General features: G+C 71.4%; 63 protein-coding genes (2 of these 63 only partly in view). 32 read left to right on the forward strand and 31 right to left on the reverse strand.

The features are described 5' to 3' along the window. A protein-coding gene (locus AB0J88_RS07375; protein WP_364347497.1) for a VOC family protein crosses the window boundary here: on the forward strand, window positions 1–203 show its final stretch. 259 nt of this gene lie to the left of the window's left edge; 203 of the gene's 462 nt are visible here — the last part of the coding sequence; its start codon lies off the left edge, out of view; it ends in the stop codon at window positions 201–203. A 26-nt stretch (window positions 204–229) separates the two neighbouring features. Here the strand turns inward: AB0J88_RS07375 and AB0J88_RS07380 are convergent, their stop codons facing one another. Beyond that, window positions 230–820 (reverse strand): TetR/AcrR family transcriptional regulator, encoded by a 591-nt coding sequence (locus AB0J88_RS07380; RefSeq protein WP_364347496.1) that lies wholly within the window; start codon window positions 818–820, stop codon window positions 230–232. 111 nt (window positions 821–931) lie between these two features. Between AB0J88_RS07380 and AB0J88_RS07385 the strand changes: the two genes are divergently transcribed. Further along, window positions 932–1,372 (forward strand): DUF1801 domain-containing protein, encoded by a 441-nt coding sequence (locus tag AB0J88_RS07385; RefSeq protein WP_364347493.1) that lies wholly within the window; start codon window positions 932–934, stop codon window positions 1,370–1,372. Between the two features lie 70 nt (window positions 1,373–1,442). Here the strand turns inward: AB0J88_RS07385 and AB0J88_RS07390 are convergent, their stop codons facing one another. Beyond that, window positions 1,443–3,245, reverse strand: a complete 1,803-nt coding sequence (locus tag AB0J88_RS07390; protein WP_364347490.1) for an alpha-amylase family glycosyl hydrolase — start codon at window positions 3,243–3,245, stop codon at window positions 1,443–1,445. Window positions 3,246–3,457: 212 nt separating this feature from the next. Further along, complete coding sequence (locus tag AB0J88_RS07395) at window positions 3,458–4,084, reverse strand: dihydrofolate reductase family protein (protein ID WP_364347487.1); 627 nt, start codon at window positions 4,082–4,084, stop codon at window positions 3,458–3,460. Between the two features lie 103 nt (window positions 4,085–4,187). Here AB0J88_RS07395 and AB0J88_RS07400 point away from each other — a divergent pair, with 103 nt between their 5' ends. After that, window positions 4,188–4,805 carry a class I SAM-dependent methyltransferase gene (locus AB0J88_RS07400; RefSeq protein WP_364347484.1) on the forward strand — a complete coding sequence of 206 codons (618 nt, stop codon included), beginning with the start codon at window positions 4,188–4,190 and terminating at the stop codon, window positions 4,803–4,805. On the opposite strand, the gene AB0J88_RS07405 is transcribed toward AB0J88_RS07400, so the two are convergent. The 10 genes from AB0J88_RS07405 to AB0J88_RS07450 all read right to left on the reverse strand — a co-directional run bounded on the left by AB0J88_RS07405 (window position 4,802) and on the right by AB0J88_RS07450 (window position 15,678). Then, window positions 4,802–4,957 carry a hypothetical protein gene (locus AB0J88_RS07405; protein ID WP_364347481.1) on the reverse strand — a complete coding sequence of 52 codons (156 nt, stop codon included), beginning with the start codon at window positions 4,955–4,957 and terminating at the stop codon, window positions 4,802–4,804. The two genes, AB0J88_RS07400 and AB0J88_RS07405, sit on opposite strands and share 4 nt — an antisense overlap. A 169-nt stretch (window positions 4,958–5,126) precedes the next feature. Then, the gene (locus AB0J88_RS07410; RefSeq protein ID WP_364347478.1) at window positions 5,127–5,816 is read right to left on the reverse strand and encodes an alpha/beta fold hydrolase; all 690 of its coding nucleotides are present in this window, start codon (window positions 5,814–5,816) and stop codon (window positions 5,127–5,129) included. A gap of 12 nt (window positions 5,817–5,828) precedes the next feature. Further along, on the reverse strand, window positions 5,829–6,521 hold the full coding sequence (locus AB0J88_RS07415; RefSeq protein WP_364347475.1) for a Stf0 family sulfotransferase: 693 nt from the start codon (window positions 6,519–6,521) through the stop codon (window positions 5,829–5,831). Window positions 6,522–6,565: 44 nt separating this feature from the next. After that, window positions 6,566–7,270, reverse strand: a complete 705-nt coding sequence (locus AB0J88_RS07420) for an ABC transporter ATP-binding protein (RefSeq protein ID WP_364347472.1) — start codon at window positions 7,268–7,270, stop codon at window positions 6,566–6,568. Continuing rightward, window positions 7,263–9,179, reverse strand: coding sequence for a branched-chain amino acid ABC transporter ATP-binding protein/permease (locus AB0J88_RS07425; RefSeq protein ID WP_364347469.1), 1,917 nt, complete (start codon window positions 9,177–9,179; stop codon window positions 7,263–7,265). Before AB0J88_RS07425 ends, AB0J88_RS07420 begins: the two co-directional genes overlap by 8 nt. Then, window positions 9,176–10,048, reverse strand: a complete 873-nt coding sequence (locus AB0J88_RS07430; protein ID WP_364347466.1) for a branched-chain amino acid ABC transporter permease — start codon at window positions 10,046–10,048, stop codon at window positions 9,176–9,178. The genes AB0J88_RS07425 and AB0J88_RS07430 overlap by 4 nt, the downstream gene beginning before the upstream one ends. Window positions 10,049–10,106: 58 nt before the next feature. Continuing rightward, the gene (locus AB0J88_RS07435) at window positions 10,107–11,348 is read right to left on the reverse strand and encodes an amino acid ABC transporter substrate-binding protein (protein WP_364347463.1); all 1,242 of its coding nucleotides are present in this window, start codon (window positions 11,346–11,348) and stop codon (window positions 10,107–10,109) included. Between the two features lie 10 nt (window positions 11,349–11,358). After that, the gene (locus AB0J88_RS07440) at window positions 11,359–13,077 is read right to left on the reverse strand and encodes an amidohydrolase family protein (RefSeq protein ID WP_364347460.1); all 1,719 of its coding nucleotides are present in this window, start codon (window positions 13,075–13,077) and stop codon (window positions 11,359–11,361) included. A gap of 28 nt (window positions 13,078–13,105) precedes the next feature. After that, window positions 13,106–14,812 carry an amidohydrolase family protein gene (locus AB0J88_RS07445; RefSeq protein WP_364347457.1) on the reverse strand — a complete coding sequence of 569 codons (1,707 nt, stop codon included), beginning with the start codon at window positions 14,810–14,812 and terminating at the stop codon, window positions 13,106–13,108. Window positions 14,813–14,952: 140 nt separating this feature from the next. Beyond that, window positions 14,953–15,678, reverse strand: coding sequence for an XRE family transcriptional regulator (locus AB0J88_RS07450; protein ID WP_364347454.1), 726 nt, complete (start codon window positions 15,676–15,678; stop codon window positions 14,953–14,955). Between the two features lie 158 nt (window positions 15,679–15,836). On the opposite strand from AB0J88_RS07450, the gene AB0J88_RS07455 reads away from it, so the two are divergent. The 8 genes from AB0J88_RS07455 (at window position 15,837) to AB0J88_RS07490 (ending at window position 22,497) form a co-directional block, all read left to right on the forward strand. Then, entirely contained in the window at window positions 15,837–17,150 is a 1,314-nt protein-coding gene (locus tag AB0J88_RS07455; protein WP_364347451.1) for a Xaa-Pro peptidase family protein, read from the forward strand. After that, window positions 17,143–18,123: a thiamine pyrophosphate-dependent dehydrogenase E1 component subunit alpha gene (locus AB0J88_RS07460; protein ID WP_364347448.1), complete on the forward strand. Its 981-nt coding sequence runs from the start codon at window positions 17,143–17,145 to the stop codon at window positions 18,121–18,123. Before AB0J88_RS07455 ends, AB0J88_RS07460 begins: the two co-directional genes overlap by 8 nt. Beyond that, window positions 18,111–19,091, forward strand: a complete 981-nt coding sequence (locus tag AB0J88_RS07465; protein WP_364347445.1) for an alpha-ketoacid dehydrogenase subunit beta — start codon at window positions 18,111–18,113, stop codon at window positions 19,089–19,091. The genes AB0J88_RS07460 and AB0J88_RS07465 overlap by 13 nt, the downstream gene beginning before the upstream one ends. Window positions 19,092–19,103: 12 nt before the next feature. Next, window positions 19,104–20,000: a cupin domain-containing protein gene (locus AB0J88_RS07470; protein ID WP_364347442.1), complete on the forward strand. Its 897-nt coding sequence runs from the start codon at window positions 19,104–19,106 to the stop codon at window positions 19,998–20,000. Window positions 20,001–20,002: 2 nt separating this feature from the next. Beyond that, window positions 20,003–20,686 carry an SDR family oxidoreductase gene (locus AB0J88_RS07475; RefSeq protein ID WP_364347439.1) on the forward strand — a complete coding sequence of 228 codons (684 nt, stop codon included), beginning with the start codon at window positions 20,003–20,005 and terminating at the stop codon, window positions 20,684–20,686. Continuing rightward, window positions 20,683–21,549, forward strand: coding sequence for an NAD(P)-dependent oxidoreductase (locus AB0J88_RS07480; RefSeq protein ID WP_364347436.1), 867 nt, complete (start codon window positions 20,683–20,685; stop codon window positions 21,547–21,549). The genes AB0J88_RS07475 and AB0J88_RS07480 overlap by 4 nt, the downstream gene beginning before the upstream one ends. Then, a complete protein-coding gene (locus AB0J88_RS07485) occupies window positions 21,546–22,001 on the forward strand; it encodes a hypothetical protein (protein WP_364347433.1) in 456 nt (151 codons plus the stop codon). Before AB0J88_RS07480 ends, AB0J88_RS07485 begins: the two co-directional genes overlap by 4 nt. A 76-nt stretch (window positions 22,002–22,077) precedes the next feature. Then, window positions 22,078–22,497, forward strand: coding sequence for a hypothetical protein (locus AB0J88_RS07490; protein ID WP_364347430.1), 420 nt, complete (start codon window positions 22,078–22,080; stop codon window positions 22,495–22,497). Between the two features lie 73 nt (window positions 22,498–22,570). Here AB0J88_RS07490 and AB0J88_RS07495 read toward each other — a convergent pair whose 3' ends face one another. After that, a complete protein-coding gene (locus tag AB0J88_RS07495; protein ID WP_364347427.1) occupies window positions 22,571–23,035 on the reverse strand; it encodes a DUF4395 domain-containing protein in 465 nt (154 codons plus the stop codon). A gap of 138 nt (window positions 23,036–23,173) precedes the next feature. Here AB0J88_RS07495 and AB0J88_RS07500 point away from each other — a divergent pair, with 138 nt between their 5' ends. Together AB0J88_RS07500 and AB0J88_RS07505 are read left to right on the forward strand one after the other, a co-directional pair. Beyond that, window positions 23,174–23,737, forward strand: coding sequence for a DM13 domain-containing protein (locus AB0J88_RS07500; RefSeq protein ID WP_364347425.1), 564 nt, complete (start codon window positions 23,174–23,176; stop codon window positions 23,735–23,737). Window positions 23,738–23,854: 117 nt separating this feature from the next. Further along, a complete protein-coding gene (locus AB0J88_RS07505; RefSeq protein ID WP_364347422.1) occupies window positions 23,855–24,082 on the forward strand; it encodes a hypothetical protein in 228 nt (75 codons plus the stop codon). Window positions 24,083–24,130: 48 nt separating this feature from the next. On the opposite strand, the gene AB0J88_RS07510 is transcribed toward AB0J88_RS07505, so the two are convergent. From AB0J88_RS07510 to AB0J88_RS07525, 4 genes are read right to left on the reverse strand one after another with little or no spacing between them, the layout of a single operon-like run. Beyond that, entirely contained in the window at window positions 24,131–24,559 is a 429-nt protein-coding gene (locus tag AB0J88_RS07510; protein WP_364347419.1) for a hypothetical protein, read from the reverse strand. Next, a complete protein-coding gene (locus AB0J88_RS07515; RefSeq protein WP_364347416.1) occupies window positions 24,556–25,794 on the reverse strand; it encodes a molybdopterin-dependent oxidoreductase in 1,239 nt (412 codons plus the stop codon). The genes AB0J88_RS07510 and AB0J88_RS07515 overlap by 4 nt, the downstream gene beginning before the upstream one ends. Then, on the reverse strand, window positions 25,791–26,435 hold the full coding sequence (locus tag AB0J88_RS07520; RefSeq protein ID WP_364347413.1) for a class I SAM-dependent methyltransferase: 645 nt from the start codon (window positions 26,433–26,435) through the stop codon (window positions 25,791–25,793). The genes AB0J88_RS07515 and AB0J88_RS07520 overlap by 4 nt, the downstream gene beginning before the upstream one ends. Further along, window positions 26,432–27,091 (reverse strand): glycosyltransferase family 2 protein, encoded by a 660-nt coding sequence (locus AB0J88_RS07525; RefSeq protein WP_364347410.1) that lies wholly within the window; start codon window positions 27,089–27,091, stop codon window positions 26,432–26,434. Before AB0J88_RS07525 ends, AB0J88_RS07520 begins: the two co-directional genes overlap by 4 nt. Window positions 27,092–27,219: 128 nt before the next feature. Between AB0J88_RS07525 and AB0J88_RS07530 the strand changes: the two genes are divergently transcribed. Both AB0J88_RS07530 and AB0J88_RS07535 read left to right on the forward strand, forming a co-directional pair. Continuing rightward, entirely contained in the window at window positions 27,220–28,266 is a 1,047-nt protein-coding gene (locus AB0J88_RS07530; protein WP_364347407.1) for an NAD-dependent epimerase/dehydratase family protein, read from the forward strand. Between the two features lie 144 nt (window positions 28,267–28,410). After that, entirely contained in the window at window positions 28,411–29,640 is a 1,230-nt protein-coding gene (locus AB0J88_RS07535) for a hypothetical protein (RefSeq protein WP_364347565.1), read from the forward strand. Here the strand turns inward: AB0J88_RS07535 and AB0J88_RS07540 are convergent. Then, window positions 29,627–30,307, reverse strand: a complete 681-nt coding sequence (locus AB0J88_RS07540; protein ID WP_364347404.1) for a DUF2064 domain-containing protein — start codon at window positions 30,305–30,307, stop codon at window positions 29,627–29,629. The genes AB0J88_RS07535 and AB0J88_RS07540 overlap by 14 nt on opposite strands. A 141-nt stretch (window positions 30,308–30,448) precedes the next feature. Here AB0J88_RS07540 and AB0J88_RS07545 point away from each other — a divergent pair, with 141 nt between their 5' ends. Together AB0J88_RS07545 and AB0J88_RS07550 are read left to right on the forward strand one after the other, a co-directional pair. Continuing rightward, entirely contained in the window at window positions 30,449–31,153 is a 705-nt protein-coding gene (locus tag AB0J88_RS07545) for a response regulator transcription factor (RefSeq protein WP_364347401.1), read from the forward strand. After that, window positions 31,146–32,177: an ATP-binding protein gene (locus AB0J88_RS07550; protein WP_364347398.1), complete on the forward strand. Its 1,032-nt coding sequence runs from the start codon at window positions 31,146–31,148 to the stop codon at window positions 32,175–32,177. Before AB0J88_RS07545 ends, AB0J88_RS07550 begins: the two co-directional genes overlap by 8 nt. Here AB0J88_RS07550 and AB0J88_RS07555 read toward each other — a convergent pair. Continuing rightward, window positions 32,158–33,075, reverse strand: coding sequence for an NADP-dependent oxidoreductase (locus tag AB0J88_RS07555; protein WP_364347395.1), 918 nt, complete (start codon window positions 33,073–33,075; stop codon window positions 32,158–32,160). The genes AB0J88_RS07550 and AB0J88_RS07555 overlap by 20 nt on opposite strands. Before the next feature lie 29 nt (window positions 33,076–33,104). Beyond that, on the reverse strand, window positions 33,105–33,509 hold the full coding sequence (locus AB0J88_RS07560; RefSeq protein WP_364347392.1) for a nuclear transport factor 2 family protein: 405 nt from the start codon (window positions 33,507–33,509) through the stop codon (window positions 33,105–33,107). A gap of 137 nt (window positions 33,510–33,646) precedes the next feature. On the opposite strand from AB0J88_RS07560, the gene AB0J88_RS07565 reads away from it, so the two are divergent. Beyond that, the gene (locus AB0J88_RS07565; RefSeq protein WP_364347388.1) at window positions 33,647–34,273 is read left to right on the forward strand and encodes a TetR/AcrR family transcriptional regulator; all 627 of its coding nucleotides are present in this window, start codon (window positions 33,647–33,649) and stop codon (window positions 34,271–34,273) included. Between the two features lie 53 nt (window positions 34,274–34,326). Here AB0J88_RS07565 and AB0J88_RS07570 read toward each other — a convergent pair whose 3' ends face one another. Then, window positions 34,327–34,938 (reverse strand): GyrI-like domain-containing protein, encoded by a 612-nt coding sequence (locus AB0J88_RS07570; protein WP_364347385.1) that lies wholly within the window; start codon window positions 34,936–34,938, stop codon window positions 34,327–34,329. A gap of 41 nt (window positions 34,939–34,979) precedes the next feature. Between AB0J88_RS07570 and AB0J88_RS07575 the strand changes: the two genes are divergently transcribed. The 4 genes from AB0J88_RS07575 to AB0J88_RS07590 all read left to right on the forward strand — a co-directional run bounded on the left by AB0J88_RS07575 (window position 34,980) and on the right by AB0J88_RS07590 (window position 38,149). Next, window positions 34,980–36,320 carry a hypothetical protein gene (locus AB0J88_RS07575; RefSeq protein ID WP_364347382.1) on the forward strand — a complete coding sequence of 447 codons (1,341 nt, stop codon included), beginning with the start codon at window positions 34,980–34,982 and terminating at the stop codon, window positions 36,318–36,320. A gap of 129 nt (window positions 36,321–36,449) precedes the next feature. Then, complete coding sequence (locus AB0J88_RS07580; protein WP_364347380.1) at window positions 36,450–37,325, forward strand: DUF5996 family protein; 876 nt, start codon at window positions 36,450–36,452, stop codon at window positions 37,323–37,325. Window positions 37,326–37,334: 9 nt separating this feature from the next. After that, window positions 37,335–37,700: a hypothetical protein gene (locus AB0J88_RS07585; RefSeq protein WP_364347378.1), complete on the forward strand. Its 366-nt coding sequence runs from the start codon at window positions 37,335–37,337 to the stop codon at window positions 37,698–37,700. Window positions 37,701–37,702: 2 nt separating this feature from the next. Beyond that, on the forward strand, window positions 37,703–38,149 hold the full coding sequence (locus tag AB0J88_RS07590) for a nitroreductase/quinone reductase family protein (RefSeq protein ID WP_364347376.1): 447 nt from the start codon (window positions 37,703–37,705) through the stop codon (window positions 38,147–38,149). A 73-nt stretch (window positions 38,150–38,222) separates the two neighbouring features. On the opposite strand, the gene AB0J88_RS07595 is transcribed toward AB0J88_RS07590, so the two are convergent. Continuing rightward, entirely contained in the window at window positions 38,223–39,422 is a 1,200-nt protein-coding gene (locus tag AB0J88_RS07595; RefSeq protein WP_364347374.1) for an MFS transporter, read from the reverse strand. Between the two features lie 85 nt (window positions 39,423–39,507). Here AB0J88_RS07595 and AB0J88_RS07600 point away from each other — a divergent pair, with 85 nt between their 5' ends. Both AB0J88_RS07600 and AB0J88_RS07605 read left to right on the forward strand, forming a co-directional pair. Continuing rightward, window positions 39,508–40,812 (forward strand): lanthionine synthetase LanC family protein, encoded by a 1,305-nt coding sequence (locus AB0J88_RS07600; protein WP_364347371.1) that lies wholly within the window; start codon window positions 39,508–39,510, stop codon window positions 40,810–40,812. Window positions 40,813–40,870: 58 nt separating this feature from the next. After that, the gene (locus tag AB0J88_RS07605) at window positions 40,871–41,488 is read left to right on the forward strand and encodes a class I SAM-dependent methyltransferase (protein ID WP_364347368.1); all 618 of its coding nucleotides are present in this window, start codon (window positions 40,871–40,873) and stop codon (window positions 41,486–41,488) included. 22 nt (window positions 41,489–41,510) lie between these two features. Here AB0J88_RS07605 and AB0J88_RS07610 read toward each other — a convergent pair whose 3' ends face one another. Beyond that, window positions 41,511–41,975 carry a DUF5946 family protein gene (locus AB0J88_RS07610; protein WP_364347365.1) on the reverse strand — a complete coding sequence of 155 codons (465 nt, stop codon included), beginning with the start codon at window positions 41,973–41,975 and terminating at the stop codon, window positions 41,511–41,513. A gap of 71 nt (window positions 41,976–42,046) precedes the next feature. Between AB0J88_RS07610 and AB0J88_RS07615 the strand changes: the two genes are divergently transcribed. Beyond that, window positions 42,047–42,652 carry a hypothetical protein gene (locus AB0J88_RS07615; protein WP_364347362.1) on the forward strand — a complete coding sequence of 202 codons (606 nt, stop codon included), beginning with the start codon at window positions 42,047–42,049 and terminating at the stop codon, window positions 42,650–42,652. A 132-nt stretch (window positions 42,653–42,784) separates the two neighbouring features. Here the strand turns inward: AB0J88_RS07615 and AB0J88_RS07620 are convergent, their stop codons facing one another. The 4 genes from AB0J88_RS07620 to AB0J88_RS07635 form a co-directional block, all read right to left on the reverse strand. Continuing rightward, on the reverse strand, window positions 42,785–44,035 hold the full coding sequence (locus AB0J88_RS07620) for a hypothetical protein (RefSeq protein WP_364347359.1): 1,251 nt from the start codon (window positions 44,033–44,035) through the stop codon (window positions 42,785–42,787). A 79-nt stretch (window positions 44,036–44,114) separates the two neighbouring features. After that, entirely contained in the window at window positions 44,115–45,062 is a 948-nt protein-coding gene (locus AB0J88_RS07625; protein ID WP_364347356.1) for a hypothetical protein, read from the reverse strand. A gap of 27 nt (window positions 45,063–45,089) precedes the next feature. After that, window positions 45,090–45,530, reverse strand: coding sequence for a DUF1801 domain-containing protein (locus tag AB0J88_RS07630; protein WP_364347562.1), 441 nt, complete (start codon window positions 45,528–45,530; stop codon window positions 45,090–45,092). A gap of 68 nt (window positions 45,531–45,598) precedes the next feature. Beyond that, complete coding sequence (locus AB0J88_RS07635; protein WP_364347353.1) at window positions 45,599–46,231, reverse strand: TMEM175 family protein; 633 nt, start codon at window positions 46,229–46,231, stop codon at window positions 45,599–45,601. Between the two features lie 237 nt (window positions 46,232–46,468). Here AB0J88_RS07635 and AB0J88_RS07640 point away from each other — a divergent pair, with 237 nt between their 5' ends. The 4 genes from AB0J88_RS07640 (at window position 46,469) to AB0J88_RS07655 (ending at window position 49,942) form a co-directional block, all read left to right on the forward strand. Then, a complete protein-coding gene (locus AB0J88_RS07640) occupies window positions 46,469–46,834 on the forward strand; it encodes a siderophore-interacting protein (RefSeq protein WP_364347350.1) in 366 nt (121 codons plus the stop codon). Between the two features lie 66 nt (window positions 46,835–46,900). Next, the gene (locus AB0J88_RS07645) at window positions 46,901–47,656 is read left to right on the forward strand and encodes an SDR family oxidoreductase (protein WP_364347347.1); all 756 of its coding nucleotides are present in this window, start codon (window positions 46,901–46,903) and stop codon (window positions 47,654–47,656) included. 76 nt (window positions 47,657–47,732) lie between these two features. Further along, window positions 47,733–49,127: a peroxidase family protein gene (locus tag AB0J88_RS07650; RefSeq protein WP_364347344.1), complete on the forward strand. Its 1,395-nt coding sequence runs from the start codon at window positions 47,733–47,735 to the stop codon at window positions 49,125–49,127. Window positions 49,128–49,168: 41 nt separating this feature from the next. Further along, complete coding sequence (locus AB0J88_RS07655) at window positions 49,169–49,942, forward strand: hypothetical protein (protein WP_364347341.1); 774 nt, start codon at window positions 49,169–49,171, stop codon at window positions 49,940–49,942. A gap of 6 nt (window positions 49,943–49,948) precedes the next feature. Here AB0J88_RS07655 and AB0J88_RS07660 read toward each other — a convergent pair whose 3' ends face one another. Next, the gene (locus AB0J88_RS07660; protein ID WP_364347338.1) at window positions 49,949–50,818 is read right to left on the reverse strand and encodes an AraC family transcriptional regulator; all 870 of its coding nucleotides are present in this window, start codon (window positions 50,816–50,818) and stop codon (window positions 49,949–49,951) included. 80 nt (window positions 50,819–50,898) lie between these two features. Here AB0J88_RS07660 and AB0J88_RS07665 point away from each other — a divergent pair, with 80 nt between their 5' ends. Beyond that, window positions 50,899–51,669, forward strand: coding sequence for a phytanoyl-CoA dioxygenase family protein (locus tag AB0J88_RS07665; RefSeq protein WP_364347335.1), 771 nt, complete (start codon window positions 50,899–50,901; stop codon window positions 51,667–51,669). A gap of 6 nt (window positions 51,670–51,675) precedes the next feature. On the opposite strand, the gene AB0J88_RS07670 is transcribed toward AB0J88_RS07665, so the two are convergent. Continuing rightward, window positions 51,676–52,095: a pyridoxamine 5'-phosphate oxidase family protein gene (locus tag AB0J88_RS07670; RefSeq protein ID WP_364347332.1), complete on the reverse strand. Its 420-nt coding sequence runs from the start codon at window positions 52,093–52,095 to the stop codon at window positions 51,676–51,678. Between the two features lie 45 nt (window positions 52,096–52,140). Continuing rightward, a complete protein-coding gene (locus AB0J88_RS07675; protein ID WP_364347329.1) occupies window positions 52,141–52,797 on the reverse strand; it encodes a GPP34 family phosphoprotein in 657 nt (218 codons plus the stop codon). A gap of 232 nt (window positions 52,798–53,029) precedes the next feature. Here AB0J88_RS07675 and AB0J88_RS07680 point away from each other — a divergent pair, with 232 nt between their 5' ends. Beyond that, on the forward strand, window positions 53,030–53,746 hold the full coding sequence (locus AB0J88_RS07680; RefSeq protein WP_364347326.1) for a tetratricopeptide repeat protein: 717 nt from the start codon (window positions 53,030–53,032) through the stop codon (window positions 53,744–53,746). 30 nt (window positions 53,747–53,776) lie between these two features. Then, a protein-coding gene (locus tag AB0J88_RS07685; protein ID WP_364347323.1) for a Na+/H+ antiporter crosses the window boundary here: on the forward strand, window positions 53,777–54,041 show its beginning. 1,313 nt of this gene lie beyond the right edge of the window; only the first 265 of its 1,578 coding nucleotides appear in the window; it begins with the start codon at window positions 53,777–53,779; its stop codon lies beyond the right edge, outside the window.

Genomic DNA, 54,041 nt, shown 5'->3' on the forward strand with positions numbered 1-54,041 from the left:
GGTTGTCCGAAGGCGGCGAGAAGGGCCAGTGCGGCTGGCTCAAGGACCGCTACGGGCTGTCGTGGCAGGTGATCCCGGACGCGCTCGGCACGCTGATGAGCGACCCCGACCCGCACAAGGCGGGCCGCGTCGCCCAGGCGATGATGACCATGACAAAGATCGACATCCAGGCACTGCGCGACGCGTACGACGCGGCCGGGTAAGCCCGTGACCCCCGCGGCGTGGCGGCTCACGTCGCCGCGCCGCGTATCGCGTACGCGGCCATGAACATGTCCAGGAGTCCGTCGACCGCCTCCTCGCCCACCGGTCGGGTGGAGAGTAGGTGGCGGTAGTAGAGCGTGCCGCACAGCACCTCGGCCGCGAACTCCAGGTCGACGCCGGGGGTCAGCTCGCCGGCCTGCTGGGCCGCGGTGATGCGACGCAGGGTGCTCTGCTCGACGGTGACCAGGAAGCGCTCGTGGATGGCCGCCCGCAGGGCCGGATCGCCCTGCGCCTCGGCGATGAGGGCGCGGTAGGCGGGGCCGATCGGCGGGCTGGACAGGACGTGGCTCGAGCGCAGGAACTGCTCACGCAGGTCCGCGCGGACGTCTCCGGTGTCGTCGTAGTCCAGGTCGCTGGTCCAGACGCTGCTGAGCGCGTCGAGCAGCAGCGCCGCCATCGACGGCCAGCGCCGGTAGATCGTGTGTTTTCCGACCCCGGCGCGCCGGCCGATCGCCTCGATGCTCAGCCCTCCGTAGCCGACCTCTGCCGCCAGGTCAAGGGTTGCCCGCAGCAGCTCGTCGGTGCGAGCGGCGCCTCGGCGCCTCGGCGTGGGGGGCATGACGACCATCTTATCGGCACGCAGCGTGCCGTTGACAAGCCGGGCGTGGTCGTGCAGCATTCGACCCCAACGGCACGCACCGTGCCGATGATGCGCAGCCAGGGGGAGACCATGGCCACCAGGCACCAGGGATTCACGGCCGACGAACGAGCCGCGATGAAGGACCACGCCGACGAGCTCAAGAAAGCGGCCCGTGCCGGCTCGGCCGCGGACAAGGCGGCGGAGGCTGCCCGCGACGTGCTCGCGAAGATCGCCGAGATGGGGGACTCGGACCGGGTCATGGCCGAACGGGTCCACGCCGTCGTCACCGCCACGGTTCCGGCGATCGCGCCGAAGCTCTGGTACGGCATGCCCGCGTACACGCTCAACGGCAGGTTGATCTGCCACTTCCAACCGGCGGACAAGTTCAAGGCGCGGTACGCGACGCTGGGCTTCAGCGACCACGCGAACCTCGACGACGGCGAGATGTGGCCGGCCAGCTTCGCGCTGTCCAAGGTGACGCCCGAGGTGGAGGAGAGGATCAGCACCCTCGTCAAGCAGGCGACCAGCTGATGCCGTCCGGCCAGCGTCGCGGCGAACGGATCGTGCGGCTGCCAGGTCGCGGCCGCGCGCCGCCGCGGCACTAGGCGCGGCGCAGGGCGACGACGCTCCACTTCGGAACGTTGACGTAGACCCGGCCGTCCGGCTGGGTCCACGCGTCGTGGAAGGCGTTGCCTGCGCCGTCCCAGCCACCGAAGTCGGCGTCCTGGGTGCACAGCACCTGGGTCCAGCGGCCGCCCCGGTCGCCGGTCCGCACTCCGTACCCGTGGTCGCCGAAGCTCTCGTCGCCGAGGTTGACGACCACCAGAACGACGTTGTCGCCGGACTGGCGTACGAAGGCGAGCACCTGGTTGTCGTGGTCCTCGTGGGTGATGTCCAGGGAGTCCGCGCGCAACGCGGGGTTCGCGAACCGCACCCGGTTGGCCGCACCGACGAGCCTTCTCAGCTGCACGCCGAGCGCGTCGCCGGCGATCGACCAGTCGAACCGGTGGTCGCCGTGACCGTCATGGCCGTCGTGCCAGTATCCCCAGGCCACGTGGGGCGCCGCCTGGAGGCACTCCGAGCCCATGAACAGCATCGGAGTGCCGGGCATCGTGGCGTTCAACGCCCACGCGACGCGGCACTTGGCCCGGGCCGTCCAGTCGTCGCGGCCGCCGAGCTGGTCGATCAGGTAGCGGTGCCGGCGGTCCCAGTCGGTCAGGCCGTCCTCCGCGTTGCCCTCCTGCTGGTCGCCGATGTCGTCGTGGGAGCCGAGCAGGTACTTGACGAGGTTCCACGCGTGGTCGTACCCGTCCCAGCCCAGAATGCCCTTGATCCTCCGCACCGGATCCTGACCCGCGAGCGCGCGCTGGGCCTCGTGATGGGCGTCGGCGCACCAGGTCGCGTCGAAGCCGCCCTCCTTGACGATCCACGGATGGTCTGGCAGGTGCTCGGCGATCAGATATCGGTCGGGGAACTCCGCGCGGAGGCGTTCGACCACCCGCCGCAGGTGCTGGCCGTCGATCTGGGTGGTCGCGTCGAAGCGCAGGCCGTCCGCGTGGTACTCCTCCAGGTACATGCGGGCGTTCCGGTAGAAGAAGTCCTGGACCTCCTCCTTCCACCACGCCGGCCCCGGACCCCACGGCGTCTGTCGGCCGCCCTCGACGTAGATGCCGCCGTTCTCGCGGTAGCCGTCGTAGTCCCACAGGACGTTGTCGCTGTGTCCGAAATGGTTGTGGACGACGTCGAAGATCACCGCGAGCCCGGTGCGGTGTGCCGCGTCGACGAAGCGCCGCAGGTCGGCGGGGGAGCCGTAGGACGACTCGGGCGCGAAGAAGCTCGCGGGGTTGTAGCCCCACGAGCGGTCCATGGCGTACTCCTGGACCGGCAGCGGTTGCACGGCGGTGAACCCGAGGTCGCGCGCGTAGCCGAACTTGCGCTCCACGTCCGCGAAGGTCGCCCACTCCTTGGCGCGGTCGTCGCCGCGGCCGGCGAACGTGCCGACGTGCAACTGGTAGATGACGAAGTTCTCGAACCGGGGCGGCTCGAAGGGCGCCCAGTCGAAGTCGTCCGCGGTCGAGACGATCGAGGCGTTGTGGCTGTCCGGGTCGTCGCGGGTGAGCTCGGAGCTGAGCACGTCGCGGGCCGCGGGATCGAGCCGGTCCAGGACCTCGCCGCCGGCGGTCGTGATGCGGAACCGATACAGGTCGCCGGGCCGCACCCGGGGGAGGGTCACACTCCAATACCCGCTGGTACGGGTCATCGCACCGACCGTGCCTGACCGGCCGCTGTCCCACCGCTCCGCGGTCTGCACAACCACCTGGACCTGCGACGCGTGCGGCGCCCACACCCGGAAGAACGCGCCCGCCGGGACGAGCCAACAGCCGATGCGGTCGGTGACGTCCATCCCCGACACCGTAGAGGGGTGCCGGCTCAACCGGTATCGGATCACGGACGCCGGCTGTCCAGGTGACCTCGCGCCGCCGGGTACGAAGACGCGGCGCATCCAGCGGAGCGATGATCCACGACTTCCCGTCCCACCCGACGTTCTCGAGCGCCTGAAGGTGGGCGACCGCGGCCGATACCTACGCCCGCTACTGGCACCAGCGGCGTGACCTGTCATCGGGCAGGTGCGTACTGCGGACGTCCGGCCGGGCGGAAGACCTGGGTCGTCACGCCCTTCGAGTCGACGCGCGAGTCGATCAGGTCGAGGGCGAGGTCCGGGCCGGCGTCCGGGAACAGCCGCGTGCCCTGGCCGAGCACCACAGGCACGACGATCAGCGTCAGCTCGTCGACCAGGTCGTGCTCCAGCAGCCAGCGGATCAGCGTGCCGCTGCCGTGCACCTGCAGCTCACCGCCCGGCTTCGCCTTCAGGTCCGCGATCGCGGTGGCGAGACCGTCGTCCGGCAGGACCGTGGTGCCCTCCCACGCCGGATCGGTGAGCGTGGTCGAAGCCACGTACTTCGGCCGGTTGTTCAAGGCCCGCATGACCGGCTCCCAGCCAGGCACGTCAGGTTCGGTCAACGACCCCCACGAGCTCGCGAACAGCTCGTACGTCCGGCGGCCGAACAAGAAGGCGTCGGCGCGCTGGTACGTCTCGTTGATGAACGTCGTGGTGGAGTGGTCGCCCCTCCCGAGCGCCCATCCGCCGCGGTCGAAGCCATTCCTGCGGTCCTCGTCCGACGCGCCGCCGTTTCCTTGCATGACGCCGTCGATGGTGACCTGGGTCTGGGTCGTCAGCTTCACGATCTCGGTTCCTCTGCCTCGGCGCCGCCCCGTGCGGGCGGCCTCACCATCGCTACGAACGCGACCACCCCGATCCGACAACGCATCCCCGATAATGATCGGCATGACCGCTCGATACGACGAGGTGCTCGGTCCCTTACGCGCGGCCTATGACGCCCGTGCGACCTGGCGTGACGGGCTGGACAAGGAGCCCTGGAAGCGCAAGGAGCGGCAGGCGTTCCGGGACCGGCTGGCGCCGGGTGCGCGGCTGCTGGAGATCGGCGCCGGGACCGGGCAGGACAGCGCCTACTTCCAGGACGAGGGCCTCGCCGTCGTCGCGGCCGACCTTTCGCCGGCGATGGTGGAGCACTGCCGGGCCAAGGGCATCGAGGCGCACGTCATGGACTTCCTGCGGCTGGAGTTTCCGGCCGGCTCGTTCGATGCCGTGTACGCGCTGAACTGCCTGCTGCACGTGCCCAACCACGACCTGCCCGCGGTGCTCGCGTCGACCCGGACGGTCCTGCGCCCGGGCGGGCTGATGTTCATCGGCGTGTACGGCGGCCACGAGAGCTACGAAGGACCGATCGAGAGCGACGAGCACGTGCCGCCGCGCTTCTTCTCGTCGCGCACGGACGAGCAGCTCCTCCGCTTCGCCACGGATGCGGGGTTCGACATCGTCGACTTCCACCCCGTCGACACGGGCCGCGGCCACCGGTTCCAGTCGCTGACGCTGAGCCACTAACCGCGGCGCGGCGACCTGCGGCGGGTCAGCAGCACCACCACGACGCCGAAGACGCTCAGCGCCGCGCCAAGGACCCAGCCCCGGCCGCCGGTGACCGTCCCACGCTCGAGTGGCCAACGCCGGAGCGCGCCGGCCAGGGCGGCCCACCGCACCGGGTGCCAGCACGTCGACCAGGATCATCGACCAGGGTTTCCGGCCGTGCCGCCTCCGTGTCTGACACCACCGCGCCGCGCGGGGTGTCCTCGCGGCGCAGCCACTCGTAGAGCGAGGCGGAGCGGGCTCCGCGCGCGCTCGGTCGTCAGCGTCGACTTCGCGCCGAGGTCAGTGCTTCTCCGCCACGTCGAGGAAGATCCGCGCCAGCTCTCCCGGCTGGCTGAACATCGGCCAGTGACCGGTGTCCATCGTGACCAGACGCCAGGTCTCGCTGCTCAGCAGCTTGGCCACGTCATCGCTCAGCTCATCGCCTGGCAGCAGGCATTGGATGTACGTCGCCCGGAGCTCGCCAAGGGGCCGGTTCAGGATCGCCGGCTCGGTCAGGGTGGCGCCCGGGTGCGGCGTCGCCCCGGCCACGATTCGGGCGATCTGCTCATCGGTCAGGCCGTGACCGGCGAAGTGGGTCGGCGGCGAGGGCGGCCAGAACCCACCGTTCTCGGCGAGCATCGCCGCACCGTCCGGCCAGTCCGAGAAGAAGGCCTCGCCGTCCGCCGGCACGCTGGAGTCGAGGAAGACCACGTGCGCCAGTCGGTCACCGATCCGCTCGGCCGCCTGACCGACCGGGGTGCCCGCGTAGCTGTGACCCACCAGGACCACATCGCGCAGATCCCGGCCTTCGATCTCGCCGACGATGTCCTGGACGTGGGTCTGCTGCCCGGCCGCCACGCCCTGCTTCTCGGCGAGCCCGGACAGCGTCAGCGGGTAGACGCCATGGCCGGCGGCGCCAAGGTGCGGCACCACGTCGGTCCACGCCCATGCCCCGAGCCGTGCGCCTGCGACGAGAACGAAGTTCGCCATAGCGGTCGAGTATCACACGAGGGCTCGGTAGCGGCGGATCCAGTCGCGGTTGAGCTGGTCGGCCTGCCGCCGGTGTCGCGGGACGAACGCGTGCCCGGCAGGGGGCTCCACCTTCAGAAAGTCCAGGATGCCGCGGGTGACACCGGAGATGTCGGTGGTGAGGTCCTCGTAGCGCACCGAATGCGGTTGGATGCCGAACCTCGTGAACCAGTCGCGCCAGGCCGCGTTGTGTTCCCCGATGGTCCGGACGAGCTCGTGGATCTGGTCGAAGTCGAAGCGGGGCTCACGGTCGGGCAGCGCGGTGTCGCCCGGGTGCCAGAACTGCGTCTGTTCGGCGCGCGCCCACGACACGGCCTGTGCCACCGTGTCCTCCCGCCAGCAGTGGACGAAGCGGAGCCGGCCGAAGGCCTCGGTGAGCAGGTCGAGGTCAGACCCGGCACCTAGCTTGGCGACCAGCTCGTCCATCGAGCCCCACATCACCCGGGCGGCGAAGACGCCGTTCGGGGTGCTGCCCTCCGCGACCGCGGCCCGCACATAGTCGCGGTAGTCGAACCCGTCAGGCAACTGCCAGCGCCGCGCCCACAGCTCTTCGCCCGGCACCCGGAAATAGGACTCCGGCCGACCGGCGACCCCGGTGTCGCGCAGCAGCCCGCACAGCAGCGTGCTGCCCGTGCGTGGCGTGCCGCAGAGCAGATAGCCGTCCACGACCCACACTCAACCAGTCGCACCGGCACCACCGCGACGGAATTTCACATGCCCAACACCCGCTCGCGTACGTCGGCGCTGTCCCGAAGCTCAGCGGTCGTGCCCGAGGCCACGATCCGGCCCTCGATCAGCAGATAGCCCCGGCAGGCCGCGGACAGCGCGCGCTCGACGTCCTGCTCCACCAGCAGCACGCTGACACCGGTCGCGTTGACGGCGGTGATCGCGTCGAAGACCTCGTCGACGATCACCGGGGCCAGGCCCAGCGACGGCTCGTCGAGCAGCAGCAGGCGCGGCAGGGCCATGAGCGCGCGCCCGAGGGCCAGCATCTGCTGTTCGCCGCCGGACAGGCTGCCGGCCTGCTGACCGGCCCGCTCCTTGAGCCGGGGGAACAGCTCGTAGACCCGCGCCTCCGTCTCGCGGTGCACGGCGCGGGCGGGGCGGCGGTACGCGCCCAGCAGCAGGTTGTCGCGCACGCTCATGTGGCCGAACACCCGCCGGCCCTCAGGGACCGTCGCGACGCCGTGGTCGCAGACCTTGTGCCCGGGCAGCGCGGCGACGTCGACGCCCTCGACGGTGATGGTGCCGGCGGCGGCCGGGTGCAGCCCGGCGATCGTCTGCACCAGCGTGGTCTTGCCGGCGCCGTTCGGACCGACGATGCAGACGGTCTCGGCCGCGCCGACGTCCAGGGCCACGTCCCAGAGCGCCTGGGCGTCGCCGTACCGGGCGTCCACTCCACGGACCTCAAGCACGCTGTCTCCCCAGGTAGGCACGGACGACGGCCGGGTCGTTGAGCACGGTGGCCGGCTCGCCGTCGGCGATCAGCACACCCCGGTCGAGCACGACGATCCGGGTGGCGAGCTGGTTGAGCACGCGGAGCAGGTGCTCGACGATGATGATGGAGATGCCGCCTTCGTGGATGCGCCGGATCACCGCGACCGCGTCGTCGATCTCGGCGGGGTTGAGGCCGGCGAGTGCCTCGTCGAGCAGCAGCACGACCGGTTCGGCGGCGATGGCGCGAGCCATCTCCAGCAGCTGGCGCTGGTGGAGGTTCAGGGCCGCCGGCAACTGGTCGGCCAGGTGTCCTAGCCGGACGGTGGCGAGGTGGTCCGCCGCCGCCAGACGGGCCTGGGGGAGCGAGGCGCCGGTGCGGCCGAACATGACGGCCATCGCCACGTTGTCGAGCACGGTCATCGAGGCGAAGGGCTTGGGAATCTGGTACGTGCGGGCCACGCCCGTGTGGGCCACCTTGTGCGGCGCCAGCCCGACCGTGGCCCGCCCGTCGATCGCGATCGTGCCCGCACTCGGTGCCAGCGCACCGGAGAGCAGGTTGACCAGCGTCGTCTTGCCGGACCCGTTCGGCCCGACCAGGCCCACGATCTCACCCGGACTCACCGACAACGACACGTCGTCAACGGCGCGCACGCCGCCGAAGTCACGGATTAGACCGGCGACCGCGACCAGGTCACGACCGGAATCCGGCTGGGGAGCCGACAACGGCGGCGGCGCGGTCCGGATGGCCGGCTCTGCGCCGGCCGGGGCTGGACGGAGCGGGGTTGTGCGTCGCGGTGCGGTGACCGGCCGCAGCCGGTCGTACACCACCGCTACGACGATAGCGGCGACCATCGCATAAAGCAGCGCATCAAGCTCGGTGTACTGCCCACTGAGGACCAGTCCGGCCAAAACTGGCACGAAAACGCCGACCGTTATCCACGGTCGTGTCCTCAATCGGCCGAACAGGCCGTCGGGAGCGGCGACCACGAAGACCACCAGCACGGCGCCGAGGATGATGTTGCCCCACTGGTCCAGCTTCTGTGCCGCGAGCTCGTCCTGCAGCACCGTGACGAAGGCCGCGCCCACCACCGGACCCGCCCAGTGCCGGCGCCCGCCGAGGACCGCCATCACGATGACGAACAGCGGCACCGTCAGCGTGAAGACGAGCTCGGGCTGGACGGCGCCGTTGCGCACCGCGAGCAGCGCGCCACCGAGGCCGCCGAGGGCGCCGCTGAGCACGATGGCGATCATCTTGTAGCGGAACGTCGGCACGCCGAGGACCTCGGCGGCGTCCTCGTTGTCGTGGATCGCGCTCAGCCCGCGGCCGAGTCGCGAGCCCTGCACCGCCAGCGCGGTCCCGACCGCCAGGGTCGCCACCGCCAGCATCAGCAGGAAGATCAGGTGCTGGAAGTCGCCGATCCAGTCCGGGAACGAGGGCAGCGGCAGCGTCGTGCCCAGGCCACCGTCGATGTCGCGGTTGATCCGCACGAACGCGGCCAGGATGAACGGCACGGCCAGGGTCAGCAGCGCGAAGATCTCGCCACGCAGCGAGCCGAGCCGGAACGCGATCGCCCCCGTGATCAGTGCCAGCAGCGCGCCGAGCAGGCCGCCGACAATGATCGACACCGGATAGCTGACCCCGTGCCGACCCGTCAGCACCGCCACCGCGTACGCGCCGACACCCACGTACGCGGCCTGCCCGAAGCTGAAGTAGCCCGCGTAACCGGACAGGATGTTCCAGCTCGTCGCCTGGATCACCCAGAACAGCACGGAGGTCGCGAGGACGAGCAGATAGGGCGCGACACCGAGCGAGGTGTTGAAGTGCGCGAGCACGGCCAGCACCAGGCTCACCGAGACCAGCCCACCGAGTCCCTTGTAGACGCTCATGCGACGGCACCTCTGCGGGTGAACAGCCCCTGCGGCCGGAGGACCAGCGCGAGGATGATGGCCAGGAACAGCACGAACGGCTCGTAGCTCGGGTCCCAGAGCACCGCCACCACGGCCGAGAACGCGCCGACTCCGAGGCCCGCGAACAGTGAGCCCAGCAGGTTGCCGATCCCGCCGAGGATGACCACGGCGAAGACCGTGCCGAACCACTCGTACGCGTGGGCCGGCGCGATGGTGTTGCCGAGCGCGAACACCATGCCCGCGACGGCGGCGCTGACCCCGGCGAGCCCGCCCACGACCAGGCCGAGCCGGCGGTGGTCGATGCCGAACGACGCGGCGACGGTGCGGTCCTGGGCGAAGGCGCGCAGCCCGCGGCCGGCGAACGTGCGCTCCAGCACCAGGTGGCCGCCGCCGATCAGCAGCAGCGCGAACCCGAGGGCGACCAGCCGCGACACCGGCAGCGCGACGGGGCCGAGGTGCAGGGCGCTGGTCCCGTACGGGTTGGCCGCGGCGTCGATGTGCCGGAAGTCGGCCGTCCACACCTGCGTCGACACCTCGATGATGATCATCAGGAGGCCGAAGCTGACCAGCAGCGAGTTGAACTCGACGATGTTGAACCGCTCGTAGGCCCACTGGAGCGCGGCGCCGACCACGAACAGCGCCGGCGCCGACACGAGCAGGGTGAGCATGGGGTCGATGCCCCAGGCGGAGGTGAGTTGGTACGACAGGTAGGCGCCGACCAGGATCAGCCCGAAATGCGCCAGGTTGATGACTCGCAGGGTGCCCCACGTGACCGACAGGCCGGCCGCCATCAAGGCGTACAGCCCGCCGATCAGGGCCCCGCTGAGCGCCGCCTGGACGGCGGTCATGTGAGCTCCTAGAGAGTAGGGGCGGTGTTGCCCGCCGGGACGGGCAACGCCTTCGCGGTTACTTGAGAGGTGCGGCGGCCCGGTCCTGCGGCCAGACCATCACCCATTCGCCGTTCTGGATCTGCTTGATGCCCAGCGTCGTCGGCCAGAAGTTGTTGTCCTTCGCCTCGAACGTGAGGTGTCCGCTGAACACCGTGTCGGCGCCCTTGCTGTGCAGGCCGTCGCAGATCGCCTTGTTGTCGGTGGAGCCGGCGGCCTTGACCCCGGAGGCGAGGATGTCCCACGCGTTCCAGCTCGCCGCGGCCTGCGTCTCGAAGACGGGGAACGCGACCTTCGCCGCCGTGGCCTTGGTCTTGAACTCGTCGACGATCGCCTGCGCGTCGCCGCCGACCTTGTCGACCAACGGCTTGTTCGGCTCGAAGATCGAGACCGACAGGGCGCCCTCGCTGGCCGCACCCAGACCCAGCAGCGGGCCGGGCGCGGGGAAGAGGCTGAACACCTTCGGAGGCGTGTAGCCGAGCTGCTTCATCGCGTTGAGCGCGTTGACGGTGTCGACGCCGAGGCTGTTGCTGATCACGAGGTCCGGCTTCGCGTCGCGTACCTCCGCCGCCATGCCCGCCCAGTCCGACGTCGTCGGCGGGTAATGGCGGTCGAGGACCACCTCGAGGCCGCGCTCCTTGGCGATCGACAGCACGCCGGTCTTGTCCTCGCCGAGGCCGTCCGTGACGAACGCCGCCGACCCGCTCTGGCTGGTCAGCACCGCGATCTTCTTGGGCGGCGTCGGCAGGGTCGCCACCGCGTCGAAGAGGAGGTTGGGGATGAACTGGTTCGGCGTGGGGCCGATCGACCAGGCCGGGAACTGGCAGGGGTACGTGAGCTGGGGCGCCAGCACCGCCGTGTGCTGCGGCAGCACGTAGCCGTGCCGCTCGGCCACCGCCATGGCCGCGAGGATGTTCGGCGTGGCGTACGGACCCATGATCAGGTCGACCTTGTTCTGTGCGATCAGCTGCTCGTAGAGCGGCCCGACCTTGGAGGTGTCGGACTGGTCGTCGAGCACCGTCCACTCGACCTTGCGACCGAGCAGGCCGCCGGCGGCGTTGAGCCGCTCGATGTACTGCTCGCCCGCGACCTTGTGGATGAGCCCGGTCGCCGCGAAGGCACCGGTCAGCGACAGCGTCGAACCGACCACGATGGGACTCTGGTCGGCTCCACCGCCGCTGGACTCCTGTTTGCTACTGCATGCCGCGCCCGCGGCGACCAGAACGGTCGCCGCGAGCACACCGAGCACGCGCCTCAGCACGGTAAGCCTCCTAACGGACTGCGCCGGCATCGTGGACGACGACGCCGCCGAGCACGGTCAGCACGGAATTGATCTTCTTGAGGTCGGCGTCGCCAACGGCCCGCCGGTCGAAGTAGTCGCGGTTGAGCACCGCGACGTCGCCCAGGCGGCCCGGCGCGAGCACCCCGAGCCGGTCCTCGTCGACGCCGCCCAGGAACCAGCCGTTGGCGCTGGTGTAGTGCTCGACCACCTCGTGCCGGGTCATCAGCTGGTTGCCGTTGATCGCCACCCCGAGCGCGTTGATGCCGGTGGTGGCGTAGTAGGCGTGCACCCAGGGGTTCATCGGCGCGATCTGCATGCCGTCCGAGCTCATCCCGAGCGGGATGCCGTTGTCGAGGAGCATGCGGTACGGCGGGCCGGCCGCGGTCGGCGTGCCCGTGAAGTAGCGGAACCCGGTGACGTTGATGCCGCCGCCGAGCGCCTTGAGCTTGTCGACGTAGTCCTCGGTGATCGAGGGCACGTGACCGACCACCCACCGCAGGTCGGTGATCGGGAATTCCTGGTTGACCAGCGCGAAGCCGTCGATCTCGGCCTTGAAGTCGGTGGCCGACAACGAGTGCACCTCGGCCCGCCAGCCGGCCTGGGCGACCTTGCGGGCGGCGTCGAGCCACCGCTGGTTGCCGGCCGACCCGCTGGTGATCGGGTCGCTGGGCACGGGCGCGACGAACTCGCCGATGCCGCCGGTGCGGACCAGGTCGTTGCCGAAGAAGGGGAACGCGTTGCGCAGCCGTTCGCCGAGGGCGACGCTGGCCGGGTCGGCGTCCATGTAGAGGAAGTTGATCCGCAGCCGGACGATGCCGTCACCGTCGCCGTAGACCGACAGGAACGGCAGGTGCATGCGGAAGTTGTCCTCGTGCGCCGACCCGTCCGACGGCGCGTCGACGGCCTGGAACGCGCCCTGGTCCAGGTGGGTGGTGACGCCGAGGCCGACCGCGTATCTCATCGCGTCGCGGGTGCCGCGCTTGCGGTCCTCGAAGGTGAGCTGCCGGCGGAGGGCGAGGGTGGCCCGCCCGGTCTGGTTGCCGGCGCCGATCGACCCGTCCGCGCCGACCGTCACGGGGCCGTCCGGCCCCGGCACGCTCTCGAAGAAGGCCTTGCCCAGGCTGTTGGTCACCCCCGGCCCGACGAACCCGATCGAGAGGTAGACCGGGTGACGGGGTGCCGCGGCGTCGAGCTCGGCCAGCGTGGGGAGGCGTACCTCTTTGAACTGGTTGAAGTGGAATCCGCCGATGGTGGTGATGAACGTCCCGGCCGGTGCGGTCCGTGAGCGGCTGCGGATCGCCGCCTGGACGTCGGCGATGGAGTACGCGTTCTCCAGGGGCGTGTGGTGGCCGGGCCGGTTGCCCATCAGCACGATGTGGTTGTGGCAGTCGATGATGCCCGGGATCGCCGTCCTGCCGCGCAGGTCGAGCGTGCGCGGCTTGTCGGTGAACTCCTTGCGGGCCGCGCTTTCCCGGTCGCCCGTGTAGACGACCTCGCCGTCGCGGATGGCGATCACCTCGACGACCGTGTCGTGCCGGTCCATGGTGTGGATCTCGCCGTTGGTGAGGATCAGGTCGCCGGCGGGCGACCTGCCTTTGCCGTGTGCCTCGGCGGCGGCGGCGCCCACGAAGGGCGCGGCGGCGGCCGCGAGCGCGCCGGAGCGCAAGAGGCCGCGCCGGGTCTGGCCCCGCTGATGTGACTCGCTCATCGAACGAAACCGCCTTCCAGAAAGTGGCTCAGTGCTGGCGCTTGAGCTCGCCGGAGTCGTGCACGATCCGGCCGCCCACCGTGGTGAGAACGGGCCTGACGCGCTTGAGGTCCTCGTCGCTGACGGTGCGGTAGTCACGGTCGAGCACGACCAGGTCGCCGAGCTTGCCGGTCTCGATCGTGCCGAGCTTGTCTTCCATGTTGAGGAACCAGGCGTTCTCGCGGGTCCACAGCCGGACCGCCTCGTCCCGGGTGATCTGCTGGCCGACGTTGATCTCGACGCCGAGCGCGTTGCGACCGGTGACCGCGTAGTAGATGCCGAACCACGGGTTCAACGGGGCGATGTGCACGCCGTCGAGGTGGATGCCGGCCTTGATGCCGTGGTCGAGAATCGTGCGGAACGGGGCGCCGGCGGCGGTGCCGCTGCCCGACATGAAGGCGAACGTGCCGCCGTTGACCGCACCACCGAGCGCCTGGAGCCGGTCGAGCAGCGCCGTCGTCACGACCGGCACGTGGTCGATGCGCCAGCGCAGCTTCGTGATGTCGTGCTGGGCGTTGACGGCTTCGTAGCCGGCGATCTGCGCCTCGAGGGCGGCCAGGCTCAGCGCCCGATTGTTGTTGCGCCAGCCGGCCGCCGCGATGAGCTGCTGCGCGCGGGTCCACACCGGACCGCTGCCGTCGCCCGGCGCGCCCCACTCGCCGATCCCGCCGGTCATCAGCAGGTCGTCACCGAACAGCTGGTACTGGTTGGCGAGTCGCTGGGTCAGCTCGGGCAGGTTGATGTCGTTCTGGTTGTGCAGGAAGTTGGTCTGCAGGCGGATGAACGTCTTCCCTTCGGCGTGCAGGGCGCGCCAGGAGTCGTACATCCGGTAATGGTCGAAGTTGGACAGTGCCTGGTTGGGTTGCGGCGGACCGACGACCGGGAAGCCGACCTCGTCGAGCACGGCGGTAATGCCGACGCTGGCCGAATAGGCCATCGCGTCCAGCGTGCTGCGCTTGCGGTCCTCGAAGCTCTGGGTCAGCCGCACGTTGTAGAGGGCGGCCTCGGCGTTGGCGACGCCGGTGATGGAGCCGTCGGCGCCGACCACCGACGGCACCGCCGCCGCCTCGAAGTACGCCTTGCCCAGCGAGTTGGTCCACGCCGGGCCGGTGAAGCCCTGGAAGAGCAGGATCGGCCGGTCGGGGACGGCGGCGTCGAGCTCGGCCAGGTTGGGCAGGCGTCGCTCGGCGAACAGGTTGGCGTGGAAGCCGCCCATGGCGGTGATGAACTGACCCGGCGGCACGTCGCGCCGGCGTGCGGCCAGGAGGCGCTGGATCCCGGCGATGTCACCGGCGTTCTCGATGACGACGTGGTAGCCGGGGCGGATGGCGAGGCTGACGAAGTGCACGTGCGGCTCGATCATGCCCGGCACGACCGTGTGGCCGCGCAGGTCGACGACGGTGGGCTTGCCCGGCACGAGCTGCTTGAGCTGGCCGAGGCTGCCGCCGACGCCGACGATGCGTCCTTCGGAGATCGCGACGCCGGACACCGTGCGGCCGTGGTCGTCGAAGGTGCGGATCTTGCCGTTGTGCAGGACCAGGTCGCCGCGGGGAGTGGTGCGGTCGACGACGGAGACGGGGGCCGAGCCGGAGGAGGCCGCGCTGGCCGGGCTGGGCAGGCCGAGGGCGCTGCCGGCGGCCGCTGCGACGCCGGCGCGGAGCACGCCGCGCCGGGAGAAGGAGAGGGGGTCGTTCATTTCTGGGCTACACCGCCCTTCGCGGTTTGAACGCCCGGAGGCGATATGAACCACTACTGAGGCGAGAGCGTACGGCTCAGGTGGACAGTGTGCAATACCACTGTGCACTGCCGTTCATGAAGATGAAACAGGCGGGCCGGTCAGCTGAAGCGCTCGGCCACGAACCAGATGCCGACGGCGGGCTCGACGCCGTGGTTGGCGTACGAGTGCGGTGTGGAGCAGTCGAACGAGACCGAGTCGCCGGGGTTGAGCACGTGCGTGTCGAAGCCCAGGGTCAACGTGAGCTGACCGGCCAGGACGTGCCCCCACTCGGTGCCGGAGTGGCGCATCAGCACGCCGGCGCCGGACGAGCTGCCGCCCGGGGCGTACGTGATGCGCAGGAAGTCGACGTGCGTGTCGGGCAGCTGGCCGAGCAGCTCCCAGGTCACCCCGGAGTCCAGGTGCAGCACCTCGCGCTCGCCCGCCGGCACGACGGGGCCGACCCGGCGCCGCTGTGACAGCATCCGCAACCCTTGCGCCGTCGCGGAACCGGCCGCCTGGTCGGCGCTGGGTTGTGCCGGCACTATCAGGGCAGCACTGATGGCGGCGCCCAAGGCGGCGGGGACGGGCGCGACCGTGTCCAACCTCGCCGGGCGCGGGCTCGCCGGGTCCGGCTCGTTGAAGATGTCCTCCACCGAGATGCCCAGGGCCGCGGTGATCGCGTACAGCGTGCTGACCGAGGGGTTGCTCTTGCCGGTCTCGATCTGCGAGATCAGGCTGGCCGAGGTGTCGACGACCCGGGCCAGGCCGCGCACGGTCATGCCGCGGTCCAGCCGGGCCTGCCGTAGTCGCTCACCGATCGGGGGCATTCCCGTCTGTCCACTCACGCCCGTTGCCAACCCTTCGACGAACCTTGATCTTTTTCCGCTTCACCCTATCGCGCGTGCCGAGCACTGTGGTGTGATGCTTGACGCCTGAGATGACAGGTCGTTAGCGTCGTCAAGCGTTACTTAACACGCCCGGAATATAGCAGAGGGGTGCTGCGGTGGCGATCGGCACGTACGGCACGAATGCCGTCGACTGGGAACAGCGCATCGACCTCGACCGGCTGCGCCGCGAACGGTTGGCCCGACTCAACGCCGAGCTCGAACGCTCCAGCCTCGGAGCGGTCCTCGCGTTCGACTTCGCGAACATCCGCTACATGACGGCCACCCACATCGGCACGTGGGCGATCGACAAGTTCATCCGGTTCGCGCTGCTGGTCCGCGGCGCCGAGCCGATCGTCTGGGACTTCGGCTCCGCGGCCCGCCACCACCAGCTCTACAACCCCTGGCTCGACGGCGAGAAGCGCGCCCGGGCCGGCATCTCCGTGCTGCGCGGCGCCTTCCACCCGGACGCCGGAATCGCCGACGAGCTGGCCCGCAAGATCGCCGTCGAGCTCGAGGAGCACGGCCTCGCCGACGCGCCGATCGGCATCGACATCGCCGAGATGCCCGTGCTGCTCGCGCTCCAGCGCGCCGGCATCGAGGTCGTCGACGGGCAGCAGCTCTTCCTGGAGGCCCGGCGCGTCAAGACCGTCGACGAGATCTCGTTGTTGACCCAGGCAGCGTCCATGGTGGACGCCGCCTACGAGGAGCTCTACGAGTTCCTGCGCCCGGGCGTCCGCGAGAACGAGTGCGTCGGCCTGGTCAGCAAGGTCCTCTACGACCTGGGCAGCGAGTTCGTCGAAGGCGTCAACGCTATCTCCGGCGAGCGCTGCGCCCCGCACCCGCACGTCTACAGCGACCGGCTGATCCGCCCCGGCGACCCGGCGTTCTTCGACATCCTGCACAGCCACGTCGGCTACCGCACCTGCTACTACCGGTGCTTCGCCGTCGGCAGCGCCTCGGCCGGCATGCGCGACGCCTACGTGCGGTGCCGGGAATACATGGACCGCGCGATCGCCGCCGTGCGGCCCGGTGCGACGACTGCCGACATCGTGTCGCTGTGGCCGCGCGCCGACGAGTTCGGCTTCCCCGACGAGGAGGCCGCTTTCGCGCTGCAGTACGGGCACGGCGTCGGCCTGTCCATCTGGGAGAAGCCCATCTTCAGCCGCCTGGTCTCCCTCGACCACCCCGAGGTGCTCGAGGAGGGGATGGTGTTCGCGCTGGAGACCTACTGGCCGTCGAAGGACGGCTGGGGCGCCGCACGGATCGAGGAGGAGGTCGTCGTGACCGCCGACGGATGCGAGGTCATCACCAAGTTCCCGGCCGAGGAGCTGCTCGTGGCCGGCCGCCGTTACTGGACGGTCGGCGGACCGCTGAACACGCAGCGGGAGGCCCAGTCGCACCTCAACACCAAGGCAGGCCGCGGTGAGTGAGACGACCGAGCTCCTCGACCTGTACGAGCGCATGGCGGTCATCCGGCGCACGGAGAAGGCCGCGTACGACATGTTCCTCGCCGGTCTCGTCAAGGGCACCACGCACCTGGCGTCGGGGCACGAGGCGGTGGCCGTCGGTGCCAGCGCGGCGCTGCGGCCCGACGACTACGTCTTCGCCACCTACCGCGGCCACCACCACGCCCTCGCCCGCGGCGCGACACCGGAAGCCTGCCTGGCCGAGCTGATGCAGAAGGCGACCGGGCTGTGCAAGGCCAAGGGCGGCTCGATGCACCTGACCCACGCCGAGGGCAACATGCTCGGCTCGTACGCCATCGTCGGCGCGCACCTCCCGATGGCCGTCGGCGCCGCCTGGTCGGCCCGGCTGCGCGGCACCGAGCAGGTGGCACTGGCGTTCTTCGGCGACGGCGCGACCAACATCGGCGCGTTCCACGAGGCGCTCAACCTGGCCGCCGTGTGGAAGCTGCCGGTCATCTTCGTCTGCGAGAACAACCTCTACATGGAATACACGCCGATCGGCGCGGTGACCGCGGTCGACCGCCCGGCCGCCGACCGGGCGCCGGCATACCGGATGGAGGCCCAGGTCGTCGACGGCAACGACGTCGTGCTGGTGCGCGAGGCGGTGGCCGCCGCGGTCGACCGGGCGCGGGCCGGCGACGGCCCGACCGTGATCGAGGCGGAGACCTACCGGCACTACGGGCACAGCCGCACCGACCCCGCCACCTACCGCCCGGCCGAGGAGGTCGAGCGCTGGCTCAAGCACGACCCCATCGACGTCGCCCGGGCCAGGCTCGAGGCGCTCGGGGTCTCGCCTGACGAGATCAAGGTGGTGGACGGGCGCGCGACGTCGACCGTCGCCGACGCGATCGCCGCGGCGAAGGCGGCACCGGACGCTGACGTCGCCGAGGCGTTCACCGACGTATGGGCCGATGGGGGTGCGCAATGGCGGATGTGATCACTTATCGGGCCGCCGTCTCCGAGGGGATCGCGCGGGAGATGCGCCGCGACTCCAGCGTGATCTGCCTGGGCGAGGACATCGGCGCGGCCGGCGGAGTGTTCAAGACGACCTCCGGGCTGTTCGAGGAGTTCGGGCCGACGCGGATCTGGGACACCCCGATCTCCGAGCAGGCGATCGTCGGCGCCGCGATGGGTGCCGCGATGACCGGCATCCGTCCGGTCGCCGAGATCATGTTCTCGGACTTCCTGGCCTGCTGCTGGGACTACCTGGCCAACGAGATCCCCAAGGTGCGCTACATGACCGGCGGGCAGGTCACCGTGCCGCTGGTCATCCGCACGGCCAACGGCGGCGGGCTCGGCTTCGGCGCGCAGCACTCGCAGGCCGTCGAGAACTGGGCGCTGACCATCCCCGGGCTCAAGATCGTCGCGCCGTCGACGCCCGCCGACGTGATCGGGCTGATGGCCTCCGCGATCCGCAGCGACGATCCGGTGGTCTTCTTCGAGCACAAGGGTCTGTTCGCGAGCAAGGGTCCGCTGCCGCCCGCCGGCCACGTGGTCGAGCTCGGCCGCGCGTCCGTCGTGCGCTCGGGTGACGACGTCACGCTGGTCGCGCTGGCCTCCACCGTGCACACCGCGCTGGCAGCGGCCGACGAGCTCGCCGAGTCCGGCATTTCCGCCGAGGTGGTCGACCTGCGGTGCCTGATCCCGATGGACCTGACGACGGTCCTCGCTTCGGTCGGCAAGACTTCGCGCCTGGTCACGGTCGAGGAGAACCCGCACCAGGCCGGCTGGGGCGCGACCGTCGTGTCCGTCGTGGTCGACGAGGGGTTCGAACTGCTCGACGCGCCGGTGCGCCGGGTCGCCTCGGCCAACGTGCCGCTGCCGTTCGCGGACGCGCTCGAGGACCAGGTAATCCCGACCACGGACAAGGTGGTGGCGGCCGTCCGCTCGGTCGTCAACTACTAGGAGGGTTTCCGGATGAACGACCGGCATGTGGTCATGCGCGCCGACGAGGCCGTCTACGCGACGTCCGCGGACGCGCGGGGCGGAACGGGGCTGACCCGGTGGATGATCGCCGGTGAGGGCTCACCGGGCGCCCTGCACACCGAGTTCAGCGTCTGTGCGCTGGAGCCGGGTGGCAAGGTGGCCACGGCCGTGCAGTCCTATGAGGAGTGCTTCTACGTCCTGTCCGGCAACCCCGTGTTGCAGACCGCGGAAGGGGCGACCCAGCTCGTCCCCGGTGACTACGGGTTGCTGCCCGTCGGGCTCGCCCACGCGTGGCGCAACGAGGGACCTCCGGCTCGGTTCGCTCAGATGCGGGCGACTCAACCCCGGGCGGCGTACGGCCATGACGTGTTCACGGTCGATGACCTGCCGGAGACCGCGCCGGTGCCGGTCGACGTGCGCGACCCGCGCACCCGGGCGTTCGGGCACATCGAGCCGATCAACATGGAGGTCGACAAGCAGCGCCAGGAGCTCCTCGCCATGTCGGCCAGCATGCGCACGGCCCTGCTCGTCTACAGCGGCATCACGGTCAAGATGATGGTCGACAGCGACCTCGGCGCCGACCTGACGACCATGTTCATGGTCCAGTACGAGCCCGCCGGCGTCGCCGGACCGCACGACCACCCGTTCGAGGAGACCTACCTGTTCCTCGAAGGGCAGGCCGAGGCGGTCTTCGACGGCCAGAGCTATCTGCTGCGGGCGGGCGACGCGGCGTTCGCGGGCGTCGGCTGCGTGCACGGCTTCCGCAACGTCGGCGACGGGCCGGTGCGGTGGCTCGAGACGCAGGCGCCGCAGCCGCCGGGCCGGCACTCGTACCGGTTCGTGCGGGACTGGGACTACCTCAACTCTGTTACTCGGGAAGGACACTGACCATGGCCGGCACGGTGCTCATCGTCGGCGGCACCGCCGGCATCGGCAGAGAGATAGCTTCCTCCTATGCGGCGCGCGGTCGCGACGTGGTCCTCACCGGGCGCGACGCCACGCGGTCGGCGAAGGTGGCGGCCGAGATCGGTGGGCCGGTCACCGGCCTCGCGCTGGACCTGACGGACCCGCGCGGGGTGGCCGCCGCCCTTTCGCCTGTGGGTGCCGTCGACCACGTCGTGCTCGCGGCGATCGAACGCGACTCGAACACGATCGGCGAGTACGACATCGAAGCCGCCCTCGCTCTGGTGACGCTGAAGCTGGTGGGCTACACCGCTGTCGTGCACGCCCTCAAGAGCCGCTTCACCGGTGCGGGTTCGGTCCTGTTGTTCGGCGGGATGGCCCGGGTGAGGCCGTATCCGGGCTCGACGACCGTCAGCGCCATCAACGCCGGTGTCCTCGGCATGGTCCGCACCCTGTCGTGCGAGCTGGCCCCGACGCGGGTCAACTCGATCCACCCGGGCATCGTCGGTGACAGTCCTTTCTGGACGGGCAAGTCGCTCGACGCGGTAGTCGCCAACACGCTTTCGGGCCGGCTGGCCACGATGGCCGAGGTGGTCGACGCGTCGGTGTTCCTGCTGGAGAACGGTGGGGTCAACGGCGTGGACCTGGTCGTCGACGGAGGGTGGCGGTGAGGGCCGCACCGGTCGCGGTCATCGGCACCGGCCGGATGGGCGCCGCGATGGTCGGCCGCCTGGCCGGCGCCGGCCACCCGGTCACGGTCTACAACCGCACGCCCGCGCGAGCCGCCGGTCTGCCGGCCGTCGTGGCCCCCACACCCCGGGAAGCGGCGCGCGGTGCGGCGTTCGTGGTCGTCTCACTGTCCGACGACGAAGCGGTCCGAGAGGTCTATGCCGACCTGATCCGCGGCTTGGAGCTGGACACCGTCGTCCTGGAGACGAGCACGATCCACCCGGACACGGTCCGCGAGCTCGCGTCGGCGGTGGGTGAGGCGCACCTGTTGGACACCCCGGTGTCGGGCAGCGTGGCGCTGGTCGCGCAGGGAGCGCTGACGGCCCTGGTCGGCGGCCCCGCCTCGGCACTGGAGCGCGCGCGGCCGGTCCTGTCCACCTTCGCGAGCCGCATCCTGCACCTCGGCCCGCAGGGAGCCGGCGCCACGATGAAGCTCGTCGTCAACTCGGTCATCCACGGCCTGAACCAGGCGGTGGCCGAGGCCCTGGTGCTCGCGGAACGAGCGGGCGTCGACCGAACGGCCGCCTACGACGTCCTGACGGCCAGCGCCGTCGCGGCGCCGTTCGTGGCGTACAAGCGCGACGCCTACGTCAACCCCGACGCCGCGGGAGTGGCGTTCGCGCTCGACCTGGTGGCCAAGGACCTGCGCCTGATAGACGCCTTGGCCACCAGCGTCGGCGCCCGCATGCCCCAACTCGCGGCCAATGCCGGGTTGGTCGCCGAGGCGGTCGAGGAGGGCTACGGCTCACGCGACATGAGCGCCCTGGCCGCTCTGTTGCGGAGGACGGGGACCATCGGCCCGTGACCGACCACGTCGCGAAGCCGGAGACCCGCGAAAACCTGGAGGCTTACCTGGACGCCCTGGGAGTTCGCGAGGGCAGCTACCACCTCTTCGGCGTCCATCTCGACGACGCGATTGTCATGGACCGACGACCGGACGGCTGGGCCGTCTTCCACTCGGAGCGCGGTGGGGAGCTCTCGCTCAACGTTCACGAGCACGAGGCGGACGCCTGTGCCGATCTGCTCGCTCGTGTGACGAGCGAAGACCATGTGTTCTTCGACCTGGTCGCGGGTCCGGCGCCCGTCGCCGACTCCGACCAGGCGTTCGACGCCTGGCTCCATGGATACGGAGTCACCCGCGAGGACCTCGACCCTGTCGACTGGAAGTTCGATGACGTGCCGTGGATCCCCGGCCCGCACTGGCGGCGCTATTTCGTGAGGATCACCGCAGCCCGGCGACTGGCCGAGACACCCTGATCTGTCGCGATTCCGCCGCCCGCGCCGCGTCCACGACCGATGGTGCGGCGAGGTTTACCTCGTACGATGGCGATCCATGAACGTGGCTCAGTGTGTGACCCGCAGTTGCACGACCGGGTGGTTGGACTGGATCCATGGGGAGCTGTGGCTCACGCCGACCGGGCTGATCCGGCAGCGGCTCAGTCTCGAAGAGACCATCGCACATGAGCTAGGGCCGACGGTAAGCCAGCCACTGGAACGCGCTGAGGTCACCGAGTTCGACCTGGATGGGCTGCTGGCCGAACACCCGACGAACAAGGTCATCGCGTTTGCCGACGTCGCAGACGCGCGGCTCGTTCGAGGTTTCGCCGCCCACGGCTTGCGGCTACGGATGCTTGACGGACGTCGGCACAAGCTCCTGTGGCTAACCCGAGACCCCGCGTACCAGATCCTCGACGAAGCGCTGCACTCCGCGCTTGGCGAGCGGCTACGCCGAGCGAACGGCCGTACCCAATAGTCGCGTTCGGCGTCGAACCAGCTCTGCGCGAGGTGTTCGTCGACGCCGGCCGGCGGGTCGCGATCGACCCGGCTCAGGCGGGTTTCAGGCGGCGGATCAGACGGTAGGCCTTGCAGCCCAGGCACACCCCGGTGGTTGCGTTGAGAGCGGTCAAGCCGAAGGCGAGGGCGGTGAGGCTGTAGCCGGCGACATCGACGCCAGAAGAGAAGGTGATCAGCGCCAGAGCGGCGAGGAAGAAGCCGATGAGTTGGGCGAATCTCGGCGGCCGAGCATCCTCCAACTCGGCTGGCGTTGCGAGCCGCGGCCAGATGAGACGGGCGAAGATCTGCGCCCACAACGACCACTGAAAACTTACGAACGCGGTGAACGCGAATACGGCGACCTGGGAGGCGAGCAGGCCGAGAGCCAATGGTCGAGCAACGTCAACGACAAGCAGTACAACGGCGAGGACGGTTGCTGTGGCCCCGGCGCTGAATCGCAAGAGGCGCGGATCGAGACGGGCGCGGAGCGGGCACGCGCCGATACTGGTCCTGCGCATGTGGTTCTCCCAGAGAGTGAGATGCCAGCGCTAGTCCGATCCAGGGTCAGCGTAGTCCGCCCGGCTGTCGATGCCGCAGACGCGGAGTGTCACCGTTCGGTAAGGACTTTCCTGACTGGAGTGCGGTGTACTCGTGGGGTGATCGCGCGTCTGGTTCGTCGGCCGTTGGTGTGGGTCGCGGTGGCGGTCCTGGTGGCCGGCACCGGGATCGCCCTCTACTGGTTCCAGCCTTGGAAACTCGCCACGGACCGTGAGGTCAACGAGTTGTTGGCCGCCGTCCCGGTGTCGCCGAGCCCGGCGGCGGCTAGCGAGCCCGCAGTGTCCGCGTCGCCGTCTGGGCCGTCGGTCGTGCGGCAGGGCCGGTTCGTCAGCCACGAGCACGACACCAGTGGGCTGGCGCGGATCGTTCGGAACGCGGACGGGTCGCACGTGCTCGAACTGGTCGGCCTCGACACCTCCGACGGCCCGGACCTGCGGGTGTGGCTGTCCGACCAGCCGGTGCGGTCCGGCTCCCGGGGATGGCGCGTCTTCGACGACGGTGCCTGGGTGGAGCTCGGAAAGCTCAAGGGCAACAAGGGCGACCAGACGTACGCCATCCCGGCGCGCACGGACCTCGACCACCTGACGAGCGCCGCCATCTGGTGCAAACGCTTCTCGGTCTCGTTCGGCGCCGCCAGCCTCGCGCCGGCGGCCAGCCGCTGAGCACAAGTGCGCCGTGAAGATTGGCAACCAAGAACCACTGGCATCGACACGAACCGGCCGGTTGATTCCCAGCTTTACGGGTACGCGGACGGGAGACGCCCGGGAAGGAGTGACGTCATGGCCGAGTCACATTCGCCCGCCGACGACATCGTCTACGACCTCGTCAGCATCCAGTATCACGCGCTGAAGGCCACGACGCTGTACGCCACGTACCTCGAGGACGCGGAGGGCCACGACGACGTACGCCAGTTCATCGAGAAGGTCCGCGAGGAGGACGCCCAGCGTGCCCTGACCTGCCACCAACTGCTCGGCAAGCTCACCTCCGCACGCGGCGGAATCGGGTGACCGAGCAGGAACAGCATCCTGTGCGGGTCAGCCTGCGGGCGTACGACGTCAGCTCTGACCCGGTGGCGGGTCAGCTCGGCTCCGTAGCCGTGCCGTCAGGGTCGCGACAAGGGTGACGGCCCAGACGATGCCGAGGATGATCAGAAGTCCGCGGCCGTAGTCGAGCGGAAGCGCCGACGGGTCGTCGCCCCGGCGGCCGCGACCGAGCACGAACGGGATCGCCATCAGGGTGACCGCCAGGCTGATGATCGCCGCGACCCGGACCGGCCGGCGGACCGCGATCGGCAGGAACCGTCCGATCAGGACGCCCAGCCCGATGGTCAGCGGCACCAGGATCGCGTCATGGGCGACGACGACAGCCGCGAGGAACGCGAGTTGGCCGCCCGGCTCCGTGGCGGGGTCGGTGGCGGCGCCGAACAGCGCGTAGGCCATCACTCCCACGCCGGCGCCGACGAGGATCCGGCGGGTCCACCTCATGGCGCCGGCCGCACGGTGAGCCGGGCCAGCCACTTGGTCTGCAGAACCCCGGGGCGGTTGGGTGCGATCAGCCGGGCCGGGTAGCCGTGGTCGAGGTGCAGCGGCTCGCCGCGCAACCGCAGCGCCACGAGCGTCAGCGGGTCGTGGGCGTGCGCCGGGTCGACCGTCGTGCTGCGGTAGAGCCCCGCGGTCTCCAGCGACTCGGCGAAGACTTCGAACCCGCGCGCCTCGGCACCCGCCAGCGCCATCAGGTCGCGCAGGCGTACGCCCGTCCAGACCGCGTCGGCGCTCCAGCCCTCGACGCACGTGATCGGCAGCGAGACGGTGTGCTGCGGGAGCGCTTCGAGGTCGGCGAGCGACAGCTCGGTGGTGCCGCCCGGGCCGTCGAGTACGAGCCGGTAGGCCGGGTCGACGGCCAACGTCCGGACACCTGCGGCCCCGGCGGTGCGGTTGACCGGCAGCTGTTGCGGGCCGGTGCGCGGGCGGCGCGGTGCCAGCAACGAGATCGGCGCCAGCGGCGCGACCGTCTGGCCGACCGTCGCAAGGGTGATGACGCCGGCCGCACCGGCCGTGGCGGCCAGCAGTCCCCGCCTGGTCAGCGTGCCCGGCGGCACGGTGCCGCGCGGACGCCGGGTCAGGCCGGCCCTGATCAGCGGCAGCTTGACCCCGATGTGCGTGACGATCGCGCCGATCGCGAGCCACGCCGTCCAGTAGTGCGCGCTCGGGAAGAAGAAGTGCATCGGGCCGTACCACAGAGCGATGTTGAGTACGCCGGTGACGAGCTGGAACAGGGCGGCGGCGATCAGCACCAGCACGCTGAGCCGCTCGACCGCCTGCGCGAGGTCGCGCGCTGGTGGCCAGCGGAACAGCCGTGGGTAGACCGACCACAGCTTGACGCCGAGCAGCGGGATGGTGGCCAGTCCGGTGGCGACGTGCAGCCCCTGGGTGACCCGGAAGAGCGAGATCGGTCGTGCCGGCCAGTGGAACCAGCCCGGCGGGTGCTGGATGAGGTGGTCGAGCAGGCCGGTGACGAAGCACGTCCCGAACGCGACGGCGAGCGCCAGGCCGAGGAAGCTGGTCAGGCGCGCGGACCGCAGCTTGGACGGGAAGGCTCCCTTGCGGAACGGCCCACGACGGAGGGTGGCCGGTGGCGCCGGCAGCGGCTCGTCCAGCCAGCGCAGCACCGCCCGTGCCCGACCGGCCGTCCGGGACCGCGCACCGGGTTCGGGGGTCACCGATGGGTCAGGGTCGCGAACCATCGACCGGCCTCCGTCCACGTCGATTGGACCCGCGTGCGCGCTGACGCGGCGACGGCGGCGATGTCGTCGACGCCGACGTACGCCCAGCGCAGCGGCGGGCTCTCGGCACCTCCGTGGGTGCGCAGCCGCACCTCGCCGGCCCAGAACGGCGTCCCCGGCGGGTCGAGCTCGGCCACCACCCGGCCGCCGGGCGCCAGCAGGCCGGCGCACCGGCGCAGCAGCCGCACCGGGTCCCCGCCGATGCCGATGTTGCCGTCGGCGAGCAGGACGCTGTGCCAACGCCCTTCCAGCGGCAGCCCCGCGAAGACGTCACCGAGCATCGCCCGGCCACCGCGTCGGCGCGTCGACCGCACGGCCGCCCGGCTCACGTCGATGCCGAGCGCGAACCGGCCACTGCCCGCGAGTGCGGCGGTCAGCCGGCCCGGTCCGCAGCCGACGTCCAACGTGGACCCGGTGGTACGGGACAGCAGGCCAGCGTCGCCCGGAATCTCCTTCGCGTTCCAGGCCAACGGATCCAGCCGCCGCCACCGCCCGGCACCGTCGACGAACCGGGCTCCCGGGTCGGCGCCGACGGCCGCGGCGCGCAGCACGGCGTCGAACGCCGGCGCCACCGTCATCGGGCGAGGACCTTGGACATGTCGCGAACGGCCCGCGCGGTGCCGCGCACGGTGCCGGTCACCTTCGAGCGGCTCCCGGCGGCACGTGGCGCGTAGTCGACGTCGACCTCGGCGACCGTCCAGCCGGCCCGCGCGGCCTCGACCACCATCTCCAACGGGTAGCCGAACCGCCGGTCGCGCAGGTCCAGCGCGAGCAGGTCGGCGAGGCGGGCGGCCCGCATGGGGCCGAGGTCGTGCAGGTCGAATCCCGTGGTCCGGCGCAGTCGCCAGGCCAGGGCCGCGTTGGCGAGCCGGGCGTGAGCGGGCCAGGCACCGGCGGTCGTCGGGCGGCGGCGGCCCAGCACGAGTCGGGCGTGCCCGGCGCGCACGGGGTCGGCGACCCGCGGGAGCTGGGCGGGGTCGAACGACCCGTCGGCGTCCATCACGCAGACCAGGCCGTCGGCGGGGTCGGCGGCGGTCAATCCCGTGTGGACGGCCGCTCCGAAGCCGCGCTCCGGCGCGGTGACGACGATCGCGCCATGAGCGGCGGCGATCTCGGGCGACCCGTCGGTGGACCCGTTGTCGGCCACGATGGCGCGGTAGCCGGGCGGCATCCGACGGAGCAGCCAGGGCAGGGCCGCGGCCTCGTCGAGGCAGGGAAGTACGACGTCCGTCATGGTCATTCAACGTACTGACAAACCCGTCCGTAAACCCTTACGAATCACAGACCAAGATATTAGGAACCAATTACGCGCGGCGGCGATGCCTGGTTTCCGGCGCCAGGACCCTTACGGTCGATCAGGTGATGCGCGTTCTCGTTACCGGCGGCGCCGGTTTCATCGGTTCTCAGGTCGTCGTGGCGCTGACGGCGGCCGGACATGACGTGCGGGTGCTCGACGTCGGCCATCCGGCGGCACACCGTGCGCCGCTCCCGTCCACGGTGGCCGGCGTGCCGCTGGTGGTCGCCGACGTGCGCGACGCCGACGCCGTCGGGGCCGCGGTCGCCGGGGTCGACGCGGTCGTCCACCAGGCGGCCATGGTCGGCATGGGCGTGGATCTGGACGATCTTCCCGAGTACGTCGGTTGCAACGACCTCGGCACGGCGGTGCTGCTCGCGGCCATGGCCAGAGCGGGCATCGGCAGGCTGGTGCTGGCCAGCTCGATGGTCGTCTACGGCGAGGGCGCCTACGCGTGCCCGGTGCACGGCGCGGTCCGGCCGGCGCACCGTGCGGAGGCGGACCTCGCCGCCGGTCGCTTCGAGCCGACCTGTCCGCGGTGTGCGGAGCCGCTGTCGCCGGGGTTGGTCGACGAGGACGCCCCGCTCGAACCGCGCAGCGTCTATGCGGTGACCAAGCTCGCGCAGGAGAACCTCGCCGCGGTGTGGGCGCGGCAGACCGGAGGCTCGGCGACGGCCCTGCGCTACCACAACGTCTATGGGCCGGGGATGCCGCGCGACACCCCGTACAGCGGCGTGGCAGCGATCTTCAGGTCCGCGCTCGAGGCCCGCCGGGCGCCGCGGGTCTTCGAGGACGGGGGCCAGCGGCGGGACTTCGTGCACGTCCGGGACGTGGCCGCCGCGAACCTCGCCGCGCTCACGGCCAGCGCCGTCCCGTCCGGCTTCCGGGCGTACAACGTCGCGTCGGGCCGGCCCACCACCATCGGCACGATGGCGACCGCGCTGGCCGACGCCATGGGTGGTCCGGCGCCGCTGGTGACCGGCGACTTCCGGGCCGGCGACGTGCGCCACGTGGTCGCCGCGCCCGACCGCGCCGTGGCCGAGCTCGGCTTCCAGGCCCGGATTCCGCTGGTGGAGGGGATCGCCGAGTTCGCGTACGCGCCGCTGCGGGGCTGACCGGTGACCACTTCGCGCGAGCGCGCGACACCCGTCGGCACCACCCGGCCGGCTGATGGATCCACCCGCGCGGACGTGCTCGCCGCCGGCGTGGCCGTCGCCCTCGTCGGCGTCGCCGCCCTCGTCGCGCTCGCCGAGCCGACCGTGACCGGTGTGCCGTCGGTGCGGCTGGCCGCTCCGCTGTTCGCGCGCTGGCTGCCGCACGTCGGGCCGGGCACGCCGGTCGTGCTGCTGATCGCCGCCGCTGTCATCTGGCACGGCCCGGCCCTGGCCGCCCGGCTGCCCTGGCGGCGGCTGCTCGGCGCCGGATACGTGGCCGCCGTGGCCTGGACGATGGCCCTGGCCATGGTCGACGGCTGGCAGCGCGGGTTCGCCGGCCGGCTGGCCACGCCCCACGAATATCTCGCCGAGGTGCCCGGTGTCGCGGACGTGCCGGCCACGCTGCGCGGGTTCACCGACCGCATCCTCGACTTCCAGCCCGACTCGTGGACCACCCACGTCGCCGGACACCCACCCGGCGCGCTCCTGGTGTTCGTCGCCCTCGACCGGGTCGGGCTGGGCGGGGGAGCATGGGCGGCGCTCGTGTGCGTCCTCGCCGGGTCGCTGGCCGTCGTGGCCGTGCCCGTCGCCGTCCGGGCTCTCGGCACCGAGGAGGCTGCCCGGGTGGCCGTACCCTTCCTCGTGCTCTTTCCGGGCGCGGTCTGGATCGGTGCCTCCGCGGACGGCCTGTTCACGGGCGTCACCGCGGGCGGCATCGCCCTGTTGGCCGTCGCGGCGACCCGCGCGGGACCGTCCGGCCGCTGGCTCGCCGTCGTCGCCGGCGTCGTGCTGGGCTTCGGGTGCTACCTCTCGTACGGCCTGGTGTTGATCGCGCCCATCGCCGTCGCGGTGCTGGTCGCCGCCCGCCGGGTCACGCCGCTGTTCTGGGCGGCCGGGGGAGTGGCGCTGGTGGTCGCGGCGTTCACGCTGGCCGGTTTCTGGTGGCTCGACGGCTACCACGCGCTCGTCGAGCGCTACTACCAGGGAATCGCCAGCGACCGCCCATACCTCTACTGGGTCTGGGCCAACATCGCCTGCGTGACGCTGTGCGCCGGTCCGGCGATGGCGCCGGTCGTGCGCCGGGTGGTGGTCGCCGTCTGGCGGCGCCGATGGTCGACGGCCACCGCCGTGCTTCCGCTCGCGGCCGTCCTCGCCGTCGTCGCGGCCGACGCGTCCGGCATGAGCAAGGCCGAGGTCGAGCGGATCTGGCTGCCCTTCGTCGTCTGGCTGCCGGCCGGCGCCGTGCTTCTGCCGGCGGGCGGCCGTCGCGGCTGGCTCGCCGCGCAGGCATTGACCGCGATCGTCGTCAACCACGTCCTGCTCACAACCTGGTGACCCGCGCACCCGCGCCGGCCGTCACCCGCCGGACGACGTCGGCGAACGCCGTGTCGGGGATGAGCCGGGCCACTTCGCGGGCGGCCGGCCAGTCGTCGACGTCGGTCAGCGTCGGCAGTTCCGCGATCCGCAGTCCGCGCGCGGCGAGCGCGTTCCAGGTGCGCTCGTAGGTCGCGGCCGTCGACATGGGCACCGCCCGCACCGCCTCGGCGTGGCGCGGGTCGCGGAACCCGATCGCCCACCATCCACCGTCCGAGGCGGGGCCGATCACCGCGTCGGCGTCGTCCAGCCGGCGCGACGCGGCGTCCAGCAGCGCCGGGGTGACCTGTGGCGTGTCCATGCCGATCTGCACCACCGCCCGACCGGGCAGGGCCGCGGCGACCTCGGCGTGCGCGTTGGCGAGGCGCGCCGCGAGCCCGTCGCCGCGCTGGGGGAAGCGTCGCCACCCGGCGAACGCCCTCCGCAGGTCGGCCCGGCCGACCGCGTCCGCGAACACGCCGGTGTGGGCGAGCACAGGCGTGGCCACCGTCGCCCGCACCGCCGCCGCCGTGGCCAGGAGGGCGGCTCGCGCGACCTCGGCCGCCTGGCGCGGTGTGGCCGGCGGGCACAACCGGGTCTTGGCCAATCCGGGGACGGGCGCTTTCGCCACCACCAGCACGACACTCACCGTCGGAGCGTAACCAGTACGGCGCTGTCCGTACCCGCGATGCGAGACGCGGTAAGGAACCCGCAAGATTTGCCGGGGTCACCGGCCTTCGCGTGCTGGCTAACCTTGCGGCATGGCAGCGGGCTTCGTGGCAGGTCGAGGGTGACGCAGCGGGTGTTGGTCGTCGACGACGACCAGACGGTCAGCGACGTCGTCTGCCGCTACCTGGAGCACGCGGGCTACGAGGTCAGCCATGCCTCCGACGGCGTGGCGGCGCTCGTCGCGGTGGCCGAGCAGTCGCCCCACCTGGTGGTGCTGGACCTCATGTTGCCCGGCATCGACGGGCTCCAGGTCTGCCGGCGCCTGCGGGGGCGGCCCGACGGCGTACCGATAATCATGCTCAGCGCCCTCGGCACCGAGCAGGACCGGCTGGTCGGCCTCCAGCTCGGCGCCGACGACTACCTCACCAAGCCGTTCTCGCCGCGCGAGCTGGTGCTGCGGGTGCAGTCGGTGCTCCGCCGCGCCGGCGCACCCGCCGCGCCCGATCGCCCCGAGGTCCTCCGCGACGGCGACCTGGCGGTCGAGACCGGCCCGCGGATCGCGTACCGCGACGGCGTCGAGCTGCCGCTGACCTTGCGCGAGTTCGACCTGCTCGCGTTCTTCCTCCGCCAGCCCGGCCGCGCGTTCACCCGCGCCGAGCTCCTGGAACAGGTGTGGCACTGGAGCATCGGCGACCAGTCCACGGTCACGGTCCATGTGCGGCGGCTCCGCGAGAAGATCGAGCCCGACCCGGCGACACCGCGCCGGATCGTCACGGTCTGGGGCGTCGGCTACCGGTACGAGCCGGGCGGGCACGCCGGTGCGTGACCTGATCCTGATCCTCCTGCTCGCGTTCGGTGCGGCGCTCGCCGTCGGCGTGCTCGGCGCGGGCGCCCTGCGGCTGCTGCGCCGCCGTTCGATCACGGTGCACGTGACGGTGCTGCTGGCGACCACCGTCGCGGCCGTCGTGGCGGGCGTGACCGCGGTCGCCGAGGCGATGTTCCTGTCCGCCCACGACCTCGAGGTCGTGGTCGTCACCGTGTCGGCCGCCGCCGTGGTGAGCCTCGGCATCGGCGTCGCGTTCGGACGGCGGCTCGCGGCCGCCGCCGTCTGGGCCGACCACGCCCGCGAGCGCGAGCGCCGGTTGGAGAAGGACCGGCGGGACCTGGTCGCCTGGGTCTCCCACGACCTGCGTACGCCGTTGGCCGGTCTGCGCGCCATGGCCGAGGCGCTCGAGGACGGCGTGGTGGACGACTCCGTGACGGTCGCCGAATACCACCGGCGGATCCGCATCGAGTCCGACCGGATGGCCCGCCTGGTCGACGACCTGTTCGAGCTGTCCCGCATCAACGCCGGCGCGCTGCGGCTCTCCCTCTCGACCGTGCCGCTCGGCGACGTCGTCTCCGACGCGCTGGCCACCGCCGCGCCGCTGGCGGCCGCCCGGCGGATCCGGCTCGAGGCCGCGCAGAACGGCTGGCCCACCGTCACCGCCAGCGAGCCCGAGCTCGCCCGCGTCGTGGCGAACCTGGTGCTCAACGCCGTTCGCTACACGCCGCAGGACGGCACGGTCCGGGTGGAGGCGGGCCAGGAGAACGACGCCGCGTGGCTCGCCGTCGCCGACACCTGCGGCGGCATCCCGCCGGTGGACCTGCCACACGTCTTCGACGTCGCGTTCAGGGGAGAGCCCGCCCGCACGCCGCCGAGCGCCGGCACGACCGCCTCGGGCGGCATCGGGCTCGCGATCGTCCATGGTCTGGTCCAGGCGCACGGCGGCAGCGTCAACGTCGAGAACACCGTCGACGGGTGCCGCTTCCTGGTCCGCCTGCCGGCGGCTACGGGCGTACGCGGATGATCGTCTTTCCCTTGGGCCGCTCGGTGGGATTGAGCGCCGCGGCGGCGTCGTCAAGGGTCGCGACGGTGCCGATGGCCGTCCGCAGGCGTCCGTCGCGTACGCGCCGGACGAGCTCGTTCAGCTGGGTGCGGTCTGATTCGACGACGAAGTCGATCGCCAGGCCGTCCTTGGGCCGCGCCGTCGGCGGGCCGACGACCGTCACCAGCGTTCCACCGGAGCGCACCAGCGCCGCGGATCGCGTCCCGATGTCTCCGCCGAACACGTCGAAGACCAGGTCGACGGCGCCGACGTCGTCCAGCCGGTCGTTGTCGAGGTCGACGAACTCCTTCGCGCCGAAGTCGAGCGCGCTCTGACGGTGGCCGGCGTGTCCGGTGCCGATGACGTAGGCGCCCGCCTCTCGCGCGAGCTGGGTCACCATCGATCCGACGCCGCCGGCCGCACCGTGCACGAGCACGCTCTGTCCCGCCCGGAGGCGACCGTGCTCGAACAGGACCTGCCACGCGGTCAGGCCGGAGATCGGCAGGCTGGCGCCCACGGTGAAATCGACGTCGGCCGGCAGCGGTGCGAGGTTGCGGGCCTCGACGGCCGCGTACTCCGCCAGCGTGCCGTCGCGGGTCCAGTCCGTGAGGCCGAACACCCGCTGCCCCACCGACAGCCCCCTCGTGCCGTAGCCGAGGGCGCTCACCACGCCGGCCAGCTCGTGACCCGGGATCGTGGGCGTCCGGTCACGGCCGAGCCGATCGGTCCAGGTCGAGGGCCACGTCAACTCCGTCGGCGTGAAGCCCGAGGCATGCACCTCCACGAGCACGTCGTTGATCGCGGGCTCCGGCTCGGGTCGGTCGGCCAGCGTCATACCGGCGGTACCGGCGGCCTCGTCCTTCACCACAATCGCCTTCATCTGGCACCTCCCTGTGTCCACTACCGCCCTCAGGCGGGCTGTCGTACCGCTGTCCCGGCGTTGTTGTCGATCACGTACCGCCAGAATCCGTCCGCGCCGCGGTGCACGACATCGCATGCCGAGCCGCCGAGGTGCACCTGCTCTCCGTCGCGACCCGTGCCGTCGATCGACCAGTCCAGGACGATCTCGGCGACGTCGCCGGCGACGAACACATGGCGGGCCTTGGCGTGGAGCGGCAGACCGTGGTGAAGGTCGGGCTCGAGTTGGGCACCGATGTCGGCGTGGCCCATGACGGTTCTCCCGTCCTGCAGGACGAGCACGGCCTCCGGCTCGTACAAGGTCAGCATCGCGCCCACCTCGCCGGAGTTGAACCGCTCGACCAGCGCGGGGACGACATCCTCGGGGATCGCGGGAAGCGGGAAGGAAACAGACATATCGCGCTCCTTGCTCGTGGTGATTGCTCGCACTGACTGGACCATATCGTCCACTTGGCCGGGATGCCAACGCAGACTGCCAGCGGGTCAAATCCTGGAGATGGACTCTGAGGTCCTATTCTGGATACACTTCACCGATGGGCGACGAGCGGGCGACGCAGCCGAGGATCAGTCAGCGGGGGATGGCGACCCGCGACCGGATCCTCGAGGCGGCGAACCGGCTGATGCTCGTCCGCGGAGTCAACGCTACGACCCTCGACGACGTCCGTGAGGCGAGTCAGACCAGCAAGTCCCAGCTCTACCGCCACTTCGCCGACAAGCAGGAGCTCGTGCGCGCGCTGGTCAAATACCGTGGCGCGCTCGTGCTCCAGCGCGAGCGCGGCGGGCTCGAGCGGCTGAGGTCGTTCTCCGGGCTGGTCCGGTGGCGCAACGCCCTGGTCCAGGCCAACGCGCTCAACAACGGCAGGTACGGGTGTGGCCTCGGGTCCATGGCTGTCGAGCTCTCGGACCAGGACGAGCAGTCCCGGTCGATGCTGTCGGAGACCTTCGCCGAATGGGAAAAGCTGATCAGTGACGGTCTGCACCGGATGCGGGAAAGCGGTGCGCTGCGGCAGGACGCCGACCCGGAGAAGCTCGCCACGGGTCTGATGGCGGCCCTGCAGGGCGGTTACCTGCTGGCGAACGCCGCGCACGACGTCGGACCCATGGAAGTCGCTCTGGACATGGCGCTGGAGCACATCAGGTCATTCCTCGTACGCGACTGATCCTCTGGACCATTTAGTCCATAACTTTCGGCGGCAACGCCGCCCTGCACCCGCTACGCCCTCGGCCGGACGGGCTGACGCAGGATCGTCCTGAGCTTGGCGGGCTCGGTGCGCCGGGGGTCGCTGAGGTAGATCTCGTGGTGGTGGCCCGCCATTCGCAGGCCGTTGGCCGCCAGGTATTCGTCGTGCAGTCGGGCCAGGATCGGTCCTTCGTCGTCGTACGGACCGTGGTGCAACACCTGGGCACAGGCGCCCTCGTGCAGCACCTCGCGGCGTACGCCGACGATGTCCTTCTTCTTGCTCGCGGTCTCTCTGGCCGCGTCGACGATCTCCTCGGTGACCCAGTCCGGCTGGCTGATCAGCATCCGCCATTGCCAGGCGTCCTTGTCGCGGCTCGTGAACACCTCGGGGTTCTCGGACCACCAGAGTCCTTCGAGCGGCCCGACGACGAAGTCCCGGCCGAGGTCCTTCCTGCTCGTGAACTTGATCGTGTACGAGACGGTGTAGAGCGCCTCGACGGCGCGGGCGTAGGCGGCGCTCGTGTTGGGGTCGCCGCGCCCGTCGACGGCGAGGAACTGTTGCTCCGGCACGTCGACCATGGCCCAGTCGGTGTTCTTCGGGGCGTAGCACGACTTGAGCTCGCGCTTGACGTCGTAGCGGGTCATGATCTGGTGGATCCTAGCGTTCCCTTGTCACAATCCGCTCTGTGGAAACGGGAGTTCTCAAGGCTGCCGCCTTCACGGTGGTGACTCTCGTCGTCGGCGTCATTTTCACCGTGTGGGGGCTCGAAGGCTATCTCGCCCACCACGGGGGAGTGGACGGACAGGTCCGGGTCAGCACCTGCGACGAGGTCGACCCCGACGAGTGGAGCTGCGCGGGCACCTTCGTCTCGGACGACGGCACGGTCCGGATCACCGGGATCGACATCATGCCGATCTTTCTCGGCTCGCACCCGGGCGACGTCACGGAACGGGCGTCGGTGACCGGCCCGAGCGGCAGCACCGCGTGGCTGGAGTCCGAGAGGTTTCCGACCCCGCTCATCATCGGACTCGTCATGCTCGCGGGATTCGCGGTTTCGGGGGTCGTGTTGGCGCGCCTGGTTCGTGCGACGGCACCGGCCACCGCCCCGGCCCCGGTCGCGGTGCCGGTTGTCCTGCACACGGAGTCACGCCGCCCCCATCGGGTCATCTGGAAGGTGGTCGTCGTCGGCTGGTTGCTGCCACTGGCCGCGCTGACGATCGCTATCGCCGAGTACAACCGCTTCAACGCGGCGCAGGAAAGCCGGCTCAGCCAGACCGGCGACGCGGTCGTGACAGCGGCCGGCGACCGCGGCGTCGACGTGACGGTGACGGCCCCGGACGGACACACGGCAACGGTGCGGCTGACGCCGAACGATCCGGCCGCGTACCCGGAAGGCACCCGGGTCCCGTTCCGCTACGACCCGCGGGATCCCGGGTTCGCGCTGCCGCTCGACGAGAGCCCGTTCGAGGTCCTGTGGGTGATCGAACGCGACTCCTGGAGCCAGTTCGTGTTCCTGCTCGCCGTCGTGCTCGGGGTGGTCTGGACCTGGCGACTGGGCCGCTTCGCCACAGGCGCGTCACGACGCCGACCCGAGGCGGGTGCCGCCCGTGCCCTGATCGCCACACCCTTCGTAGGCCGGGCCGCACTCTGGCTGGAGATTGTGGACAGTCGGGGCGACCGACGGCATCAGCGGATCCTCTGGGACCGCCGCCTCGTCGAGGCCTTGACGGGCGCCCCGGGCGGGCCGGAGTTCGCGGTCGAACTGCGGCGCTGTCTCGGCTTCCGGCGGATGTACGTGGTGGACGCCCCGGGTGTGGGCCGCCTCTGGCCGGGCAGCACCGCCCGGCGGACGCCACCCTTCACCTCCAGGTTCGCACCCACCATCGACCGGCCAAGGCGCCGCATCGTCGGCCTCGTGCTGACGGTCGTGCTGGTCGCTGCCGTGGCCTGGTACTTCGCCGACCCGACGATGGCCCTGCTGGCTGCGACACTCCTGGCGGCGCACGAAGTGATCCGGTCAGGTTGACGGCGGTTCGACGTCGCATTCGAGGCGGGCGCCGCGTTCCGCTGCGTCGGGGTGCGTCGGGCCGCTGCTGCGAGGACGGCAGTGAAGAATGCACGGCGGTACGCCCGTCGGGGCACTAGGATAGGTGGGATGCGAGAAGCCGACGGGTGGCCCGCGCTCCCGGTGGCGGCCTGGCAGCCGACCCGCGACACGGTCCAGCTGTGGACCCAGATCGTGGGCAAGACGCGGCTCGCGCTCGCGCCGCCGGTCAACCACTGGTGGAACGTCACTCTCTACGTCAACAGCACCGGCCTGACGACGTCGCTGATGCCGTACCAGGACCGGGGTGTCGAGATCGCCTTCGACTTCGTGGCGCACGTCCTCGACCTCCGCACCACGACCGGCCAGAGCCGCCAACTGGCGCTCGAACCGCGCAGCGTGGCCGACTTCTACGCCGAGTACCGGGCGCATCTCGCGGACCTCGACATCGACGTCATGATCAACCCGCTGCCGGTCGAGCTGCCCGACGTGATCCCGTTCGACCAGGACCACACGCACGACTCCTACGACGCGGCCGCGATGCACGCGTTCTGGACCTCGCTGGTGTCGGCCGACCGGGTCCTGTCCACGTTCCGGGCCGAGTACCGTGCCAAGGTCTCGCCGGTGCACTTCTTCTGGGGCGCCTTCGACCTGGCCGTGACCCGCTTCTCGGGCCGCCCGGCACCGCGGCACCCCGGCGGCGTGCCCAACTGCCCCGACCGGGTGATGTGGGAGGCGTACTGCGACGAGGTGTCCAGCGCCGGCTACTGGCCGGGCGGCAGGGACGAGGGGCTGTTCTACTCGTACGCCTATCCGGAGCCGCCCGGCTTCCGCGACCGTGTCGCCGGCTACGACGAGGAGCTGGGGGAGTTCGTGCTGCCGTACGCCTCGGTCCGAAGCGCTGATGATCCGGACGCGGTGCTGCTGGACTTCCTGCGCCGCACCTACCAGGCGGCCACCACGTCCGGGACGTGGCCGGCCGGCTAGCCTGTTCCGGTGGCCGACGCCGACGACGTTCGCACCCTCGCGCTCGCCCTGCCGCACGTGGTCGAGATCGAGAGCGACGGCTTCGACTTCCGGGTGGGCAACAAGGGCTTCGTCTGGTCCTATCCGGAGCGTCAACCCGGCCGCCCGCGCGTCATCCGCACCGACATCGCGGTCCTCTACGTGGGCGACGAGGCCGAGAAGCAGGCGCTCCTGCTGGGCGAACCCGAGACCTTCTTCACGACACCGGCGTACGACGGTCTCCCGCTCGTCATGCTCCGGCTAGCCACAGTGGACGTCGCGCGGCTGCGCGACCTCGTGAGCGACGCCTGGCACATGCGAGCCGACCCGGAGTTGCGGGCGTCCGACACGCTGTAGTCATGTCTGTCAAACTCCCGCCACGCTGGGTCGTCGTGACGGCGTGGCACATCCACCGCGGCATCTACCGACTCACCTTCGGCAAGCTCGGCCTGTGGCGGCCGCGCGGCAGCCGGTGGGGCACGCTGCGCCTGACCACGACGGGCCGGCGCACGGGCCAGGAGCGTTCGGTGCTGGTCGGCTATCTCGAGGACGGGCCGAACCTCGTGACGCTGGCGATGAACGGCTGGGGCGAGGCGGAGCCGGCGTGGTGGCTCAACCTGCAAGCGCACCCGAACGCCCGGATCGACCTGCCGGGCGGGTCGCGCCAGGTCCGGGGGTACGCGGCGACCGGCGCGGAGCGAGCCCGCCTGTGGGACCGTTGGCGGGAGGTGGACAAGGACCTCGACGGCTACGCGGCGCTGCGCTCGAAGGAGACGGCCGTCGTGATCCTGGAGCCGGCGCCATAGCTATCCTCGACGAGGCCCGTGTGCGCCGCAGCGGTGATCATCTCCCCGCTGACGCGGGACCGCGGTCCGTCCGTCATGTCGTGCGCCTTTCGGCGCTCGGTTCCCGCACCGACGGCAGCAGGACGAGGGCCGGCAGCAGGAGGAGCGGCACGACCAGCAGGGCGTGGAGGATGCCGACGTGGTCGCCGAGGAAGCCCACCAGCGGTGGTCCGGCCAGGAACGCCGTGTACCCGACGACCGCTACGACGCTGACCCGGGCCGGCGCCACTGCCTCGTCGTCGGCCGCCGCGCTCATGCCGACCGGGAAGCCGAGTGAGGCGCCGAGGCCCCACAGGGCCACCCCGCCGAGCGCGACCGCCGCCGTGCTGGAGAACACCGCGATCACGACGCCGGCGGCCGCGACGAGCATCGTCGCGAACAGGACCGGGACTCGACCCCACCTGTCGAGCGCGGTGGTGCCGGTCGTGCGGCCGACGGTCATCGCGACGACGAACACCCCGAACGCCGCCGCGCCGGCCGCCTCGCTGACCTCGTGGCCGTCGACGAACGCCAGGGCCAGCCAGTCGTTGGCGGCGCCCTCGGTGAAGCCCATCACCAGCACGAACAGGCCGATGAGCAGGACGCGCGGGTCGCGCCACGCGTCCAACACCCGGGGACGGGGGGCCTCCGTGACACCATCCGATGTGGATGCCAGGAACCAGCGGGCGGCCAGGAGCGTCCCGAGGGCCATGGCGACCGCCGCCACCGCCAGGTGCACGCCGATCGGCACGTCAGCCCGCGCGCATCCGGCGCCGACCAGCGCTCCGGTGACCGTACCCAGGCTCCATGCCGCATGGAACCGCGGCATGATCGTGCGGCCTATTCGGCGCTCGACGGCGGCGCCTTGGACGTTCATGGCGACCTCGCACGTGCCGCTGCCGTAGCCGAGGGCGAACAGGCCCACGCCGACCAGCAGCGGCGACCCGAACACACCGGCGCCGACACCGGCCAGCGCCAGTCCGGCTGATGCCACGACCGTCACCGCGGCCACGGTCCGTGAGGCGCCGAGCCGGTGGGTCACCACGCCCGCCACCGGCAGGGCCGCCACCGCGCCGGCGGAGACCGTCAGCAGCAGCAGACCGAGCTGGCCCGCGCTGAGCTCCAGCGCGTCCCGGGCGGCCGGCACCCGGGCGAACCACGACGACAACGCCAGGCCGTTGAGGCCGAAGACGACGGCGACGGCCGTCCGCGCCCGCAGGACCTCGCGGGGGATGGTGGTCGTCGACGCGTACATCCGGAGATCGGACCTTTCAGACCGCTCCCATGGCAAGGCCGAGTGGCCCCGATCACGCCGCGACCGGTGTCGTTATGGTGGCGGCGTGTCAGGTGCATCGACGTATCGCGAGTTGGGCGAGGCCGCCTGGGCCTGGGTGCTGGGCCAGGTCCGCGACGACGACGGGCCGTGGCTGCCGGACGTGGTCGGCGACGACCCGCCGAAGCCGGCGGGGGACCGCGACTCGCTCTACGCCGGCATCGCCGGGTTGGCTTCCGTGCTCGCCGAGCTCAGCCGTCATCGCGCGCTGGACGACGCCGAGACGGCACTGGTGGCCGGCGTCGTCGACCGGCTGGGCGGCCTGTCGGACAGCAGCGACCCGTCGCTCTACGACGGCCTCGCCGGCTACGTGATGGCGCTACGACTGTTGGCTCCGGGGCAGGAGCGGTTCGCGATGGTACGGCTGGCCGAACTGCGTACGCCCGCGGGCTGGGAGCCGGCTCCGGGCAGGTCGACCGGCCCCCTGTCGGACGTGGTCTCCGGCAGCGCCGGGGTGGTGCTCACGGCCGCGTGGGCCGGTGGCGAGCCCGCGGCCGCGCTCATGACGACCGGGGGAGAGGCGCTGCTGCGGGTGGCCGAGCCGACCGGGGCCGGCCTGGACTGGCGGATGTGGCCGGGCTACCCGTCGAGCAACCCCAACTTCTCGCACGGCACCGCCGGCGTGGCGTCGGCGCTGGCGGTGGCCGGGCGCGCCCTCGACCGTCCGGACTTCGTCGAAGCCGCGCGGCAGGGCGCCGAGCACCTGCTGAGCATCGCTTCGCTCGACAACGGCGGGCTCGTCGTGGAGCACACGATCCCGCGGTCGAAGCGGGAGGTGGAGCCGGTGACGTACAACTGGTGCCACGGCCCCGCCGGCACCTCCCAGGTGTTCGCCGCCCTGGCCCGTGCGGGGGTCGAGCGGGTCGGCGACTTCGGGGTCGACGAGCTACGCCGGCGCTGCCTGCGTTCGGTGCTGACGTCCGGCCTCCCGGCGCGGCTGCGGCCCGGCTTCTGGGACAACGACGGGCGTTGCTGCGGCACGGCCGGCGTCGCCGACATCCTGCTCGACGCGGCCCAGGACACCACGGACGAGGCGTACGCGGCGGAGCTCATGGCTGGCGTCCGGACGATGGCCGACGCCCTGGTCGAGCGCGCGATCCGCGACGAGGCGGGGGCGCGGTGGCGGTTCGTGGAGTACCGGCAGGACCCGCCGCTGCTGCCGCCGAGCACGTCGTGGATGCAGGGCGCCGCGGGGATCGCCGCGTTGCTGTTGCGCTACGCCCGCGTCCTGGACGAAGGCCCGACCGCGGTCGTTGTCGACCGCCCGGACCAATGGTGGGCCGTACCCGAGCGGCTGTGCGTCACCCGCTGATTTGCTGTTCCGGCAAACAGGTTTGGCGGGCGGTCGCGAAGGCCGGAAGGTTGGTCTCATGACCAACCCGATGGGCGCCCAGTTCTGGGACGACCTCTATGGCAGCCGTGACCAGCTTTTCAGCGGCCGACCGAACGGTGTCCTCGTCACCGAGGTCGGCGACCTGCCGCCCGGCCGGGCTCTCGACGTCGGCTGCGGTGAGGGCGCCGACGCTCGCTGGCTGGCCCACCACGGTTGGCAGGTGACCGCGGTCGACATCTCCCGGACTGCCCTCGACCGCGCCGCCGCCACCGACCCGGCGCTCGCCGGCCGGGTGACCTGGACCGTTCTGGACCTGAACCAGGTGCGACCGCCGGGAACGTATGACCTGGTCACCGCGCAGTACTTCCCGCTGCCGAAGCAGGCGGGCGACACCGGCGCGCGCGGCCTGATCGGCGCGGTCGCGCCCGGCGGCATCCTGCTCGTCGCCAGCCACGACCCGGCTGACCTCCCGTTGGGCGAGGACCACGGCTTCGACCCGGCCGACTACTGGCACCCGACGGACATCGCCGCGATGCTCGACGACGACTGGACGATCCTGACCAACGAGTCCCGCCCACGAACCACCCCGCCACCGCCGGGCACCCACCACCGCAACGACACGGTCCTACGCGCCCGGCGTCTCCGCCCCGCCTGACCCCGACCCGATGCCGCTCAACTCATCGCGCAGCGGTCCAGGCGGTGAAGGTGGCCTTGGCCCACGCCTCGACGCGGTGCTCGTAGCCCTCGGCGGGGAAGCTGCCGTCCACCGCCACGTCGACGATCGTGGTGCCGAAGCTCGTGGGGAAAGGGCCTTCCGGGAACGTGACAGCCGCCTGGAAGAGCGCTGAACCGCGGTGTCGGTGGGAGTTGCGCCGGCGGGCGCTGTCCGTCATCGCGTGCAGACCCGCCTGACCACCCGACTGGTACGCGACCAGGAACGCCCACCCCGCGTCGTCGCGGCCCTGCGGCGCGAGCGGATGGGCGGGATGCTGGAGGAAGAAGCACGCCACGACGACGCCGTGCAGCGGACCCCAGGGCGGTTGGCGGGAGTGGTCCAGCGCGAGCAGCCGTTCGAAGAGCTCGCCGCAGCTGTGCGGCACCTGCGGTGCGCCGCACTCGTCCGTGTAGGCGTCAATGGCCACAGGAGGGATTGTGCCCGGTCTTCGGGCGTGCGTACGCTGCCGTCCTTTGATCAACTAGGGAGGCCAACAGCGTGGGCACGAACCACCCGCCGCGGCCCGTCGCGATCGCGTCCGTGCTGCTCGTCTGCGCGGCCGTGCTCGGCGCGCTCGACGTGGTCGCGACCTGGCTCGCGATCGGCCACTTCGACGACGCCGCGCCAAGCACGCTGGCGGTCCTGGTGGAGCGGGCCGTCGACGACGCGGACGTGTGGGTCGACCAGATGCGGGGCGCGCTCAACGTCAACCTTGTGGTCGCCGTCGGCGTGATCGTGGCGTTCGGCGCGTTGGCCGCCGCGGTTCGGCGGCGCTCGCAGGCCGCGCGGATCGCCGTCTGGGTCGCCGCCGTCGCAGCGGTCTACCTGCTCGGCGTCGGCCTCGCGAACAACCCGGAGGTCCCGCCCACCGACGGCACCGACTCGGTGGTCGAGGCGGCCTGGGACGCCCTGGTGCCCGGCTGGTACTCCGTCGCTCGCAGCCTGCTGACCACCGGCGAGCTGCTCACCGTGCTGATCCCGTCGCTGCTTCTGCTGCGGACGGCCGCCAGCGAGTACTACCGTCCCCAGATCGCCGAGCCGGGCCTCGGCGCGATCCTCGCGGCCCGTTACGCGCGCGAGGAGGAGAACCCACCGGCCGGCTGAGCGCGGACCAAGCTCCGACGCCGCTCCCGGCGCTGGGCATCCTGAGCGACCTTCCCCACGGCGACGTGGACGGGGTGCGGAGGCGACTGAGCGAGCTGGCCCTACCGAACGGTGAGGGCCAGCTCCGATCACTCAGCTGAACGCGATGCGCCCGTCCGCCTGTCGTACGCAGGCGATGCTCCGGTTGGCGGTCGTCGCCGCCGCGGCCAGGCACTGGCCGAGGACTTGGTGGCCCGCGGCGTTCGGGTGCCAGGACTCCTGGCACGTCTGGAAGTACGTGGCGCAGGTGTTGGCGATGCGCTGGATCGCGATCTTGTCCTTGCCCGAGAGGCTGGTCACCGGCACGCCGGTCGGCCCGTCCTGCAGCCGGATCGGGGTGGCCAGCGCCCCGGTCGGGCTCGCGTCCGTCTCGCAGAGCCGCGCCCCGTCGAAGGCCCGCTGCACGTTGAGATAGACGATGTCCTCGCCCGGGAACTCCGAGCTCAGAACAGTCTGTCCGGTGCGGACGATGTTCCCGAGGCCGCCGGAGAACCAGTGGCCCGCGGCCAGGCTCGCGCGGTGGATCGGGCAGCCGGCCGCGTACCGCTCGGCGCCGAGGTCCCGGAACTTGTCCCGGTCGTCGGCCCGCCCGTCCTCGGTCCAGAAGCGCTGGGCCAGGTCGAACGGCAGCGGGTTGGTGTAGTCCTGGAGCACGATCCGGTGCTGCCCGTCCGCGTCGACCTGCCGGAGCGTGTCGACGATCTGGCGTACGGCGGCGACCGTCTCCGCGGTGGCGGCCGCGAGCTGGGCGTCCGTGGCCAGGTCGCTGGTCGCGCAGGGTGCCTGCTCGACCGGGCCGTTGATGTAGGCCCAGAACTCCCACCAGCCCGTCCACGCGTCCGCGATGAACCGGTTGGCGCACTTCTCCGCGACGTTGCCGAACGTGAACTGGCTGTTGTTGGAGCCCAGACCGATCATGACCAGGTCGATGTCGTGGGTCTGGGCGACGGCGCGCAGCTGGTCGAGCTGGGAGGCCACGGTGCGGCCCTTGGTCCGGCTGGCGGACGCCGAGGCGATGTCGTAGGGCTGCCCGCCGGAGCAGGCCAGGTTGAACCGGGCGGAGATGCCCGGCAGCGCCGCCTGCTGGATCGACGCGTTCGCCGAGCGGTGGCAGAAGAAGGCGTTGTTGTTGGCCGCCGACCAACCGGGGAAGCCCTGCGCGACCCCGTTGAGGTCGGTGACGGCCTGGTAGCTGCCGGCACCCTCACCACTGACGAAGCTGTCGCCCAGCGCCACGGCGGCGGTCGGCAGCGCGGCGGATGCGGGTGGACTGCTGCCGAGCACGGCGACGACCCCCGCGGCGAGCGCGGTGAGGGTGGCGGCCAGGAACGCGGGACGACGCATGCGACCTCCAGAAAACATGAAGAATGTTCTGAGATCGCGATCAGATCACCGTCGTACGACGTCCGTCAATATCTCTTGCCTACTGTCGCGCTAGGATCTCGCGACGTTCGGCCGCGATCGCCGCCAGTCGCTCGTGCGCCGAGGCGGTCCGCCGCTCCAGCCGGCGCCGCACGTCGTCCACCATCGCCCCACACCGGGCGACGTTCTCCTGGGCGCGCTGGATGCGGCTCCGCACGGCCAGATCGGTGAAGATGTTGTCGAACCAGACGTCGACGAAGCGCGTCAGCCCGTCGACGGCTAGCTGCGGAGCCGTCGCCTCCGCGGACGGGACGTCGGCCAGCTCGGTGCGCAGCACCGCGAGGCTGCGATCGGCGCGGGCCGCCGCGGCCGCCACCCTGTCGAGCCGGGAATGCTTCATGGCGCTGCTGAGCACACCGCCGCCGAAGAACGTGTCGTAGGTCGACCAGCCGGACGCGCCCCGCAGCCCCTCGCGCACGACCGCCAGGTCGTCGGCCGCCATCCGCGCCGCCGTGACCGCCTCCGCGATCTCGTGCAGCTCGCCCCGGAGCCGGCCGCGTTCGTCGGCGAGCTCCAGCAGGCGCACCCGGCGGGGATCCGCCGACGCCGCCAGCAGCCGTTCCTTCTCGTCGAGAGCCGCCGCGTACGTCGCCGGTGCGGGTGCGAGCTCGGCGAGCCGGGCGCGTGCCGCGGCCTGCTCACGCTCGAGCGCCGCGAGCCGGTCCGAAGCGTCGGCCACCCGGTAGCGGGCCGCCTCGGCCTCCGCCCGTTCCCGTCCCAGCCGGTCGTCGCGCGAGCCGCGCAGTGAGGCCAGGACGCGGGTGAGCGAGAGACCCTCGAGCTTGTCGACGTCCAGCTGCTCGGCGACCGCCCGGGTCCGCAGCGTCGCGAGCTGCCTCGTCAGCTCGTCCGCGCGCCGGCGCAGGTCCGCGCTGCGCCGGCCGACCACCTCGTGTTCCCGGAGTGCCTCGGCGGCCGAGGCCAGCCGTCGCTCGATGTCGTCGCCCATGCGTCCATGGGACAACGCCGACGCAAACTAGCTGACGGCCTGCTTCATCAGCGAGGCGATCCGCTTCTCGTCGGCCGCGGTGAGCTCGGTGATCGCCCAGGCCGTCGGGAACATCGTGCCGTCGTCGAGGTGTGCGCCGTCGTTGAAGCCGAACGTCGCGTACCGCGTCTTGAACTTCTCCGCCGGCTGGTAGAAGCAGAGGACCTTGCCGTCCTTGGCCCACGCCGGCATCCCGTAGTAGGTCCGTGGCGCGAGCTCCGGCGCGTTCTTCTTGATGATGTCGTGCAGCCGCTCGGCGATGGCGCGGTCCGCCGCCCCAAGCTCCGCGATCTTCGCGAGGAGGTCCGCCTCTCCGTCCGCGCCCTTGCGAGCCGGCTTCTTCAGCTCGGCGGCGCGGTCCTTCATCGCGGCGCGCTCCTCCTCGCTGAAGCCGTCGTAGCTCGCGGTCGTCTTCTTCTTGGCGGTCATCCCAGCCTCCGGTGCGGTCTCGATCAGGTCGATTCTCATGCTAGGAACCGACCCGGAGCTGGCGCTTCTCAGAAACTGACCGGTTGCCGCGGGTCCTCCTCCGGGGTCCGATGCTCGCGGACCGCCCGGTCGATGCGCCGGTCGGGGACGATCCACAGGACCGCGACGGTGGCGAAGCACGCCAGTGCGACGACCACGCCGGCGCCGCCGATCAGCAGCGCGCTGAGCGTGCCGGCGACGAACAGGGTGCCGGAGGCCTTGCCCTTCACGTCCGGGCCGACCGCCGCGCGCAGCGGCGACGCCGGTCCCTGCTGCCGGATGATGACGGTCTGCAGCACCACGTACGTGACCGACGCGGCGAGCAGGTTCAGCCCGTAGACGACGACCGGGGTGCGCGCGAAGTGGGACTCGTCGAGCCACGCCGTCGTGAACGGCAGCAACGACAACCAGAACAGCAGGGCCAGGTTGGCCCACAGCACCCCACCGTTCACCTTGCGTACGAGGTGGAACATGTGGTGGTGGTTGTTCCAGTAGATTCCTAAGTAGACAAAGCTCAGCAGGTACGTCAGCAGCGCGAGGCCGGTCGTGTGCAGGAGCGCGGAGACGCTGTGGCCTTCCGGCACCTTCAGCTCCAGCACCATGATCGTAATGATGATGGCGAGCACGCCGTCGCTGAACGCTTCCAGGCGGTTCTTGGGCACCCGTGGATGTCCCTTCTGTGCGGGAGGCCAGGTCAGGCGAGGCGCGCGTCCGCGGACCCGGCGAAAGCGCCGTGGACAGGGACATCGGTGGGACGCGAGGTGCTCATGTTCTTCGTTCCTCTCTCGTGGGTGTCGCCAGCTCAGACCGGGCACCTCGGCGATCCGTGACAGCGCCGGGTGGTGTCACGGAACACGGCCCTGTCCGGTCATAGCTGGCGACCGAGAGAGGAATCGCGCATGCTCGACCGGCACGACCACGTCGTCCGCAGGCTCGCCGGAGCCTGCGTGCTGGGCGATGTCGCGGCAGTGCGGGCCGCCCTGGCCCCCGATGCCGTCGCCGTGTGCGACGGCGGCGGTCTGGTGCCGGCGGCTCCGCGCCCGATCCACGGTGCCGACGACGTGACCGAGCTTCTCCGGGTCCTGCTGTGCGGCCGGCCGGCAAGCGAGCTGACCGTCGAGGCCGTCAACGGCCGCGCCGGATTGGCCCTGCGCGAGGCGGGCCGGGCGGTCGCGGTCGTGGCCGTCAAGGTCGCCGGCATCCGGGTCGCGTACGTCTGGATCGTGCTGAGCCCGGAGAAGCTGCGCGGCTGGCACCGTCGCTGACCTGTCACACATCGCGGACCTGTCCGGTCATAGCTGAGATCCGAACGACAGCGAAGGGGGAACATCGTGAAGATCGTGGTCATCGGCGGCACCGGGCTCATCGGCTCGAAGGTCGTCGCGAGCCTCGGCCGGCTCGGGCACGAGGCGGTGGCGGCGGCACCGAACACCGGCGTCAACACGCTGACCGGCGAGGGTCTCGCCGAAGCCCTGGACGGCGCGGCCGTCGTGGTCGACGTGTCAAACTCACCGTCCTTCGCGGACGGTGCGGTGCTGGAGTTCTTCGACACCTCGACCCGCAACCTGCTCGCGGCCGAGGCGACTGCCGGTGTCGGCCATCACGTCGCGCTCTCGGTGGTCGGCACCGAACGGCTGCAGGAGAGTGGCTACTTCCGGGCGAAGCAGGCCCAGGAGAAGCTGATCAAGAACTCGGACATCGCGTACTCCATCGTGCATGCGACGCAGTTCTACGAGTTCGTCGGCAGCATGGCCGCCGCGGCGGAGGAGGCCGGCATGCTCCGCTTCGCGCCCGTGCTGTTCCAGCCCATGGCCAGTGACGACGTCGCGCAGGCGGTCACCGGCGTCGCCATCGGTGGGCCGCTGAACGCCACGGTCGAGGTCGCCGGGCCGGAGCCGTTCCGGCTGGACAACTTCTTCCGGGAGGCGCTGTCGTTCCGCAACGACCCGCGCACGGTGGTCACCGACCCGGACGCGCGCTACTTCGGTGCGCTGCTCGCCGCGCGGACTTTGATGCCCGGACCGGACGCGACGCTCGGCGGGATCCGCTTCGGCACCTGGCCGGGCCGCGACGGCTCCCGCAGGTAGCACATCCACCCCACCCGCCACCAATGTTGGCCGCGAAACCCGCCCGAACGGGCGCCAACCATGCTACGGAGGAAAGATGACTTCCGCTCAGGCCAACCCGCACGGCAGCCGGGTCGCCGCGCGGGACCACTGCCTGGGCCCGGCCCGGTCCGTCGACGGGCCGACCGGACCCGCCCGCTACGGCCGCATGTTCCGTGACCTGGACCCGCTGGGCACCGACCCGCAACTGCTGATGCGGGCCGGCAGCAACGGCGGGATCTGCGACTCGGCCGCCGTCCTGGACCAGCTCAACGCCGCGGGCGACGACGCCACCGAGGCCGCCGGGTGGCCGTTCTTCGGCCAGCTCGTCGCGCACGACCTGACCGCCGACCGCTCGCCGATCGCCGGCGGCGTGGCCGCCGAGGCGCTGCTCAACGCCCGCGCCCCGATGCTCAACCTGGAGATCCTCTACTCCGACGGGCCGATCGGCTCGGCGTTCCTGTTCGACCTCGACGACCCGGCGAAGTTCCTGCTCGGCCCCGACGGCGGCGACGTGCCCCGCAACCAGCAGGGCGTGGCGCTGATCGGCGACCCTCGCAACGACGTGCACCTGTTCACGCTGAGCCTGCACGTCGCCCTGCTGCGCGCCCACAACCACATCGTCGACCTGATGCGCGAGCACGGTGTGCCCGAGGGCCAGGTCTTCGACCACGCGCGTACGGCCCTCACGTGGCACTACCAGTGGATCGTGGTGCACGACTTCCTGCCCCGACTCGTCGGCGCACCGCAGGTCGAGCAGGTCCTCGCCGACGGCGGCCGCTGGTTCGCGCCGGACCTCGGCAAGGCGTTCATCCCGCTCGAGTTCGCCGACGCCGCGTACCGCTACGGCCACGGGCAGATCCGGCACACGTACCAGCTGGTCGAAGGCGGCCCGGCGGTGCCGCTCTTCCCGGACCTGGTCGGTTTCGGGCCGCTGCCCGCGGACCGCCGCCTGGACCTCGCGCAGATCTTCGACATGCCCGGCCGGCAGCGCGCGCAGCGTGCCAAGCGCCTCGACGGCCGGCTCGCGGCGAGCCTGATCGGCCTGCCCGAACAGGTCACGGGGGCGGTCGACACCGACGCCTACCGCTCGCTGGCGGTGCGGGACCTGCTGCGCGGCGACACCACCGGGCTGCCCAGCGGCGAGGAGATCGCCGCGCTGGTCGGCGCCGACGCGTTGACACCGGAGGAACTGGGTCACGAATGGCAGGCGGGCACCCCGCTGTGGTTCTACATCCTCAAGGAGGCCGAGCACCGCGGCGACAACGGCGACCGCCTCGGCCCGGTCGGCGGCCTGATCGTGGCGGAGGTCCTGATCGGACTCCTCCGCGCCGACGCGGCGAGCTACCTGAGCGTGGCGCCGGACTGGCAGCCGAACCTGCCGGCCGCCGGTGCCCGCTACGGTCTGGCCGATCTGCTCGCTCTGGGCGTGCCCGCCGACCAACCCGTCTAGGCGGGGTCACGCCGCCGCGCCGTCTGTGCCACAGTGGGTCGGTGGTCGTCCCAGGACTGGTCACCGTCGCCGGCGTCGTCACCGGCGCGCTCCTGTTCGCCGACCGCGACTTCGGCTCGACGGGCGGACCGATCGCCGGCTGCTTCGTGACCGGCCTCGCCACGACCGCCCTCGTCGCGGCCTACGCGGTGGTGCGCCGGCAGCCGGCGCACGTGTTCGTGCCGCTGGTCGGGACAGTGGCGGTGCCCGTCGCGGTCGCGACCGGCGGACCGTTCCACGACGGCCGGGCGATCGCGGTGTGGTGGGGGGCCGCGGCATTCGTCGTCCACCTGGCCATCGCGTCCCGGCGCCTGGCCGCCGCCCTCGTCGCCGTGGGGGTGGTCGCCTCGGCGTGGCTGGTCGGCCGGGTCGGCCAGGAGACGTGGCAGGCCGAGGACCTGCGGGCGGTCGGTGTGCCGCTGGTGGTCGTCGACGTCCCGGGGTTCACCCCGTATCGGGCCGGCGCGGGGCGGGAGAGGGTAGAGGTGATCTTGGCCGACCAACCACACCGCGGTCGCCGGATCACCCAGACGATCTACCGGAGCCGGTGCGCCAGCACGGCACCGACGCTCATCGACGACACGGTGACGAGCTCCGTCCGGTTGTGCGCGGCCGGTCACGTCGTCGTCGCGCGTACCGAGCTGATCTATTCGCAGCCGGGTGCCACCGGCGAGCCCTGGAGCATCGAGCCGCTGGTCCCCTCGATGACCGTGCGGCCGGTCACGGCGGAGGACCTGGCCCGGCTGGGCGACGTGACGCCCTGGGAAGACGATTGACCGGGGTCAGGCCGGTTCGACGGGCAGCCAGAGCGCACAGGTCGCGCTGCTGAAGTCGTCCGTGTGGTCGAGCACCGCCACGATCTCCGGACCCGGCCGTAGGCGCCACGGGTTGGAGGGGAACCACTCGGTCGCGGTCATGGCCCAGGTGTGCTGCAAGGTCCGCGGATGCGGCCCCGCCGTTCGGACGACCAGCCATCTGCCGGCCGGGACCTTGATGACGTCGAGACCGTCGGGGATCGGCGCGTCCGGGGACACGGCGACCCCGTGCAGGTACGTCAGCTCACTGCCCTCCGCGCGGTCGGGGTCGAGGTCGTCACTTACCGCGAGCAGCCCGCGCGGCTCGATGTCACCGAGGGCCTTCAAGCGCAGGTGCTCTTCCGTCGGCAGAGCGGCGATGTGCTCCTGGACGCGCGGGTTGACGCCGTGGTGGACGAGCGACACGCGGGCGGCGTGGCCGACGAGCCGGAACTCGGGGTGGTCGACGATGCGGGTGTCCATGCGCTCGCTCCCTTCCACGGTCAGCCGGAACCTGAGCTGAGGTTGGCCGCGCAACGGGCCTCCGTCGCGGCGCACCTCACCAGGACCGGCGCCGTGGACCGCCCGGAACGCCCGCCCGAACGCCTCGGTCGAGCCGTACCCGTGCCGGACGGCGATGCTCAGCAGGTCCTCCTCGCCGCGGACGACGTGGGCGGCGGCGACGGTCATGCGGCGGCGACGCAGATACTCCGACAGCGGCATGCCGGCCAACGACGAGAACATCCGGCGGAGGTGGTGCTCGGTCGTGCCCAGCGTCCTGGCCACGTCCTTGACGTCGAGGTCGCCGGTCAGGCTCTCCTCGACGAGGTCGACGAGCCGGTTGAGCGCCGAGATCATGAAGACTCCCCTCGAGACCCGACAAAGGCCGTACGAAAAGTATCGGGTGGTCGGGAGGCGTGCCGTCGCACGATAGCGGCATGGACGACACGACCCTGGTATCCCGGTTTCTCCGCGACGGCTTCGTGAAGCTGGAGGGCGCCGTCGCGCCGCGCGTGGCCGCGGACTGCGCGCGGCTGCTGTGGCGGGAGACGGGCTGCGACCCGGACGATCCGGGGACGTGGACGGAGCCGGTGCACTGGGTGCCGGGCATGGCGCAAGGGCCGTTCGCCGCCGCACCCAACTCCCCGTTCCTCCACCACGCGTACGACCTGCTCGTCGGTGCGGGACGGTGGGAGCCGCGCTACTCGCTGGGCACGTTCCCGCTGCGCTTCCCGCACGAGCGGGAGCCGGACGACGCGGGCTGGCACATCGAGGGGAGCTACCTGCCGGACGGCGAGAGCTGGTACTTCACCAACGTGCGCTCCCGCGATCGGGCGTTGCTGATGCTGTTCCTGTTCAGCGAGGTCGGCGAGCGGGACGCCCCGACCCGGATCCGGGTCGGCTCACACCTCGACGTGCCCGCGGTGCTGGAGAAGTACGGCGAGGACGGGGCCAGCGGACTCACGCTGGCGCCCGAGCTGGAGGCGGCGTCCGCCCACCGGCCACTCGCCCTGGCCACCGGATCTCCGGGAGACGTCTTCCTGTGCCACCCGTTCCTGGTGCACGCGGCGCAACCGCACCACGGAACGCGGCCGCGCTTCATGGCCCAGCCGCCACTGATGCCGGCCGTGCCGTACGACCTGGAACGGGCCGACGGCGCGTACTCACCGGTGGAGATCGCGATCCGCCGGGGTAGGCGTCGACCCTGACGCCGGTCAGGCGGAGTAGCGGTTCACCCGCTCGGGGTGGAGCACGATGCGCACCAAGGGTCCCGCTCGGTAGTCGTCGAGCAGTTGCTGGTGGCTCGGGTCCGGGTCGCTCAGGTCCCAGTACCGGCCGGCGAGACGGACCGCGAGCTCGGAGCCACCGTCGTCATGGAGCGTGACCGGTCCCTCGGCCGCCACCCAGTGCTCGGGCTCCCCGGGTGGTGCCGCGACGACGACCGAAGCTCGGGGCTGCTCGCGGAGGCGGTCGAGCTTGGGTGCGTCCGGGAGCGAGACCATCTGCACGTCGCCGCCGTCGGTCACCTCGAACCAGACCGGTCGCGGCGCGGGCCACCGGTCCCCACGCGGCGCGACCGTCAGGAAGGCGTAGAGCGGTCGCGCCAGCAGCGCCCGATCCTCGTCACGGAACATGCGACCTCCTTCTCCTCGACATCCTCGGCGCGAACGTGACCTTCCTCAACTCCGGGGTAACGTGGCCGCGGCGATGATGACGTTGTTGACGACGGTCGCCGTGACGGTGCGCGTGACGGCCTCCGCGGCGGCGCCGGCTCCCCAGTCGCCCCTCTCGAGCTCCTTGGCGCGGGTGATCACAGTGGAGGTCCACGGGATCTCGCGGTGGAACTGCGGAAGCGTCCCGCTCCCGGAGAGCAGTGCGGCGAGAGCCGCGGTCCGGGCCTGCGGCTCCACACCATCCACGAGTACGTCCCGGACGTCCCCGACGAGGCGGGCGCGGCGTCCCGTGCCGCCGTCCTCCAGGACCGTCTGGTTGAACAGGCCGAGCATCCGGCGGCGGGTCCGGCGGATGTCACCGCGTTCGACCAGCCGGTCGAGCACCGGGCCGCGCAGCCTCGGCCCGACGGCCGCCAGCACCGTCTGGACGCCTCGGGGCTTCTCGGCGACGTAGTCCCACGCCGGGCGCAGGAGCTCGTCGGCCGGCGGGCGGTCCGGGACGGCCTCCACCCGCGTCCCCGCGGTGCGCACGTGGTTGCCCAGGCCGAGGTCCGCCAGCACCGCGCCCGCCAGGACGTAGAAGAGCGTGTTCTCGCCGGCGATGGTGCCGGAGCGTGGCTGGAACAGCATCAGCAGGAGGTCCTCCGGCAGGGTCGGAGTCATCGGTTCCTACCTCTCTCGATCGGCGAAGGCGCCAAGTGAAGTGGATGATCGAGCTGTCCGCCTCGGAGGCGCCGGATGCGCAGGAGACAGACGAGATCACGCACGCCGAGCCGGTGGTAGTGCCGAACGGTGTTCACGGTGGTGCCAGCGAGTTCCGCGAGTTCGCGCGTGCTCCAAGCCACACTTCCACCTTCCCCGTTCATCCCCGCCGGTACCCTCGACCGCTGTGTCCATGACCTTCAGCACCAACGTCCGCTCGGCCTTTCGACGGGGTGACACGGCGGCCGTCGTACGGATGAGCGAGGTCGAGATCGAGCGGGCGTCCGCGGCCGGCGACCTCGCGAACGAGGTGGAGGCCCGCTACGCCCTCGCGCGGGTGGCGATCCGCGGCGGCGACCTGGCCGGCGGCGAGGCCCGGGCACGGGAGGCGCTGGCGGTCGCGGTGCGCTCCGGTGATCGCGCCCTGGAGGAGCGGCCCCGGCACGTGCTGGCCGCCGTCGCGCGGATGTCCGGTGACCTCGACCGGGCTCGGGGGCTCTACCGGGAGAGCGTCGCGCTCAACGAGGAGCTGGGCCGCCCGGAGACGGTCAACTCGGAGCTGCACAACCTCGCGTTCTGCGAGCTCCTCCTCGGACACCTCGACGTGGCCCGCGAGATGTTCGCCGCCGGTCGGGAGCGGGTCTTCCGGAACGGCTGGGCCGACTTCGTGCCGTACGTCTGCGTGGCGGGCGCCGCGCTGGCCTCGGCCGAGGGCGACCACGCGCGGGCGGCGTTGATGGCCGGTGTCACGGCCGCGGCGTTCGCGGCGATCGGCCAGGTGCCCGACCCCGACGACGCCGCGGACCTGGCCCGGGTGCGGGCCGCCGCCGTCGAGGTGCTCGGCCGGGCGGGCTTCGACGCGGAGTACGAGCGGGGCACGCTGCTCGACCCGCGTGCCGCGTTCGCCTGACCGGCCACCCTCTCGGGCAGGATGCAGCCCATGGAGGGACTGCTGATCGTCGTGGTGCTCGGCGCCACCGTTCTGGTGGGCACCACGATCGGCCGGCGTTACAGCGTCGCGCCGCCCGTGCTGCTGATCGTCTTCGGCGGCCTCCTCGGGCTGATTCCCGCGTTCTCGGAGGTGCGGCTGCCCTCCGACGTGGTGCTGCTGCTGTTCCTGCCCGCGATCCTCTACTGGGAGAGCCTCAACACCAGCCTGCGGGAGATCCGCTCCAACCTGCGGGTGATCATCCTGTCGGCGGTCG

This window comes from Asanoa sp. NPDC049475, assembly GCF_040676915.1.
In the GTDB taxonomy this organism is placed as follows: domain Bacteria; phylum Actinomycetota; class Actinomycetes; order Mycobacteriales; family Micromonosporaceae; genus Asanoa.

Coding starts and splice junctions, on each gene's coding strand:
- AB0J88_RS07650 (WP_364347344.1), top strand. CDS start 47,733: ATGACTTCCGCTCAGGCCAACCCGCACGGCAGCCGGGTCGCCGCGCGG.
- AB0J88_RS07465 (WP_364347445.1), top strand. CDS start 18,111: ATGGCGGATGTGATCACTTATCGGGCCGCCGTCTCCGAGGGGATCGCG.
- AB0J88_RS07530 (WP_364347407.1), top strand. CDS start 27,220: ATGCGCGTTCTCGTTACCGGCGGCGCCGGTTTCATCGGTTCTCAGGTC.
- AB0J88_RS07680 (WP_364347326.1), top strand. CDS start 53,030: ATGACCTTCAGCACCAACGTCCGCTCGGCCTTTCGACGGGGTGACACG.
- AB0J88_RS07580 (WP_364347380.1), top strand. CDS start 36,450: ATGCGAGAAGCCGACGGGTGGCCCGCGCTCCCGGTGGCGGCCTGGCAG.
- AB0J88_RS07505 (WP_364347422.1), top strand. CDS start 23,855: ATGGCCGAGTCACATTCGCCCGCCGACGACATCGTCTACGACCTCGTC.
- AB0J88_RS07555 (WP_364347395.1), bottom strand. CDS start 33,075: ATGAAGGCGATTGTGGTGAAGGACGAGGCCGCCGGTACCGCCGGTATG.
- AB0J88_RS07475 (WP_364347439.1), top strand. CDS start 20,003: ATGGCCGGCACGGTGCTCATCGTCGGCGGCACCGCCGGCATCGGCAGA.
- AB0J88_RS07670 (WP_364347332.1), bottom strand. CDS start 52,095: ATGTTCCGTGACGAGGATCGGGCGCTGCTGGCGCGACCGCTCTACGCC.
- AB0J88_RS07570 (WP_364347385.1), bottom strand. CDS start 34,938: ATGACCCGCTACGACGTCAAGCGCGAGCTCAAGTCGTGCTACGCCCCG.
- AB0J88_RS07625 (WP_364347356.1), bottom strand. CDS start 45,062: ATGGGCGACGACATCGAGCGACGGCTGGCCTCGGCCGCCGAGGCACTC.
- AB0J88_RS07590 (WP_364347376.1), top strand. CDS start 37,703: ATGTCTGTCAAACTCCCGCCACGCTGGGTCGTCGTGACGGCGTGGCAC.
- AB0J88_RS07675 (WP_364347329.1), bottom strand. CDS start 52,797: ATGACTCCGACCCTGCCGGAGGACCTCCTGCTGATGCTGTTCCAGCCA.
- AB0J88_RS07390 (WP_364347490.1), bottom strand. CDS start 3,245: ATGGACGTCACCGACCGCATCGGCTGTTGGCTCGTCCCGGCGGGCGCG.
- AB0J88_RS07400 (WP_364347484.1), top strand. CDS start 4,188: ATGACCGCTCGATACGACGAGGTGCTCGGTCCCTTACGCGCGGCCTAT.
- AB0J88_RS07490 (WP_364347430.1), top strand. CDS start 22,078: ATGAACGTGGCTCAGTGTGTGACCCGCAGTTGCACGACCGGGTGGTTG.
- AB0J88_RS07525 (WP_364347410.1), bottom strand. CDS start 27,091: ATGACGGACGTCGTACTTCCCTGCCTCGACGAGGCCGCGGCCCTGCCC.
- AB0J88_RS07660 (WP_364347338.1), bottom strand. CDS start 50,818: ATGATCTCGGCGCTCAACCGGCTCGTCGACCTCGTCGAGGAGAGCCTG.
- AB0J88_RS07565 (WP_364347388.1), top strand. CDS start 33,647: ATGGGCGACGAGCGGGCGACGCAGCCGAGGATCAGTCAGCGGGGGATG.
- AB0J88_RS07665 (WP_364347335.1), top strand. CDS start 50,899: ATGGACGACACGACCCTGGTATCCCGGTTTCTCCGCGACGGCTTCGTG.
- AB0J88_RS07430 (WP_364347466.1), bottom strand. CDS start 10,048: ATGACCGCCGTCCAGGCGGCGCTCAGCGGGGCCCTGATCGGCGGGCTG.
- AB0J88_RS07385 (WP_364347493.1), top strand. CDS start 932: ATGGCCACCAGGCACCAGGGATTCACGGCCGACGAACGAGCCGCGATG.
- AB0J88_RS07595 (WP_364347374.1), bottom strand. CDS start 39,422: ATGTACGCGTCGACGACCACCATCCCCCGCGAGGTCCTGCGGGCGCGG.
- AB0J88_RS07640 (WP_364347350.1), top strand. CDS start 46,469: ATGCTCGACCGGCACGACCACGTCGTCCGCAGGCTCGCCGGAGCCTGC.
- AB0J88_RS07605 (WP_364347368.1), top strand. CDS start 40,871: ATGACCAACCCGATGGGCGCCCAGTTCTGGGACGACCTCTATGGCAGC.
- AB0J88_RS07620 (WP_364347359.1), bottom strand. CDS start 44,035: ATGCGTCGTCCCGCGTTCCTGGCCGCCACCCTCACCGCGCTCGCCGCG.
- AB0J88_RS07520 (WP_364347413.1), bottom strand. CDS start 26,435: ATGACGGTGGCGCCGGCGTTCGACGCCGTGCTGCGCGCCGCGGCCGTC.
- AB0J88_RS07380 (WP_364347496.1), bottom strand. CDS start 820: ATGCCCCCCACGCCGAGGCGCCGAGGCGCCGCTCGCACCGACGAGCTG.
- AB0J88_RS07495 (WP_364347427.1), bottom strand. CDS start 23,035: ATGCGCAGGACCAGTATCGGCGCGTGCCCGCTCCGCGCCCGTCTCGAT.
- AB0J88_RS07445 (WP_364347457.1), bottom strand. CDS start 14,812: ATGAACGACCCCCTCTCCTTCTCCCGGCGCGGCGTGCTCCGCGCCGGC.
- AB0J88_RS07560 (WP_364347392.1), bottom strand. CDS start 33,509: ATGTCTGTTTCCTTCCCGCTTCCCGCGATCCCCGAGGATGTCGTCCCC.
- AB0J88_RS07425 (WP_364347469.1), bottom strand. CDS start 9,179: ATGAGCGTCTACAAGGGACTCGGTGGGCTGGTCTCGGTGAGCCTGGTG.
- AB0J88_RS07470 (WP_364347442.1), top strand. CDS start 19,104: ATGAACGACCGGCATGTGGTCATGCGCGCCGACGAGGCCGTCTACGCG.
- AB0J88_RS07440 (WP_364347460.1), bottom strand. CDS start 13,077: ATGAGCGAGTCACATCAGCGGGGCCAGACCCGGCGCGGCCTCTTGCGC.
- AB0J88_RS07510 (WP_364347419.1), bottom strand. CDS start 24,559: ATGAGGTGGACCCGCCGGATCCTCGTCGGCGCCGGCGTGGGAGTGATG.
- AB0J88_RS07630 (WP_364347562.1), bottom strand. CDS start 45,530: ATGACCGCCAAGAAGAAGACGACCGCGAGCTACGACGGCTTCAGCGAG.
- AB0J88_RS07410 (WP_364347478.1), bottom strand. CDS start 5,816: ATGGCGAACTTCGTTCTCGTCGCAGGCGCACGGCTCGGGGCATGGGCG.